The organism is Paenibacillus sp. HW567, assembly GCF_000374185.1.
GTDB lineage: Bacteria > Bacillota > Bacilli > Paenibacillales > Paenibacillaceae > Paenibacillus_AQ.
In genome coordinates this window covers 5,286,280-5,343,950 of the sequence record NZ_KB910518.1, presented here as the reverse complement: position 1 = coordinate 5,343,950, position 57,671 = coordinate 5,286,280, and the positions used below count along the sequence as shown (strand labels likewise).

55 protein-coding genes, 1 tRNA gene and 1 pseudogene (1 of these 57 running past the window's edge) are annotated in these 57,671 nt (G+C 46.2%); 43 read left to right on the top strand and 14 right to left on the bottom strand.

The window, feature by feature from the left end; translation table 11 throughout:
• The first annotated feature begins 36 nt into the window (after positions 1 to 36).
• The 9 genes from purS to B212_RS0123670 all read left to right on the top strand — a co-directional run bounded on the left by purS (position 37) and on the right by B212_RS0123670 (position 11,702).
• Positions 37 to 282: a phosphoribosylformylglycinamidine synthase subunit PurS gene (purS, locus tag B212_RS0123715; RefSeq protein ID WP_019913657.1), complete on the top strand. Its 246-nt coding sequence runs from the start codon at positions 37 to 39 to the stop codon at positions 280 to 282.
• Between the two features lie 5 nt (positions 283 to 287).
• Complete coding sequence (gene purQ, locus B212_RS0123710) at positions 288 to 977, top strand: phosphoribosylformylglycinamidine synthase subunit PurQ (RefSeq protein ID WP_019913656.1); 690 nt, start codon at positions 288 to 290, stop codon at positions 975 to 977.
• On the top strand, positions 955 to 3,201 hold the full coding sequence (gene purL / locus B212_RS0123705) for a phosphoribosylformylglycinamidine synthase subunit PurL (RefSeq protein ID WP_019913655.1): 2,247 nt from the start codon (positions 955 to 957) through the stop codon (positions 3,199 to 3,201). Before purQ ends, purL begins: the two co-directional genes overlap by 23 nt.
• Entirely contained in the window at positions 3,186 to 4,682 is a 1,497-nt protein-coding gene (gene purF / locus B212_RS0123700; RefSeq protein WP_019913654.1) for an amidophosphoribosyltransferase, read from the top strand. The genes purL and purF overlap by 16 nt, the downstream gene beginning before the upstream one ends.
• 794 nt (positions 4,683 to 5,476) lie before the next feature.
• Positions 5,477 to 6,517, top strand: a complete 1,041-nt coding sequence (gene purM, locus B212_RS0123690; RefSeq protein WP_019913652.1) for a phosphoribosylformylglycinamidine cyclo-ligase — start codon at positions 5,477 to 5,479, stop codon at positions 6,515 to 6,517.
• Entirely contained in the window at positions 6,517 to 7,131 is a 615-nt protein-coding gene (purN, locus tag B212_RS0123685) for a phosphoribosylglycinamide formyltransferase (protein WP_019913651.1), read from the top strand. The genes purM and purN overlap by 1 nt, the downstream gene beginning before the upstream one ends.
• 237 nt (positions 7,132 to 7,368) lie before the next feature.
• On the top strand, positions 7,369 to 8,916 hold the full coding sequence (gene purH, locus B212_RS0123680) for a bifunctional phosphoribosylaminoimidazolecarboxamide formyltransferase/IMP cyclohydrolase (RefSeq protein WP_019913650.1): 1,548 nt from the start codon (positions 7,369 to 7,371) through the stop codon (positions 8,914 to 8,916).
• Between the two features lie 24 nt (positions 8,917 to 8,940).
• On the top strand, positions 8,941 to 10,206 hold the full coding sequence (gene purD / locus B212_RS0123675) for a phosphoribosylamine--glycine ligase (protein WP_019913649.1): 1,266 nt from the start codon (positions 8,941 to 8,943) through the stop codon (positions 10,204 to 10,206).
• 182 nt (positions 10,207 to 10,388) lie between these two features.
• Positions 10,389 to 11,702 (top strand): SEC-C domain-containing protein, encoded by a 1,314-nt coding sequence (locus tag B212_RS0123670; protein ID WP_019913647.1) that lies wholly within the window; start codon positions 10,389 to 10,391, stop codon positions 11,700 to 11,702.
• A 117-nt stretch (positions 11,703 to 11,819) separates the two neighbouring features.
• On the opposite strand, the gene B212_RS0123665 is transcribed toward B212_RS0123670, so the two are convergent.
• Positions 11,820 to 12,377 (bottom strand): MarR family winged helix-turn-helix transcriptional regulator, encoded by a 558-nt coding sequence (locus B212_RS0123665; RefSeq protein ID WP_019913646.1) that lies wholly within the window; start codon positions 12,375 to 12,377, stop codon positions 11,820 to 11,822.
• A gap of 47 nt (positions 12,378 to 12,424) precedes the next feature.
• Positions 12,425 to 13,702 carry an acyl-CoA thioesterase/bile acid-CoA:amino acid N-acyltransferase family protein gene (locus B212_RS0123660; protein WP_019913645.1) on the bottom strand — a complete coding sequence of 426 codons (1,278 nt, stop codon included), beginning with the start codon at positions 13,700 to 13,702 and terminating at the stop codon, positions 12,425 to 12,427.
• A gap of 288 nt (positions 13,703 to 13,990) precedes the next feature.
• On the opposite strand from B212_RS0123660, the gene B212_RS0123655 reads away from it, so the two are divergent.
• The 3 genes from B212_RS0123655 to ilvA all read left to right on the top strand — a co-directional run bounded on the left by B212_RS0123655 (position 13,991) and on the right by ilvA (position 17,498).
• A complete protein-coding gene (locus B212_RS0123655) occupies positions 13,991 to 15,400 on the top strand; it encodes a helix-turn-helix domain-containing protein (RefSeq protein ID WP_019913644.1) in 1,410 nt (469 codons plus the stop codon).
• A gap of 249 nt (positions 15,401 to 15,649) precedes the next feature.
• A complete protein-coding gene (locus B212_RS35825) occupies positions 15,650 to 15,889 on the top strand; it encodes an aspartyl-phosphate phosphatase Spo0E family protein (protein WP_332258093.1) in 240 nt (79 codons plus the stop codon).
• A 346-nt stretch (positions 15,890 to 16,235) separates the two neighbouring features.
• Positions 16,236 to 17,498, top strand: a complete 1,263-nt coding sequence (ilvA, locus tag B212_RS0123645; RefSeq protein ID WP_019913642.1) for a threonine ammonia-lyase IlvA — start codon at positions 16,236 to 16,238, stop codon at positions 17,496 to 17,498.
• Positions 17,499 to 17,559: 61 nt separating this feature from the next.
• On the opposite strand, the gene B212_RS0123640 is transcribed toward ilvA, so the two are convergent.
• Both B212_RS0123640 and B212_RS0123635 read right to left on the bottom strand, forming a co-directional pair.
• Positions 17,560 to 18,513 (bottom strand): hypothetical protein, encoded by a 954-nt coding sequence (locus B212_RS0123640; RefSeq protein ID WP_019913641.1) that lies wholly within the window; start codon positions 18,511 to 18,513, stop codon positions 17,560 to 17,562.
• A gap of 40 nt (positions 18,514 to 18,553) precedes the next feature.
• Positions 18,554 to 19,216 (bottom strand): DUF1129 family protein, encoded by a 663-nt coding sequence (locus B212_RS0123635; RefSeq protein ID WP_019913640.1) that lies wholly within the window; start codon positions 19,214 to 19,216, stop codon positions 18,554 to 18,556.
• Between the two features lie 182 nt (positions 19,217 to 19,398).
• Between B212_RS0123635 and B212_RS0123630 the strand changes: the two genes are divergently transcribed.
• From B212_RS0123630 to corA, 7 genes are all read left to right on the top strand, one after another.
• Positions 19,399 to 19,599, top strand: a complete 201-nt coding sequence (locus B212_RS0123630) for a hypothetical protein (protein WP_019913639.1) — start codon at positions 19,399 to 19,401, stop codon at positions 19,597 to 19,599.
• A gap of 201 nt (positions 19,600 to 19,800) precedes the next feature.
• A complete protein-coding gene (locus B212_RS0123625; RefSeq protein WP_019913637.1) occupies positions 19,801 to 20,631 on the top strand; it encodes an alpha/beta hydrolase family protein in 831 nt (276 codons plus the stop codon).
• A 502-nt stretch (positions 20,632 to 21,133) separates the two neighbouring features.
• Positions 21,134 to 21,910 carry a dioxygenase family protein gene (locus B212_RS0123620; RefSeq protein WP_019913635.1) on the top strand — a complete coding sequence of 259 codons (777 nt, stop codon included), beginning with the start codon at positions 21,134 to 21,136 and terminating at the stop codon, positions 21,908 to 21,910.
• A 131-nt stretch (positions 21,911 to 22,041) separates the two neighbouring features.
• Positions 22,042 to 23,145 carry a DUF3048 domain-containing protein gene (locus tag B212_RS0123615; RefSeq protein ID WP_019913633.1) on the top strand — a complete coding sequence of 368 codons (1,104 nt, stop codon included), beginning with the start codon at positions 22,042 to 22,044 and terminating at the stop codon, positions 23,143 to 23,145.
• 208 nt (positions 23,146 to 23,353) lie between these two features.
• The gene (locus B212_RS0123610; RefSeq protein ID WP_019913631.1) at positions 23,354 to 23,971 is read left to right on the top strand and encodes a DUF47 domain-containing protein; all 618 of its coding nucleotides are present in this window, start codon (positions 23,354 to 23,356) and stop codon (positions 23,969 to 23,971) included.
• Between the two features lie 13 nt (positions 23,972 to 23,984).
• Positions 23,985 to 24,974: an inorganic phosphate transporter gene (locus tag B212_RS0123605; RefSeq protein WP_019913630.1), complete on the top strand. Its 990-nt coding sequence runs from the start codon at positions 23,985 to 23,987 to the stop codon at positions 24,972 to 24,974.
• A 132-nt stretch (positions 24,975 to 25,106) separates the two neighbouring features.
• Positions 25,107 to 26,066, top strand: a complete 960-nt coding sequence (gene corA, locus B212_RS0123600; RefSeq protein WP_019913629.1) for a magnesium/cobalt transporter CorA — start codon at positions 25,107 to 25,109, stop codon at positions 26,064 to 26,066.
• Positions 26,067 to 26,118: 52 nt separating this feature from the next.
• On the opposite strand, the gene B212_RS35100 is transcribed toward corA, so the two are convergent.
• Entirely contained in the window at positions 26,119 to 26,670 is a 552-nt protein-coding gene (locus B212_RS35100) for a hypothetical protein (protein ID WP_019913625.1), read from the bottom strand.
• Positions 26,671 to 27,099: 429 nt separating this feature from the next.
• Between B212_RS35100 and B212_RS0123590 the strand changes: the two genes are divergently transcribed.
• From B212_RS0123590 to B212_RS0123565, 6 genes are all read left to right on the top strand, one after another.
• On the top strand, positions 27,100 to 27,390 hold the full coding sequence (locus tag B212_RS0123590) for a YerC/YecD family TrpR-related protein (protein ID WP_019913624.1): 291 nt from the start codon (positions 27,100 to 27,102) through the stop codon (positions 27,388 to 27,390).
• A gap of 3 nt (positions 27,391 to 27,393) precedes the next feature.
• The gene (locus B212_RS0123585) at positions 27,394 to 28,164 is read left to right on the top strand and encodes a sirohydrochlorin chelatase (protein ID WP_019913623.1); all 771 of its coding nucleotides are present in this window, start codon (positions 27,394 to 27,396) and stop codon (positions 28,162 to 28,164) included.
• A 259-nt stretch (positions 28,165 to 28,423) separates the two neighbouring features.
• Complete coding sequence (locus B212_RS0123580; protein WP_019913622.1) at positions 28,424 to 29,317, top strand: diacylglycerol kinase; 894 nt, start codon at positions 28,424 to 28,426, stop codon at positions 29,315 to 29,317.
• 202 nt (positions 29,318 to 29,519) lie between these two features.
• Entirely contained in the window at positions 29,520 to 31,076 is a 1,557-nt protein-coding gene (gene rlmD / locus B212_RS0123575) for a 23S rRNA (uracil(1939)-C(5))-methyltransferase RlmD (protein ID WP_019913621.1), read from the top strand.
• 343 nt (positions 31,077 to 31,419) lie between these two features.
• Positions 31,420 to 31,959: a hypothetical protein gene (locus tag B212_RS0123570; RefSeq protein WP_198015883.1), complete on the top strand. Its 540-nt coding sequence runs from the start codon at positions 31,420 to 31,422 to the stop codon at positions 31,957 to 31,959.
• Positions 31,960 to 32,206: 247 nt separating this feature from the next.
• Positions 32,207 to 32,671, top strand: a complete 465-nt coding sequence (locus B212_RS0123565; RefSeq protein ID WP_019913619.1) for a CDI toxin immunity protein — start codon at positions 32,207 to 32,209, stop codon at positions 32,669 to 32,671.
• A 117-nt stretch (positions 32,672 to 32,788) separates the two neighbouring features.
• Here the strand turns inward: B212_RS0123565 and B212_RS0123560 are convergent, their stop codons facing one another.
• The gene (locus B212_RS0123560; RefSeq protein ID WP_019913618.1) at positions 32,789 to 33,544 is read right to left on the bottom strand and encodes an alpha/beta hydrolase; all 756 of its coding nucleotides are present in this window, start codon (positions 33,542 to 33,544) and stop codon (positions 32,789 to 32,791) included.
• 447 nt (positions 33,545 to 33,991) lie between these two features.
• Here B212_RS0123560 and B212_RS0123555 point away from each other — a divergent pair, with 447 nt between their 5' ends.
• A complete protein-coding gene (locus tag B212_RS0123555) occupies positions 33,992 to 34,183 on the top strand; it encodes an NUDIX domain-containing protein (protein WP_019913617.1) in 192 nt (63 codons plus the stop codon).
• Between the two features lie 693 nt (positions 34,184 to 34,876).
• On the opposite strand, the gene B212_RS0123550 is transcribed toward B212_RS0123555, so the two are convergent.
• The 3 genes from B212_RS0123550 to B212_RS34725 all read right to left on the bottom strand — a co-directional run bounded on the left by B212_RS0123550 (position 34,877) and on the right by B212_RS34725 (position 36,094).
• Complete coding sequence (locus B212_RS0123550; protein WP_019913616.1) at positions 34,877 to 35,131, bottom strand: helix-turn-helix domain-containing protein; 255 nt, start codon at positions 35,129 to 35,131, stop codon at positions 34,877 to 34,879.
• The gene (locus B212_RS32290; protein ID WP_019913614.1) at positions 35,131 to 35,670 is read right to left on the bottom strand and encodes a sigma-70 family RNA polymerase sigma factor; all 540 of its coding nucleotides are present in this window, start codon (positions 35,668 to 35,670) and stop codon (positions 35,131 to 35,133) included. The genes B212_RS0123550 and B212_RS32290 overlap by 1 nt, the downstream gene beginning before the upstream one ends.
• Positions 35,671 to 35,872: 202 nt before the next feature.
• The gene (locus B212_RS34725) at positions 35,873 to 36,094 is read right to left on the bottom strand and encodes a hypothetical protein (protein WP_156830197.1); all 222 of its coding nucleotides are present in this window, start codon (positions 36,092 to 36,094) and stop codon (positions 35,873 to 35,875) included.
• Between the two features lie 137 nt (positions 36,095 to 36,231).
• Between B212_RS34725 and B212_RS0123540 the strand changes: the two genes are divergently transcribed.
• The 4 genes from B212_RS0123540 (at position 36,232) to B212_RS34720 (ending at position 38,777) form a co-directional block, all read left to right on the top strand.
• Positions 36,232 to 36,303 (top strand) — tRNA-Cys (locus B212_RS0123540).
• Positions 36,304 to 36,724: 421 nt separating this feature from the next.
• Positions 36,725 to 36,982, top strand: coding sequence for a glutaredoxin family protein (locus tag B212_RS0123535; protein WP_019913613.1), 258 nt, complete (start codon positions 36,725 to 36,727; stop codon positions 36,980 to 36,982).
• A gap of 271 nt (positions 36,983 to 37,253) precedes the next feature.
• Entirely contained in the window at positions 37,254 to 38,063 is an 810-nt protein-coding gene (locus B212_RS32280; RefSeq protein WP_019913612.1) for a S8 family serine peptidase, read from the top strand.
• Positions 38,064 to 38,129: 66 nt separating this feature from the next.
• Positions 38,130 to 38,777 carry a hypothetical protein gene (locus B212_RS34720; protein ID WP_019913611.1) on the top strand — a complete coding sequence of 216 codons (648 nt, stop codon included), beginning with the start codon at positions 38,130 to 38,132 and terminating at the stop codon, positions 38,775 to 38,777.
• A 97-nt stretch (positions 38,778 to 38,874) separates the two neighbouring features.
• Here B212_RS34720 and B212_RS0123520 read toward each other — a convergent pair whose 3' ends face one another.
• Positions 38,875 to 39,159: a hypothetical protein gene (locus B212_RS0123520; protein ID WP_019913610.1), complete on the bottom strand. Its 285-nt coding sequence runs from the start codon at positions 39,157 to 39,159 to the stop codon at positions 38,875 to 38,877.
• Positions 39,160 to 39,711: 552 nt separating this feature from the next.
• Here B212_RS0123520 and B212_RS0123515 point away from each other — a divergent pair.
• On the top strand, positions 39,712 to 40,188 hold the full coding sequence (locus tag B212_RS0123515) for a hypothetical protein (protein WP_019913609.1): 477 nt from the start codon (positions 39,712 to 39,714) through the stop codon (positions 40,186 to 40,188).
• Between the two features lie 778 nt (positions 40,189 to 40,966).
• Here B212_RS0123515 and B212_RS0123510 read toward each other — a convergent pair.
• The 3 genes from B212_RS0123510 to B212_RS0123490 all read right to left on the bottom strand — a co-directional run bounded on the left by B212_RS0123510 (position 40,967) and on the right by B212_RS0123490 (position 45,577).
• Positions 40,967 to 42,025 carry a hypothetical protein gene (locus tag B212_RS0123510; RefSeq protein ID WP_019913607.1) on the bottom strand — a complete coding sequence of 353 codons (1,059 nt, stop codon included), beginning with the start codon at positions 42,023 to 42,025 and terminating at the stop codon, positions 40,967 to 40,969.
• Positions 42,026 to 43,864 carry an HSP90 family protein gene (locus B212_RS0123505; protein ID WP_019913606.1) on the bottom strand — a complete coding sequence of 613 codons (1,839 nt, stop codon included), beginning with the start codon at positions 43,862 to 43,864 and terminating at the stop codon, positions 42,026 to 42,028.
• 771 nt (positions 43,865 to 44,635) lie between these two features.
• On the bottom strand, positions 44,636 to 45,577 hold the full coding sequence (locus tag B212_RS0123490) for a ketopantoate reductase family protein (protein ID WP_019913604.1): 942 nt from the start codon (positions 45,575 to 45,577) through the stop codon (positions 44,636 to 44,638).
• A 149-nt stretch (positions 45,578 to 45,726) separates the two neighbouring features.
• On the opposite strand from B212_RS0123490, the gene B212_RS0123485 reads away from it, so the two are divergent.
• A complete protein-coding gene (locus B212_RS0123485) occupies positions 45,727 to 46,296 on the top strand; it encodes a TetR/AcrR family transcriptional regulator (protein ID WP_019913603.1) in 570 nt (189 codons plus the stop codon).
• A 38-nt stretch (positions 46,297 to 46,334) separates the two neighbouring features.
• Positions 46,335 to 46,439 (top strand): annotated as a pseudogene (locus B212_RS35820) (DNA-binding transcriptional regulator); the annotation flags it as partial.
• 273 nt (positions 46,440 to 46,712) lie between these two features.
• On the opposite strand, the gene B212_RS0123475 reads toward B212_RS35820, so the two are convergent.
• A complete protein-coding gene (locus B212_RS0123475) occupies positions 46,713 to 47,690 on the bottom strand; it encodes a phosphotransferase enzyme family protein (RefSeq protein ID WP_019913600.1) in 978 nt (325 codons plus the stop codon).
• Positions 47,691 to 47,954: 264 nt separating this feature from the next.
• On the opposite strand from B212_RS0123475, the gene B212_RS0123470 reads away from it, so the two are divergent.
• From B212_RS0123470 to B212_RS34035, 10 genes are all read left to right on the top strand, one after another.
• Positions 47,955 to 48,944 (top strand): tRNA dihydrouridine synthase, encoded by a 990-nt coding sequence (locus tag B212_RS0123470; protein WP_019913599.1) that lies wholly within the window; start codon positions 47,955 to 47,957, stop codon positions 48,942 to 48,944.
• Positions 48,945 to 49,032: 88 nt separating this feature from the next.
• A complete protein-coding gene (locus tag B212_RS0123465) occupies positions 49,033 to 49,602 on the top strand; it encodes an SF0329 family protein (RefSeq protein WP_019913598.1) in 570 nt (189 codons plus the stop codon).
• A gap of 133 nt (positions 49,603 to 49,735) precedes the next feature.
• The gene (locus tag B212_RS0123460) at positions 49,736 to 50,044 is read left to right on the top strand and encodes a hypothetical protein (protein ID WP_019913597.1); all 309 of its coding nucleotides are present in this window, start codon (positions 49,736 to 49,738) and stop codon (positions 50,042 to 50,044) included.
• A 22-nt stretch (positions 50,045 to 50,066) separates the two neighbouring features.
• The gene (locus B212_RS33385) at positions 50,067 to 50,531 is read left to right on the top strand and encodes a hypothetical protein (RefSeq protein ID WP_019913596.1); all 465 of its coding nucleotides are present in this window, start codon (positions 50,067 to 50,069) and stop codon (positions 50,529 to 50,531) included.
• Between the two features lie 123 nt (positions 50,532 to 50,654).
• Positions 50,655 to 51,206 carry an SF0329 family protein gene (locus B212_RS0123450; protein WP_019913595.1) on the top strand — a complete coding sequence of 184 codons (552 nt, stop codon included), beginning with the start codon at positions 50,655 to 50,657 and terminating at the stop codon, positions 51,204 to 51,206.
• 1,133 nt (positions 51,207 to 52,339) lie between these two features.
• Complete coding sequence (locus tag B212_RS0123445; protein WP_019913594.1) at positions 52,340 to 52,918, top strand: restriction endonuclease subunit S; 579 nt, start codon at positions 52,340 to 52,342, stop codon at positions 52,916 to 52,918.
• Between the two features lie 4 nt (positions 52,919 to 52,922).
• The gene (locus tag B212_RS0123440) at positions 52,923 to 55,979 is read left to right on the top strand and encodes a type I restriction endonuclease subunit R (protein WP_019913593.1); all 3,057 of its coding nucleotides are present in this window, start codon (positions 52,923 to 52,925) and stop codon (positions 55,977 to 55,979) included.
• A 41-nt stretch (positions 55,980 to 56,020) separates the two neighbouring features.
• Positions 56,021 to 56,461, top strand: a complete 441-nt coding sequence (locus B212_RS35545) for a hypothetical protein (protein ID WP_019913592.1) — start codon at positions 56,021 to 56,023, stop codon at positions 56,459 to 56,461.
• Positions 56,462 to 56,473: 12 nt separating this feature from the next.
• On the top strand, positions 56,474 to 56,926 hold the full coding sequence (locus B212_RS35540) for a hypothetical protein (protein ID WP_019913591.1): 453 nt from the start codon (positions 56,474 to 56,476) through the stop codon (positions 56,924 to 56,926).
• 13 nt (positions 56,927 to 56,939) lie between these two features.
• Positions 56,940 to 57,671, top strand: the 5' portion of a protein-coding gene (locus B212_RS34035) for a restriction endonuclease subunit S (protein ID WP_019913590.1). The gene runs 540 nt beyond the window's last position; only the first 732 of its 1,272 coding nucleotides appear in the window; its start codon is at positions 56,940 to 56,942; the stop codon falls past the right edge of the window.

The window sequence follows — 57,671 nt, the reverse complement described above, 5'->3', positions numbered from 1 at the left end:
TTGTGCTCATTAAATTTTAGGAGGAACTACAAGCGTATGTTAAAAGCGACAGTCTATGTCACCATTAAGAAAAGTGTGCTCGATCCCCAAGGGGTAGCCGTGCAAGGAGCGCTGCATTCCGTAGGTTTTCAAGAGGTTGAATCGTTGCGTATCGGCAAGTATATGGAGTTGACTCTCGATACCGACAACCGAGCTGAAGCGGAAGGACGTCTGAAGGAAATGTGCGAGAAGCTGCTGGCCAACACGGTGATCGAGGATTACCGCTACGAATTGGAGGACTAAAGGTCATGAAATTTGCTGTACTTGTCTTTCCCGGCTCCAATTGCGACATTGACTGCTACAAAGCGGTCGAAGACAGCCTCGGCGAACCAGTAGATTATGTATGGCATACCGCGACAGACCTGTCGGCGTATGACTGCATTCTCGTGCCGGGCGGCTTCTCTTATGGTGATTACCTGCGCTGCGGCGCAATTTCCCGGTTCGCTCCGGTTATGGCTGAAGTAGCCAAGGCTGCGGAGCAGGGCAAATTCGTGCTCGGCATCTGCAACGGGTTCCAAATTCTGACCGAAGCGGGATTGCTGCCGGGGGCGCTGCGCCGCAACATGTCGATGAAGTTCCGCTGTCACGACACCGTGCTTAAGGTGGTTAATAACACAACCCCGTTTACTATTGATTATGCGAAGGATGAAGAGATCGTCATCCCGATTGCACATGGCGAAGGCAACTATTACTGTGATGAGGAGACCTTGGCCTCGCTTAATGCTAACCATCAGATCGTATTCACATACAGTGACAACCCTAACGGCTCGGTAGCCGACATCGCGGGCATCAGCAATACGGCAGGCAATGTGGTTGGCATGATGCCTCACCCGGAACGTGCGGCGAACAGCCTGCTCGGTTCAGAGGACGGCAAACGGATGTTCACATCCATTCTCAAGACATGGAGGGATCGTTATGACGCAGCAAGTATCCGCTAAGGAGCCGACCGCAGAGCAAATTGCGGAGCAGAAGATTTACAGTCAATTCGGAGTTTCGGACAGCGAATATGAGCTGATCACTTCTTTCATGGGCCGTAAGCCGAACTATACGGAAATCGGTGTTTTTAGCGTGATGTGGTCCGAGCATTGCGCCTATAAGAACTCTAAGCCGCTCTTGGGGCGTTTCCCGACAAGCGGACCGCGTGTGCTGATGGGCCCGGGCGAAGGCGCAGGGATCGTAGACATTGGAGACAACCAGGCGGTTGTATTTAAAATCGAAAGCCACAATCATCCGTCGGCAGTAGAGCCTTATCAGGGTGCGGCGACCGGTGTGGGCGGGATTATCCGCGATATTTTCTCTATGGGAGCAAGACCGGTGGCGTTGATGAACTCTCTGCGGTTCGGGAAGCTGGAGAGTGACCGAGTTAAATATTTGTTCGAGCATGTCGTGTCCGGTATTGCAGGCTATGGCAACTGTATCGGGATTCCAACGGTGGGCGGCGAAATTATGTTCGACAACAGCTATGACGGCAATCCGCTGGTCAACGCGATGTGTGTCGGACTTATTGATCATGATAAAATCCAGCGAGGTGTCGCCAAAGGTGTTGGCAACCCCGTGTTCTACGTTGGTCCTCCAACGGGCCGTGACGGCATTCATGGCGCGACCTTTGCCTCTGTGGAGCTGAGTGAAGAGTCGGAAGCCAAGAAGACAGCGGTGCAGGTCGGCGATCCGTTCATGGAAAAGCTGGTGATGGAATCCTGTCTGGAGCTGATTGACAGCGGCATCGTGCTTGGCATTCAGGATATGGGCGCAGCGGGGCTTACCTGCTCCAGCGCCGAGATGGCGAGCAAAGCAGGCAACGGCCTGGAGCTGTACCTGGATCAGGTGCCGCAGCGTGAAGAAGGCATGACCCCTTATGAGATGATGCTGTCTGAGTCGCAGGAGCGGATGCTGTTCGTAGTTGAGCCTAAGGATGAGGCACAGGCGCAGGAGATTTTTGACCGCTGGGGGGTTATCTGCCGTAAAGTGGGCAAGGTAACCGATGACGGCCGCTTGAAGCTGTTCCATCATGGCGAGGTTGTCGGCGACATGCCGGTAAAAGCTTTGGTAGACGAATGCCCGATCTATAAAAAGCCGTCAACTGTTCCTGCCTACTATGAAGAGAACGCAAATGTCGATACGCTGCGCTATGAAGAAGTAACTGATCTGGGCGGTGCGCTGCGCACTGTGCTCGCTTCGCCTACAGTAGCAAGCAAAGCATGGGTATATAACCAATACGATTACATGGTGCGGACCAGTACGGCGGTTCGTCCCGGCTCTGATGCGGCAGTGGTTACCATCCACGGAACACGCAAGGGCCTGGCAATGACTACGGATTGCAACGGACGTTATGTGTATCTGGACCCTGAAGTGGGCGGACGGATTGCTGTCAGCGAAGCGGCGCGCAACATTGTCTGCTCCGGCGCGAAGCCGCTGGCTATTACGGACAACCTGAACTTCGGCAGCCCGGAGAAGCCGGAGATTTTCTGGCAAATGGAACGAGCCGTAGACGGTATGGCTGAAGCGTGCCGCGTGCTGGATACGCCGGTTATCGGCGGTAACGTCAGTCTGTATAACGAAAATGCTTCCGGCGCGATCTATCCGACACCGGTTGTCGGCATGGTCGGTCTGGTCGAGGATACGGATCACATTACGACTCAGGCGTTCAAGCAGGAAGGCGATGTGATCTTGTTGCTTGGGGCGACCAAAGCCGAGCTGGGCGGCAGTGAATTCCAATATGCTGTACATGGCTTGACCGAAGGCCGTCCGCCGGCGCTGGATCTTGCAACTGAGCAAAAGCTGCTGGAGGCTGTCCTGGGTACGATCCGCAGCGGACTGGTCCGCTCGGCGCATGACCTCTCCGAAGGCGGCTTGGCTGCTGCGCTGGCTGAGAGCTGCATCAGCGGTGGCATTGGCGCGAATATCGAGCTGTCTGCTGACGGGCTGCGCCGTGACGTGGCGCTGTTCAGCGAGAGCCAATCCCGCATTGTGCTGACATCGGCACCTGAACGTGCGGAAGCGCTGAAAGCGGCGGTTGCCGCTTACGGTGTGCCCGTTGAAATCATCGGAACTGTCGGCGGAGACAGACTGCGGGTTCACCTGGACGGAGCAGCCGCTCTGGACGAGCCTGTAGCAGAACTCAAAACCATTTGGGAGGATGCTATTCCATGTCTTATGAAATAAAGACCGGGAACAAGCAGGAGACCCCAATCCTGTGGACCGGCGACTTTTATAACGAAGGAACGGGCTCGGGAGATATTTTTGACACCTTAAAAGAGGAATGCGGCGTATTCGGGGTCTTCGGACACCCGGAAGCTGCCTCCATGTCCTACTACGGACTGCATGCCCTCCAGCACCGGGGAGAAGAAAGCGCGGGCATCTGCGTGGCGGATGGACGCGACTTCAACTATCACCGCGGCATGGGTCTAGTAAAGGAAGTGTTCGATAAAGACAAAATTGCCTCGCTGGTCGGCAACATGTCTATCGGACATGTGCGCTATTCCACCAGCGGCGACAGCCGGCTGACCAATGCGCAGCCGCTGGTCTTCAAATACCGCGATGGCGATCTGGCGATTGCCACCAACGGGAATATTGTGAATGAGCCGCTGATCCGCAAGCAGCTAGAGCAAGGCGGCTCGATCTTCCAGACGACAAGCGACACCGAGGTGCTGGCGCATTTGATTGCGCGCTCGCAGAAGGATTTTGTCGAATCGACCAAGGATGCTTTGCAGCAGCTCGTCGGCGGATTCGCCTTCCTGCTGATGACCAATGACAAGCTCATCGTTGCTTCCGACACACACGGCCTGCGTCCGCTCGTTATGGGGCGGGTAGGCGAAGCCTATGTCTTCGCTTCGGAATCCTGCGCGCTTGAGGTCATTGGTGCTCAGTTCGTCCGCGACATTGAGCCCGGTGAGCTGTTGGTGCTTGATCATAGCGGCCTCACGGAAGACAGGTTCGCCGAGCCGAAGCGCAAGGCGCTGTGTGCGATGGAATATATTTATTTTGCCCGGCCGGACAGCGATCTGAACGGCTCCAATCTGCACGCCGCCCGCAAGCGGATGGGCAGCCGGATGGCGCTGGAAGCGTTCGTTGACGCTGACATTGTAACCGGCGTGCCGGACTCCAGCATCTCGGCGGCTATCGGCTATGCTGAGCAGACGGGCATCCCTTACGAGCTTGGCCTGATTAAAAATAAATACACCGGCCGGACCTTCATCCAGCCGAGCCAGGAGCTGCGCGAGCAGGGCGTAAAGATGAAGCTGAGCGCTGTCCGCCGCGTCGTTGAAGGCCAGCGCGTTGTCATGATCGACGATTCCATCGTGCGGGGCACAACTTCGCGCCGGATCGTCAACCTGCTGCGCGAAGCCGGCGCGACCGAGGTCCACGTGCGGATTACCTCGCCGCCGTTCAAGAACCCTTGCTTCTACGGCATTGATACACCGGACCGCCGCGAACTGATCGCCTCCTACAAGACAATTGAAGAAATGTGCAAGGAGATCAACGCCGATTCGCTGGCGTTCCTTACACCCGAGGGCCTGATCCAGTCTATCGGCGGTCATAACAGCAGCGATTACAAAGGCGGCTTGTGCCTTTCCTGCTTCGACAATGATTACCCGACGCAGGTGGATTTCGGCGGGGAAGAGAAGGACGGGTGCTCTTGCTAATAACCCCCTAAGTCCCCCTTGCAAAGGGGGATTCCGGAGGGCGCTGCCCTCCGGCCACCCGAAAGCTCGGCGGTAGGAGTTTGCTTTAAACTTTCTAAGTTGGCGTGGGTGCGGGTGCCCGCTTTGTCCTGACGGACACGCTCTACGGCGCTGCGAGCCCCGGCGGCATGCTGCTCGCCGGGCCTGAAGGCTCAAGAACCTGTCCTGTTTGCTCCGCAAAATCGGAGGTTCTCTCGCTCTAAGGACGCGCACGGCTTCGCCCCGTGCGCAAGAAGCTTGCGCCCCCGGCTGTTTGCTCCGCAAAATCGGGGGAACTCTCGCTCTAAGGACGCGCACGGCTTCGCCCCGTGCGCAAGAAGCTCGCGCCCCCGGCTGTTTGCTCCGCAAAATCGGGGGAACTCTCGCTCTAAGGACGCGCACGGCTTTGCCCCGTGCGCAAGAAGCTTGCGCCCCCGGCTGTTTGCTCCGCAAAAGCGGGAAGGCTCTCGCTCAAGGAGGCGCTTGGCTTCGCCAAAAGCGCCGACTGACTGCCCTGTGCAAGGCGCGTACAGCGGCTTGCGGCCGGGTTTGACCCCGGTGGCTGGAGTCATGGAGAGGAAGTTTGGAACTGTAGGAGCGATAGCGTTCGCCTTTATGGTTGGATTTCTACCGCGAACAGCGGTTCAAATCAAGGAAATCCAACCATAACAGCGACCGGAAGTCCAAACATTCCTCGTAATGACGATTATAGCCACCACTCAATCCCTGCCGCCCCGAAACCGCGCTCTAAACTAACTATAATGAGGTGTCCAATAGTGTCGGAAGCTTATAAAAACGCCGGAGTGGATATTGCGGCTGGCAATGAAGCGGTAGAACGCATGAAGAAGCATGTGAAGCGCACCTACCGTCCTGAAGTCATGACGGAACTGGGCGGCTTCGGCGCGCTGTTCGGCTTGAATAAAGACAAATACGAAGAGCCGGTGCTCGTATCGGGAACCGATGGCGTAGGCACGAAGCTGAAGCTCGCTTTCGCGGCTGACCGCCACGACACGATTGGCATTGATGCCGTAGCGATGTGTGTGAACGATATTGTGGTACAGGGCGCAGAGCCGCTGTTCTTCCTGGATTATCTGGCTTGCGATAAGGTCGTGCCGGAGAAGATCGAGGCCATTGTAGCCGGAATCGCTGAAGGCTGCCACCAGGCAGGCTGCGCCTTGATTGGCGGGGAGACTGCCGAGATGCCGGGGATGTACGCTGCGGGCGAATATGATATCGCCGGATTTACGGTGGGCGTGGCTGACAAGGCCAAGCTGGTGACAGGTGCGGACATTGCACCGGGGGATACGGTAATCGGCCTGGCTTCCAGCGGTGTGCACAGCAACGGGTTCTCGCTGGTGCGCAAGCTTTTGCTGGAGGATGGCGGTTACGGGCTGAACGATGTAGTTCCTGAGCTGGGCGCTCCGCTTGTGGATGTGCTGCTGGCTCCTACCAAGATTTATGTGAAGCCATTGCTGGCGCTGCTCGAGCAGCTTCCGGTCAAGGGCATGGCACATATTACCGGAGGCGGGTTCATCGAGAACATTCCGCGCGTCCTGCCTGAGGGTGTGAACGTGGAAATTAATCATGGCTCCTGGCCGATTCTGCCTGTCTTCGATTTGCTGCAGAGCAAAGGTAATGTGAGCAACCGCGACATGTTCACCACCTTCAATATGGGCGTGGGCCTGGTGCTGGTTGTGGCGGAGGCGGATGGACAACGTGCGCTGGAGCTGCTCCAAGCAAGCGGGGAAGAAGCCTACCTGATCGGCAGAGTGACTGAAGGGGAACGCAAGGTTACCTTTACGGGAGCTGAAGTGTGATGCAGTGGAGCCGGATCGCTGTATTTGCCTCCGGGCAGGGCAGCAATTTCGCCGCACTGATAGAGGCTGAGAAGGCTGGTAAGCTTGGCGGAGGACGCATTGAGCTGCTGGTCTCCGACAGGCCGGAAGCGCCTGTGGCACAGCGTGCGGAGGCGGCGGGAGTTCCCGCGCTTCTGCTGCGGCCGAAGGACTTTGCAAGCCGGGAGCTTTATGAGGCAGAGATCGTAGCCGAGCTGCAGCGCCGTGACATCGGACTGGTTGTGCTTGCAGGGTACATGCGCCTGATTACCCCGGTGCTGCTGACGCCATACGCCGGACGGATCGTCAACATTCATCCCTCGCTGCTGCCGGCCTTTGCCGGTAAAGACGCGATAGGCCAAGCGCTGGATTACGGTGTGAAGCTGACGGGAGTGACAGTGCATTTTGTCGATGGGGGTATGGATACCGGTCCGGTAATCGCCCAGCGCAGTGTTGCCATAGAGCCTCTGGATACTGCTGAATCATTAGCGGAACGTATCCATCAGGTGGAGTATGAGCTGTATCCTGAGGTTGTGGGCGCTTTTGCAGCCGGAAAAATAGAACTGGATGGCAGAAGGACAGTTATCTGGGAGTAGCGGCATCCATCGACATTCTGCGGACAAGCTCCAGTGTTTCTGATATTTCTCGGGAAATATCGCGCTGGCGGGTACAGGGGTGTCGAGCGTCAGCAGATTTTGCAGGCATTGCAGACGTTTGTCGTCAGGCGCGGGCTTCTAAAATCATTGTTCACATCGTTATCTTTCACATACAGATCAGCATTATCGCATGTTCTGAAACTAAATCTTGCATCTTCCGGAGGAGGACTATTCAAAGTGAGTATCAAAAGAGCGCTGGTCAGCGTATCGGACAAACAGGGCATCGTGGATTTTTGCCGCGAGCTGTCTGCATTGGGCGTAGAAATTATCTCCACAGGCGGCACTAGCACACTTTTGGCTAAAGAAGGCGTTCCGGTCATCGGTATTTCCGATGTGACAGGATTCCCGGAGATTATGGATGGACGCGTCAAAACACTTCATCCTGCCGTTCACAGCGGCCTTCTGGCAGTTCGTGACAACGAAGAGCATACGAAGCAGATGCAGGAGCTGGGTCTCGACTACATCGACCTGGTAGTGGTTAATCTGTATCCGTTCGCAGAGACGATTGCCAAGCCTGATGTATCCTACGAGGAAGCGATCGAGAACATTGATATCGGCGGACCGACAATGCTGCGTTCGGCGGCGAAGAACCATGCTTTTGTCAGTGTGGTGGTGGATGCAGCCGATTATGCGACAGTGCTTGAGGAAGTGCGCGCAGGCGGAGATACGACTCTGGAAACACGCAAACGTCTCGCGGCAAAAGTGTTCCGCCACACGGCGGCTTATGATGCCTTGATTTCCGATTATCTGGCGAATGTAACCGGGGAACCGCTGCCGGAGCGCTACACGGTGACTTACGAGAAAATCCAGGATCTGCGTTATGGCGAGAACCCGCACCAGAAGGCTGCATTCTACCGCAAGCCGCTGGCTGCGCAGGATACGCTCACGGCTGCCGAGCAGCTACACGGCAAAGAGCTGTCCTACAACAATATCAACGATGCCAACGCAGCGCTGCAGATCGTGAAGGAGTTCGAAGAACCGGCTGTTGTGGCGGTTAAGCATATGAATCCTTGCGGTGTGGGTGTAGGGGCAAGTGTATATGAAGCTTATCAAAAAGCCTACAACGCCGATCCAACCTCTATCTTTGGCGGCATTGTTGCGGCGAACCGGATTATTGATGCCGATACTGCGAATCTGCTGAAGGATATTTTCCTCGAAATCGTGCTGGCGCCCGGCTTTACGGACGAAGCGCTGGAAATACTTACGAAGAAAAAGAACATCCGTCTGCTCAAAATCGGCCATCTCAGCACCGCTGCAGCGCGCAAAACCAGTTTTGTAGTTACCTCCATTGAGGGCGGTATGGTTGTGCAGGAGAGCGACGTGCATTCCGTTAATCCTGATGAGCTGCAGGTCGTGACTGACCGCAAGCCCACAGAGGAAGAATTGAAGCAGCTCTTGTTCGGCTGGAAGGTCGTTAAGCATGTGAAATCCAATGCCATCGTGCTTGCAGCGGATGATATGACTGTTGGTGTAGGTGCAGGCCAGATGAACCGTGTCGGCGCTGCCAAGATCGCCATTGAACAGGCCGGAGAGAAAGCCAAGGGCTCCGTGCTGGCCTCCGATGCCTTTTTCCCAATGGGAGATACGCTGGAAATGGCTGCAAAGGCAGGGATTACCGCTGTAATTCAGCCGGGAGGCTCCATCAAGGATGAAGAGTCGATTAAGGTTGCTAATGAATATGGTATTGCCATGGTCTTTACCGGCGTTCGCCATTTCAAACACTAGAACGCCGGGGAGGGCTTCATTGCTATGGATATTTTAGTCGTTGGCGGCGGCGGCCGGGAGCATGCAATTATCTGGAGTCTGTCCCGCAGCCCCAAAGCCGGTAAAATCTATTGCGCCCCCGGCAACGCCGGGATTGCGCAGCTTGCGGAGTGTGTGCCAATCGGCGTATTCGAGTTCGATCGGCTGACTGCTTTTGCCAAGGAAAAGAACATTGACTACGTTGTCATCGGACCGGATGATCCGCTGGCGGCTGGCATCGTGGACGTCTTCGAAGCGCACAGCATTCCAGTATTCGGACCGCGCAAGAATGCGGCGGAGATTGAAGGCAGCAAAACCTTTATGAAGGATCTGCTGCACAAATACAGCATTCCTACGGCAGCTTACGAGAAGTTCAGCGACTATGAGGCGGCGCTTGCCTACTTGCGTGGCCAAGGGCTGCCGATTGTTATCAAGGCGGACGGGCTGGCCGCAGGCAAAGGGGTAACTGTGGCCTACTCGCGGGAAGAAGCGGAGCTTGCCCTGCAGGATATCATGGTGACCAAGGTGTTCGGGGAAGCCGGCGCACAGGTTGTCATTGAGGAATTCCTTGCCGGACAGGAAATGTCGATTCTGGCCTTTGTGGACGGAGAGACGGTGCGCCCGATGGCTGCTGCTCAGGATCACAAGCCGGCGTATGACGGGGACAAGGGACCCAATACCGGAGGCATGGGTACGTATTCGCCGCTGCCGCACATTGACCAGGCCATTATTGATGAAGCCGTGGAGACGATAATTAAGCCAACGGCCAAAGCGATGGTGGCGGAAGGCCGTTCCTTCAGCGGTGTGCTGTTTGCCGGTCTGATGATCTCACCGGATGGTAAGCCGAAGACAATTGAATTCAACGCCCGCTTCGGTGATCCTGAGACACAAGTGGTTCTTCCAAGGCTGAAAAGTGATCTGCTGGAGATTTTCCTCGCCGTAACCGAGGGACGGCTGGCTGACATCGAGATCGAATGGAGCGAGGAAGCGGCAGTCTGCGTGGTATTGGCTTCGGAAGGGTATCCCGGAACGTATCCCAAGGGTGTGCCGATTGCCGGACTTGAGGGCAGACCGGACGAGCTGATCTTTCATGCCGGAACCGCACGCGGCGAAGACGGAAGCTGGGTGACGAACGGCGGACGGGTGCTTGGAGTCGTTGGCATGGGCGCAACCATTGCCGAGGCGCGTGCAGCGGCATATGCCAGCGCAGAGACCATTTCTTTTTCCGGGATGCACAAGCGCAGCGACATTGCAATGAAGGCATTTGTCTGAGGATAAAGAACTGTATTACAGCGGGCTTTTACGCTATTAGTCCCAAAAAAGGACTGACAAGTGATAGAAGAAGTGCTATAATACAACTCGTACGGGGGAAAATGTTCGGAACTATACAGATAAAGGGTCTTTCCTTTCAGGAAAGGCCTTTTTTAAATCATAGCTTCAAGGAGGAATTACTTTTGAGTAAGGTTGGAAGAAATGAGTTGTGCCCATGCGGAAGCGGGAAAAAATATAAAAGATGCTGTCTGGACAAAGAAAAATCTGCAGTAGAATCCATATTGCGGATGGTAACCACCGAGGAAGCGTCTGGCCATGTGGCGGCAGACATCCAGCAGGAAATCGAGCAGCCGGTCCAGGCAGCCGCGACCCGGCCTGAGAGCAAGCTTACATTGACCAAACTGAAAAAAATGGTGGCGCGTGAGCTGAAATGGGAGCATCCGGCTCATGAGCAGCTCGCGCTGGAGCTTATTGAGAGTATGCGTAACCAATATGAGCGGGAGCTGATTTTTGAAGCGCTGGTGTTGTGGAACGGCTATTCCCGTCAGACTAAGCCTGCCGTGAAGAAGACAGGCTCCTTCTGCGCGGCGATTGAGTATCTGCTGTCCGAAGAATACGGCTTCAATATTTCGCAGGTGGAGCTTGCCGGCAAATATCAGGTGACAACGGCGACGATCTCGCGCAAGGTTAAGGAAATGCTCAATTATGTCGAGGAGTACGGGATGGACGGCGAGGCTGATGAGCTTCTGGCGCTGAACGGCCCGGGCACGCCTAAGGATAAAGCGCAAGCCCTGCTCTACAAGGCGATGGAGGCGACTTCTTCCAGACGGAGAATACAACTGGCACAAGCAGCGCTGGAAATGTATCCGGGCAGCTCTGACGCTTATCTCATTCTGGCTGAGGAGTCGGAGAACGAGCAGGATGCCCGGGCTTACCTGAAGGCGGGAATCGCTGCAGGCGAACACGAGCTGGGCGAACTGTTTTTTGCACAGAACAAAGGACACTTCTGGGGCCTCCATGAGACCCGTCCTTATATCCGCATTTGCAAAAGCTACGCCGAGTCCTGCTGGTTTGGCGGAAATGCCGAAGAAGCGGCGCAGACCCTGGAGCATATCCTTGAGCTGAATACAGATGACAATACCGGTGCGCGTTACCTGCTCGCTGCTGTGTACCTGTACAGCAACCAGTTGGACCGGGCGGAAGAGGTGCTGGAGAAGTACGGCAAGGATGACGCCGCTGCCGCTTTTGCCTATGACCGGATCATTCTGGAGTACAAGAAGAACGGAATCACCTCCCAGCTCAAAATGCTGTACCGCGTGGCACGGGGTGTGAACAAGCATGTGCCCGATTACCTGTTGGGTGTGAAGCGTCTGCCGCATAACCTCCCGGATTTTGTCGGGATGGACGATTCCAATGAAGCCGTTGAATATGTGATTATGCACTCCCGTCTTTGGGCGAGTGTGCCGGACCTGCTCAAGTGGATGCTTAAGCAGTAGAGGTAGCCAGCTTCAGTATGTGGACATAAAACAAGCAAAACCGGATACAAAAAAGCGGGTGCGTCTGCGTAATAGAAGACACACCCGTTTTTTATGCTTTTCCCCGCTGAATATTTCTTATAATCCGCCATTTCTTCTGTCAGAAAACCGTTCTATCGCTATTCGGATCTCTTCTTCACTAAAAGTAACCGGAACTTGTACATCGTCCTCAAGCCCATTCATTTTCGCACCGTCAAACTGATATAATTTGAGTAATAATTTCCACAGCGTCTCCAGTTCTTCCGGTTTGAAATCTTTGAAAATATCCGCCATGAAATTAATCGTAACACTGATACCGCGGCTTTCCAGAGTCTGAAGTCCTAATGCTGTCAAATGTACATTGACTGCCCGTTTATCCTTTTTGCTGGGAGTAATGGAGATGAACTTTTTTTTCTCTAAGCTATTAATTAATTGGGCGATATTTTGTTTGGTTGCCCCCAGCTTATTGGCAATATTAATGATTGTCGTTTCATCTTCAGGCAAATGAAGAATTGCAAGCAGAGTCATATATTGTCTGGAGGTTAAGGGTGCGCTATACTTGTCACCTGTTGCTTGAACCTTGTTAGAAACTGAGATCAGACCGGAGTAGACCTGTTTCATAAGATGTAATAGATAGAATTCCTTATCGTAATCCATAACAATAACCAACCTCGCCGGTGAACTTTGTACTGCCAGTGATTCTATCACGGCTCCTTAAAAAATTCAATTGTCCTTGTAAAGGATTGATATTGTCCTTCCGCGTTCCCCTCAACAGTTCCACCGGAAGAAAACACACCGCCGTTCATTGGCATTTCTAAGGTTAAGCTAATCGGAACAATATAGGGAATGGGCATGGGGTGCCCCATATTCTCATAAGATAACAATTCGGCTTGATGCGTATAATTGCTGCTCTTTAAGTTCTTCAGTATTTCCAGGCATGCATCATAACTGTTCCATATATTGTCCTTTTTTCCGCAGATCAGGAGAATGTCAGCCGCAGAATTTTCAACCTTTATCCGCGATGCTTCCCGGTTCGTTGCTTTTTCAATGCTTTTTCGGTATGTGCTGGCGAACCCGAAGGGAATTCCTTTTTCAATGTCCTTTTGTTGATCTTCAAAGAAAATTGTATTATCTACTTCAATGAATGGAATAGATTGCCCCTGATAGGACCAAGAAGAGACATTCTTGCCACTCAGCAACCCGTCAAGAGCCTGGAAACAATAGGTGTGAGGTTCTACGGCAACTACCTTTTTAATTTGTTTATATCTGGAGGCCAGTAAAAGCGCTAATTCGCCGCCTTTCGACGTTCCATGAACATAAATATCTTTCGTTCTTGTAATTTCATTGTCTTCAATCCACTTAAATATCTGTTCGAAATATTCCAAGGGAACCTCCTCCAGTTTTTCAGGTAATCCCCCGGAAGCAAAGTAGGATGTAATCAGCACATTAAATCCTCTGGAAGCGAGAGGTCCAGCCATTAGAGCCAAAGATTGCATTTGTCCATCCGAGCCTCCCAGCATGAGAATAGTCTTGTTATTAGCATTTTTCTGATAAAAAAGCTGCCCGGTGAATCCTTCATGGATCTGTTTGACAAGAATATCATCTGTTTTGAACAGCCTTTTTAATTGAATTTCCTTTTTTTCTGTTGAGGATTCAAAAAGCAGGTTCATGATGATCGGCTTATCAATAGCGATATTCTCAGCGATATTCTTCCCCGCAGATATTGACTGTTGTAATGAATAGATCAGTCCCATGCTATTAGCTGTTTCATAGCTTCCTTCCACAGGCCTTGCCAGAGCGAAATCCACTTCTCCCGCTTCATCAGCGACCAAAACTGCGTAGGACGAAAATTCTTCCCCGCTGCACCAGGGAAGCTCCATTTTCAAACTTACTTTTAGCCGGCTGTTAGGATTTAAATCATCAACCTTAATATTAATGTGTTGATCTACAAATGCTTGTTGATGATCCATGTTTATTTTCATGTACTTATTCTCCTTTATGTAGTATTAAGAATGGCCTTTATTTAGACAATATATTGACCAAAATGATTATACATCAACGAACAAAATAGTCAATATATTTTCTAATTACCGCGCGAAAAATGACGTATTATATAATATGATGCAGAAAAAAAGAGAATACAAAAAAAAGAATTGACCTGGGCGAAATTTATGGTTATATTTGCAATATATTAGGAAATATTATCAAATGCTAGCGAGGCTGCAACGGGAACTTTCGTCATTGTCCGACGTGCCTAAGGGGTGGTTTGTTTGAACAATACAGCCACGATTCGCACAGAGCTGGAGAATTTTATCGAGCGCGAAGCACTGAGCTTCAGTCAGTTGGGAAGGCTGGCTGGTCTCAACGCAGGTACGGTGAGTTCAATTCTGAAGGGCAACCGGATTATGGCTGTGGATCAGTTGGACCGGATGACTGCTGTGCTGGGCTTGCCTCAAGGGTATTTTTACGATCAGTATATTCAGGAATGCATGGTGGAAGCCGTACCTAATTGGCGCAGAGTTAGGCCCCTGCTGTACCGTTGTGCGGAGCTGGACAAGCTGGACTGCATCCGGCAAATGCTGCCGCTGCTGCTCGACAATCTGACTTATTCTCCTTTGCTCTTCGAGGTGGCCGAGGAATTCTTCGCGGAAGGCAAGCACGCTGCGGCGGCCCTGCTCTATGAGAGTGTGGCTCTTAGTGAGAGACGTCAGCATTCCGAACGGCTGGCTTTTTGCCAGTATCGTTTGTTCACGCTTCGGCTAAGCGACAATCAGGAGGACAACCTTCAATGTGCGCTGCAATTTGAGCCTTTTGTAGACCGTCTTGATGAGATAGACCAGTTGGATGCACTGAGAGACCTGGCGAATACGTACCGTTCGCTGAGGCGCTGGGAAAAGGTGGATCGGATCGCCCAGGAAATGGGGCGGCTGGCGCATATTCAACTCTTTACGCCTGTCCAATCGGCGAGAGCAAGACAGGAGCAACGTAAGAAGCCGAAGAAACCAATGTTTGTATATTTGGCCTTCTCTTATATGCTTCGAGGAAGTGTCTGTAATGCCAGGGGCGATCATGAGCAAGAGATGCAATATGCATGCGCATATGGAGACTTGAGCTGGGTCAAGGAAACGGATAAGGACACCTTGCATTGGCTGAAGCTGTATAAAGGATGGGCAGAGGCCAATATGTATGTGTCCAAGCTGATGCGCGGGGATGAAAGCGTACTTGCCGATTATGTAGCCTATATAGAACAGAACAAGGATGAGCTTCTGATTGGCTTATTAAACATTACAGAGGCGGCCAATCTGTTTGATTTCAATGTGGATTACATCCTGCAGTATTTTGATTCCGAAATTAACGGCTACATGCAGATGCAGCATCAGGAGGCTGTGGGTGTATATACAAAGCAAGTGGTCTCCGAGCAGTATGCCCGTTTTCTGTACGGGGTTGCCCAGTATTATCTGAGGCAAGGCCTGTACCTGATGGGTTTTGAATACTTATTGGCCGGTTTGTACACGTCATCCCTCATCAACAACGAAACTCGTATTCTCGCTTGTGTGAGGCTATTTGAGAGATATAGAGCATTTGCATCCCATGAAATACAACATAGATATCAGAACCTATTAAAAGAGGAGGAAGAAGAACATGAAAAGAAAATTGGCATTCCTGTTGGTCGTAGCTAGTTTTGCTTTAGTGTTGGTTATTCCAATTTCTGCAGGGGTCAATCATTCCTTCAGCATTGCCTCTGAATTTCATGGGGGTTAATCTATTATTATAGCTTTGGAGTTACAATATATTTATTAGACCAGTCTTGAGGCTGGTCTTTTCTTGATTTCTTCATACAAATTATCAGAAAAAAATTTCACCCCAAAAAAGACATAGCCCTCTAAAATACTAACTAAGGAGGGATAAGAGTGAGAGAAGTAGAATGTTTGAGACGAATTTTGGAAGAAGCCCGGCAAGACCTGAATAATCTGCAATATCAGTACGACTTGGATCATCCAGCCGTGCTTCATCAGTCGATGGTGCTCGACGAACTGATTAACCAATATACGAGAAGCAATGTGGCACAAGTTAGAAAAAGATCGGGTTCAGCAGGCGTCAGGCTGCCTGGCGACGACCTGTGGAACGCCCATTCGCAGCTCTATCGCACCGCAAACTCCGCTTCATAAAACGGAGGACTAACACCACTCTACGCACTATACAGCCTTCTTTGTTTCTTCTAACGTTTACAGTAGCGTATGTAAAACTTCGATTTTAATAGAATGGAATAGCGGGGCGTTACACTGCATGTTTTTTCTTTTGAGCAAAGGCTTATAAAGTACTGCTGCTGTTGCGCCTCATATTTCTGTAAGATTCCCCCTCCAAACCTTCCTGCCATGAAGCCCAACATCTCTCTATCTCCCGCTGAAGTGCTATTTGTATTGCCCGGAAAGGACAATGCTTGATAAAATGTCCTTGGAAGAGTATGTTACAAGAAGCGATATGATTAGACAGAAGACAGTGAGGCGAGGATAAATGAGAGAAGGCGAAGACCGGATCGTAGGAATGGAAGATATTGTACGGGCACATCATGTGCTGCGGGAGGTTATTACCCGTACCCCGCTTCAACTGGATGGGGTGCTGTCGGCCAAATATGACTGCAATGTGTATCTGAAACGTGAGGATCTGCAGATTGTCCGCTCTTTCAAGATCCGCGGCGCGTATAATATGATTCGCAGTCTGTCTGCAGAGGACAGAGCCAAGGGCATTGTCTGTGCCAGCGCGGGAAACCATGCGCAGGGCGTGGCGTTCTCCTGTAAGGCTCTGGGAATCAAAGGCAAGATCTACATGCCTAGCACTACTCCTAACCAGAAGATTAAGCAGGTCCGGAAGTTCGGCGGCGAGTACGTAGAGGTGATTCTGAAGGGTGACACCTTCGATGATGCGTACGATGAAGCGCTGCAGGCGTGCATTGATTATAGCATGACACTGATCCATCCCTTTGATGAACCGCGGATTATCGCCGGCAACGGCACCATTGCGATGGAGATTATGGAGAGCCTCGACAAGCCGGCGGATTTTGTGTTCGTCACCATCGGCGGAGGCGGCTTGGCTGCCGGTGTTGCGACCTATGTGAAGACGGTTAGCCCGTCTACCAAGGTTATAGGCGTAGAGCCTTCTGGTGCGGCTTCCATGAGCGAAGCGATTCAGCGCGGAGAAGTGGTTACGCTGAAGGAAATCAATAAATTCGTCGACGGAGCGGCTGTGAAGCGGGTCGGCGGATTGACCTATGATATTTGCTCCCACCGCCTGGATGATGTCGTTAAGGTGCCGGAAGGCAAGGCATGCACAACCATTCTGGAGATGTATAACGAGAATGCGATTGTTGTGGAACCGGCGGGCTCGCTGCCGATTGCGGCGCTTGACCTGTACCGTGATCAGATCCGGGGCAAAACCGTGGTCTGTATCATCAGCGGGGGCAACAATGATATTGACCGGATGCAGGAGATCAAGGAGCGCTCACTCATCTATGAAGGCTTGAAGCATTATTTCATGGTTAATTTTCCGCAGCGGGCGGGAGCACTACGCGAGTTCTTGGCCGAAGTGCTGGGACCCGGGGATGACATCACCCGTTTCGAATACACGAAGAAGAACGACAAGGAGAACGGCCCGGCGCTTGTTGGGATCGAGCTTCAGCACAAGGAGGACTACGCCCCGCTCATCGAACGGATGCAGCAGAAGGGCGTGGATTACCTGGAGATCAACAAGGACCCGAATTTGTTTAATATGCTGATCTAATATATAAAGGCCCGCCCCCAATGATGATTAAAGGGGCGGGCCTTTATGCAATGTAACAGGATCAGGAGAGCGGTGCTTCTGTCTTCAGGTATTGCTTTACACCGTCATCCAGCTTATAGTCATTCTCTTTCATCAGCTTCATGAAGCCTTCCAGCTTTTGCAGAAACGGACTGCTGCCGGTATTCTTCGACAGAATGCTGCTGTAAGCCTTCTGCGCCTCCAAATCCATCTCCAGGTTGTCATAATGGAAGAGCGGCGTATTGTTCTGCCCGTAGAAGGTATTGATTACATACGTGGAATACAAGGTCTTCACTGACGATATCCGGTTGGATGTGGGATAGCTCTGAATGAATTGCTCATGGGCCAGCGCTCTGGCCGCAACATCGCCCCAGGAAATGATGAGTCCGTTATCCTTGGAAGGAGGCAGGTCTGCTTCTGTACCCATAATTGAAATATAATCACGGATATCATTGGTAACATACAGCTTATATTTGCGGTAGGAAGCATAATCAATCACCGGGAAAAAAGAGCCCTCAGCCGTCTCCAGCTTATACCCGCTTTCTCCCGCGCTTTTCAGCAGGCTCCGCAAAGACACGTCCTCCGTACTCTCGGCCAGCTTGGCCATGCTGACTCCAGCTTTATACACCGAGGTAAGCTTCCGCTGGGTAATGCTGCTGCTGAACTTGCTCTCCCAGGCCTTCAGGGCGGCCTTGTGGAGATTCTCCAGCTTCAGGGTCAGTACAGTCGCCTGATAGGGGCTGACCGCATAAATATTGCTGTTCAAGTATTGAATAGCCTCCGGCAGCTTAGCGGAAGAGGACAGCAGCAGCAGAGCCGACTTGTAGATGGAATCGGCATGGCTGCTGGCCGCCGCGGGAGCCGCCTTGCTGCCCGCGGTGGAAGCCCCTCCGGTGCTGCTTCCTGAACCTTCAGCAAGCACATGTCCGGCAAGACCTAATTGCAGTCCCACAGTTGCAGCTATTGCTACAGATAGAATGGTGTGTATCTTCTTCATGGAAGTTTCCTCCTGTATAAGCCCGAAATGAAATCACCGTCTATGATCTGAAGAATATAAATTTCAATCCAAGCCCTCCGGCCACAGCAAGAGCGAGGCTCACCCATGGGGAGAGGGAAATCACCGGAAACAGGTTGTCAAGAAATACGCCAAGAAATACCGCAATGACAGCGAGGCCGATATAGATTCCGAGTCCCTTGATATCGAACTTCTTGGGCTTCGGGGCATCGTCCTCGGACAAGGAGGACATCCATTTCATGATCAGCTCGATGAGGACAATAGAGCCTGCACCAGCTACCACGATTGTGAAGATGCTGATCTGACCGAACATGCCCGCTGTCCCGGTGCTCCATAGCAGGAAGAGTCCGGCAAGTGCGTATATGCCGAAGAGACCGGTAAGTGCTGCCCAGGGAATCATCAGGTAATAGTTCAGCTTGCTGCGTTCAGTTCGTGCGGGAGCGCTCCCGGCAATCTCCCTGAAATAATCCTCCGGGTGCTCGCCGAAAATCTGCTTGGCATTTTTTCCTTTGCTCTGTCCCTCCAGCAGGAGCGCCGCCGCCTCAAGAAGCAGCTCCTCCGTGCGGACCGGATCTACCTTGCTGGCCCGGAGCGCCAGCAGCATATCTTCATAATAAGAGCGGTTGAACGGCGTCATCTGCTCGCGCAGCACATTATTTTGCTTAATCATAGCTTTGACTTTCATTGTATGGATGTAAACCTCCAGTATGGTTAATCGGTACAGCCTTTAACCTAAAGTATACGTTTGCCCGGCGGCTGTGTGCAAGGACATCCATGCTTCCGGGAATAATCCTTGTGAATAAGTGAACACTGTTATTGAATCTGCATCTGCTTCACAAACTAGGCTTAAGGAAGGCAGGGAGCATTATGGACACTGAGAAAAGACAGAAGCCCGGCAAATTCGTGGGTGAAGGCTCCGCGCCTGTGCCAACGAATGAAGTAGGGGATTGGGGCAATTCCGATGGCTTCAGCTTATGGGACTCCTCGCAGGATTCACCGGAGGATGGGCTGGGGGATTGGCCTGGAAGACAGGAAACCCATGATATGTTTCACGACAGCTATGATTGATTGACGCGGCAGCCTGGTATGCTTCAGGCCTCTTTTGTTCCTTGTGGAACGAAAGAGGCCTTTTCTAAATGTAGGCGTAGCCGTTTCCACTTGTCTGTTGACAATAATAACGCAAGGCTTATAATTAAGATATAAATCTTACTAAATTAATCGGAATTATTATAATTTAAGATAAGTTACCTTTCTGAGGAGGGTTCGGCAATGGAACGGAATATTATCATCCGGCATAACGGGGAAGAATTAACAGCGAGCATCCATTATCCATCCGGTGGAAAAGGGGGCACAGGGCGCTGCAAGGACCGGGTTCCGCTCGCGGTAATCTGCCACGGGTTCGTAGGCAACCGGATCGGTGTGGACCGGATCTTCGTCAAGGCGGCGCGCGAGCTGGCTGCGGACGGATATATGGTAATTCGTTTTGATTATGCAGGCTGCGGGGAGAGCAGCGGTAATTATGGCAGTGAGAACATGGAGTCCATGATTGCCCAGACCCGGGCTGTGCTCGATTATGGCATCAGCTCTGCAGATGTGGACCCGCAGCGTGTAACGCTGATCGGACACAGTCTTGGCGGAGCAGTGGCGTTATTGACCGGGGTACGGGACCGCCGGGTCAAGAATCTCGTGCTGTGGGCAGCCGTTGGCTATCCGTTCAATGATATCGTAAAGATTGTGGGAAGGGAAGCTTATGACCGTGCGGTGCAGAACGGGTCTTCGGATTTCGCCGGCTATAACTTTACCCCGGTCTACTTCAACTCGCTTGCGGCTTTTCAGCCGTTTCAGGAGGCGGGCAAGTTCAGCGGCGATGTGCTGGTAATTCACGGAACCTCCGATGATGTAATTCCAGTGGATTATGCCTTCCTCTACCAGAAGCTGTTCTGGACACGCCCTGAGGGGCGCTGCGACAAAGAGGTGATTTTTCAGGCGGATCATACATTCTCTTCAGGCCAGGCCCAGGTGCAGGTGCTGAAACGAACCAAGGATTGGATGAATCAGCAGGAGCATGTGCAGGAGGAATGGCAAAACTGGATGATATAATAGTACGCGTTACACCTCTGAAGGTCTTTCTATCCGCAACACTAAAGTTGCAGGCGTATTGGTGCAGCATCAGTTCTAAATCTTATGGCGTTGGATGCAGCCTTTGTGGTCCGGGAGAGAGAGAATCGTCGTATCCATCCTCCTGTTCCTTACGGACAGTAAGGCCTTTATATTACCGAAAGGGATACATTTAGCCGAGCGGACGGACCGTAAAGCGCTTATCGCCTCTTCGGCAGGTATATTTAGGGTAAATGTACGCCCATAAAGTCTCTGGAGTCCGTTCACTTGCGGAAAAATGACTTCCAGTAGAAATAAGAGCGGTTCAGTCCGCTACAAACGGTTAGATTCTTCTAGTCAGGAAAAGACTTGCTCACGAAAAGTTTGTACTCCAACATTCGGAGTCTGATGATCTACCGGGAATTGTCTTAAGCTCGCATTAACTCAGAATAAGCGGTAAAATATAGGGGCAGACCATATACTGGGTTATGGAGGTTGGCACCCTATGAAATTACCGGCATTTTTTATTGCACACGGCTCACCGCTCCTCGCCCTTGAGGACAACGAGTACACCCGTTTCCTGGAGCGTCTGGGAGCTGATCTGGGGACACCACGCGGCATAGTTGTCTTCTCTGCGCATTGGGACAGTCCAGAGCAACTGCTAACGGTGGACGAACAGCACGAAACATTGCATGATTTCTACGGGTTCCCGAACGAGCTGTATTCGCTGGCCTATCCGGCTCCGGGTGACTCCGCACTCAGCCGCCGAATCTCCGGGCTGTTCACAGACAACAATCTTCCTCACCAGCCTGTGCTGGGACGCGGGCTCGATCACGGGGTCTGGGTCATTCTGAAGAAGATGTTCCCCGAAGCCGATATTCCGGTAGTGGTCTTGTCCGTCGATTCCCTGCGTTCCCCTGAGGAGCAGTACCATATCGGCCAAATGCTGGCCCCGCTGCGCGAAGAGGGAATTCTGCTGATTGGAAGCGGCGGCCTGGTCCACAATCTGCGCTTGCTCAAGCAGGAGGACCAGCCGGAGCAATGGGCGCTTGACTTCGATGCCTGGATAGCGGAGGGCCTTGCAGCATGGGATCTGCCAACACTGTTCGACTATGACACGAGAGCTCCGCATGCGCGTGATGCGGTTCCTACATACGGAAGGGAGCATTTTATTCCGCTCTTCTATATTATGGGAACGGCCGATGAAGGCAGAAGGGCGCAGCTAATGACTCAGGCGTACCAATACGGGACACTCAGTCTGAGCTGCTGGATGATTGATTAGACATACAATAAACGCAGGATACAGCCGGACACATGGGCTGTATCCTTTTTAATGCGCCGGCATCAAGACAAATGCCGCCTGCTGTGATTAAATGGAAGATAATCACGAGAAATTAGGAGGAAACAAAACATATGACTCTTAGCGGCTATTCTTCCCGTCTTGTATTATGCTGCTTGCTTGCGGGCCTGCTGCTCTCCGCCTGTGGAACTCAGCAACCGGAAGCCGTGCCCTCACCGCCGGATGCACCTACCCTCGCGCCATCGCCTGCGGCTTCTGCCGAGCCTTCGCCGACAGCCGAACCTCCCAGTGGAGGGCTAACCTCCGGTCTGACAGGGCTTCCGGTCCAGGAGAGCGTCCTTCCCCGCCCCTTGGCGGTAATGATCAACAACGCGCCGGCTGCCCGGCCGCAATCAGGGATCAGCGAGGCGGACATCCTGTATGAGGTTCTGGCTGAAGGAGGGATTACCCGGCTGATCGGGATTTTCCAGAGCCACACCGGCATCGTCAAAATCGGCCCCATCCGCAGCATCCGCCCCTATCTGATCGACCTTGGCGAGAGCTACGGGGGGGTGACGGTGCATGCCGGCGGAAGCCAGGCGGCGTATGCCATTCTCCAGAAGGAGAAAAAGGATGACATGGACGAGATTGGCCGGGGCGGGGCTTATTTCTGGCGGGACAAGGGGCGTAAAGCGCCGCATAATCTGTACAGCAATGCCGCCAAGCTGCGCGAGGGGGCGGACAAGCTTGGATACGCCGGTACCGTGCAGGTTCCGGGCTATCTTTTCACAAATCCCGATTATATACCAGTCGAAGGGGAACCTGCCGCAGAGTTCAATGTGCAGTTTCAGCTAAAGAGCTATACTGTGGGTTATAAATACAGTGAGGAACGGGAAACTTATCTGAGATCGGTGAACGGCAGTCCGCATCTGGATCTGAACAACGGGAATCCGGTGGAAGCCGCAAATGTCATCGTGCTGGGAGCGGATCATAAGGTGCTGGATGATGTGGGGAGACTGCAAATTGATGTGGAGCTGGGAGGAGAAGCGCTGCTATTTCAGCGTGGACAAGTAATCAAGGGCAGATGGGCGCGCAAGCCGGATGATGTGATCCGCTTCGTGAAGAAGGATGGCCAGGAGGCGCTCCTGTATCCCGGCGTGACCCATTTTCTGATTGTGCCGAACAGCCCGTCCTTCGACAGCCATGTGGAAATTTCACCTTCTCCCGGTAAAGCTTGAAACAGCGGAAATCTATCTAAATCCGACAATTGTTTTGGCTGTTCGAGAAATATGTCATTTAAATGTTAAAAAGTTCGGTTCTTTGTCTTCAATACCTTCTATTGATATGTTAAGATAACAAGGGTTGTCATTCATTTTCATGCTGTTTACATATGAGTGGCTTCACATTTCATTTACACGGCAATTTTATGTAAAGGGGCTTAAACGAATGAAGTTGAGAAAAAAGGACATATTCTTTGAGACATTGGAAAATATGGCCGATACCATTGTCCAGGCGGCAGATTATTTCGCTCAGAATATTACCTCTCTCCGGGAAAATGTCGAGAACTTCGCAGGGGTGATGAAGAAATATGAATCCCAATGCGACACGTACACGCACACCGTTATTAAGGAATTGAACAAGACGTTCATCACTCCGCTGGAACGAGACGACATTATGGACCTCATTACAAGCATGGATGATGTAATTGACGGTCTGGAAGCTTCAGCCTCACGTTTCTATATGTACAACCTGCTGGAACCGGATGAATATATTGTGCAGTTCGCAGAGATTCTCCGCCAGTCCGCCTATGAGATTCAAAAAGCGGTTCACCTGCTCTCCCAGAAGAAGCTGCTCGCGATCCGCGAGTATACGATCCGTCTGAACGATCTGGAGAACCAAGGTGACGAAGTGCTTCGCATCTGCACCAAAGCCCTGTTCGAAACCGTTAAGGACCCTATTGAGCTGATCAAGCGCAAAGAGCTGTACGAGCGGCTCGAAACTACAACCGATAAATGCGAAGATGTAGCCAACATGCTGGAATCAATCATCATGCGCAACTCATAAGGGGCTTAGAAATATGGAAACATCATTATTTGTGCTAGGATTTGTTATTTTTCTCGCGCTAGCCTTCGACTTCATCAACGGGTTCCACGATACGGCCAACGCCATCGCCACTTCGGTATCAACGCGGGCGCTTAAGCCGCGTACAGCCATTCTTCTGGCAGCCTCGATGAACTTTGTTGGCGCACTGCTCTTTACCGGTGTAGCCAAAAAAATCGGCGGCAGCATTACCGATCCCACCCTGCTGGACAACGGAGTAGATATCGTCATAGCTACGCTGATCGCCGCGATTATCTGGAACCTGGTTACCTGGTGGCTCGGCATCCCATCCTCCTCTTCCCATGCGCTTATCGGTGCGCTCGCAGGAGCAGTATATGTGGGAGCAGGCAACGAGCATATCAAATGGCACGGCTTTATCGAAATTGTCGAGGGGCTGGTATTCTCCCCGCTGATTGCTTTTGTTATCGGTTATATCGTTATGACGATCCTGAAGTGGATCTTCGCGAGACGCAGCCCGCATACGGTGAACAAGGGCTTCCGCTCAATGCAGATCATCACCGCAGCCTTACAATCCTTCACGCATGGTACGAACGACGCCCAGAAGGCGATGGGAATCATTACCTTTGCGCTCGTAACCTCGGGCCGGCTTGATACGATGGAGGTTCCACTGTGGGTTAAGATTGCTGCAGCAACCTCAATGGCGCTTGGTACGTCGATCGGCGGCTGGAAGATCATCAAGACCATGGGAACGAAGATTTTTAAGATCGAGCCGATTAACGGCTTCGCCGCGGATATTTCCGCCGCTTCCGTTATTTTCTCGGCTACGCTGCTGCATTTGCCGGTAAGTACGACACATGCCATCACATCATCTATTCTGGGTGTAGGCTCGGCCAAACGCTTCTCCGCCGTGAAATGGGGAATAGCCGGACGTATTGTCATTACCTGGTTCATTACGATTCCGATCAGCGCAGTGCTGTCGGGAATTGTCTTCAAAATCATATTCTAAGCAGCATGAATGAGATGTCACGATAAGCCAAGGACGGCTGCGGACATCTTTTTTTGTATGCAATCGCTAAACCGCGGTACAATGATTATGAATACCGGTAATGAAATATTGGACCTAACGGAGGACTCATAGATGATACGAACGCTGGCGGTAACACCTAAGGGCGAGGTGATAACAGATCTGCCGCTTCAGAGTATTGTGCTTGCGGACTATGCCTGGATTTGGGCGGATTTCGCCACACCGACAATGGAAGAGACGCAACTGCTGGATACCTATTTCCACTTTCATCCCTTGGCGATTGAAGACTGCATGCATGTGCTGCAGCGGCCGAAGCTGGATTATTATGAGGATGTCCAGTTTTTCGTGCTGCATGCGCTGAATGAACAGACCTTGGAGGCGGAAGAAATTGACCTGTTTCTCAGCAAAAGCTTCCTGGTATCTTATCACCACCAAGAGAAGCCGGAGATGGACGAGGCTTGGGAATTAGTGAAGTCGGAAATCCATAGCCGCAAGGGCTGGTCGGGCGGCCCGATAGCTGCTGCGTATACGGTGATGGATAAGCTGGTGGACCGTTATTTCCCGAGCCTGTACACGCTTGAGGACGAATTGGCCGATCTGGAAAGCCAGGGCGGCAAGGAGTCTGTGGAGGAATTGATGGGTCAGGTGTTTAACGTGCGCGGGAGATTGCTTAAGCTGCGCCGGACCATTGTGCCGATGCGTGATCTGATGTACCGGATTGTCAATTCGCAGCATGTGCAGAGCAACGGAGAAGAGCGGATCTATTTCGGCGATATTTATGACCATCTGCTGAAGCTCACCGATATGATTGAAGTAGACCGTGAAATGACCGCCGATCTGCGTGACAGCTACATCTCGCTTAACTCCAACCGGATGAATTCGATTATGAAGACGCTCACGGTTATCACCACCGTATTTATGCCGCTGACGCTGATTGCCGGGATCTACGGAATGAATTTCAAAGTCATGCCGGAGCTGGAGTGGAAATATGGCTACCTTGGGGTGCTGCTGCTTATGCTGGTGCTTGGTGTGGGGATGTTTCGCTGGTTCCGGCGCAGCGGCTGGTTTAAGTAGCTGATGACTCAGAACCATTAACGACTATTCGCTAAAAGCGTTAAACGCCGCCTTATCTGCGGCGGCGTTTAACGGAAGAAGGGGCGGATCTGCGACGGTTCTTCGGAGCCGTTTTTTTGCGGGATTGTGTGCCCTGGCGTCTCTTCTTACGCCGTTTGGGACTGTAGAGCGCTGCATCTTCCTCTGCCGCCTGTTCCCCTGCTGCCGATTTCTTGCCTTTGCCGAAGTTGCTCATTAGGAGCTTCACCATAGGCGCCATCTGCTGGAACCCCTGCATGACCTTCTGTACTTTCCCCATAGAACTTACAATCCCGTCTACGCCGCCCAGCCGGTCTACAATTCCCTTAATCTGGTCCATATTCGGCAGATTTCCAAGTCCTCCGAGCAGTCCGCCGGCCTTAGAGGTTGCCGCTTCGGCAGCGGGTGCAACGAGTGTAGTATCCGCAACTTCGGTCCCTACTGCAGGGAGCAGTGAGGCTTCCCCAATCTGGGGGGGCTGAGGTGCCTGGGGAAATGCGCTAATCCCTGGATACGGCGATGAAGGATATAACCCGGCCAGCGAACGCCCGTTCCGGCGGGAATGATTATAGTAATGATCAGGCATAACATCACATTCCTTCGTTAGTGGTTTGCTATACTGTATGTCATGGGCGAACATAAGGTATAGACGAACGCCCGGTTCACCGGGATAGCAGCGGAAAAGGGCGAACGCCCATCCGGCAGCTTCGGAAGTGAAAAAACCGTGTCCATGCTTGATTTTCAGTGCTTATGTAGTACTATAGTTAAGGTGGCAAATCCTATGAAATGTGGAGGAGTAAGTGATTAGCTGCATAAATTGTGTACGCCTGGGGTGGACGTTTGTCCATCGTTTTCGTTCTTTACAGCGTGAAATCGTTAATGCTTGAAAAATGTGCTCCAGTACAATATAGTAAAGGCAAGAAAGTTAAATTTAGGCTATATTTTGAACTCTTTTTTACAATGATGCTTAATGAGTGATGCTAATGTTGACCAAACTTTTAGGGGATGATAATCAATGCAGCTTAAGAAGCTAAATGATAAAAGTATAGACCAATTATTTGAAGCTATTTTAACATTGAAAAATATGGAAGAATGCTATGTTTTCTTCGATGATTTGTGCACCGTTAACGAAATTCAATCCCTTTCACAGCGCCTGGAAGTAGCACGCATGCTGGGCAAAGGTTCTACATACAACCAGATTGAAGCGGAAACGGGAGCCAGCACAGCGACGATTTCGCGTGTGAAGCGTTGCTTGAATTACGGAAATGACGGATATAAATTAACACTGGAACGTTTGGGACGATAATTTATGAAGCCGGGAGTACTCATCATCAGTCACGGCTCCCGCGACAAGGCCTGGGTGTCTTTGGTTGAGGAGGCGGTAAGTCATTTATTGCTGGGAGAAGAGCTGCCCGTAGCGGTGTCTTTCTTGGAACTGGTGGAAGGCCGTCTGATTCAGGATGGCATACAGAGCTTGGAATATGCAGGGGTCACAGATATCTTAGTGATCCCCTTGTTTGTGTCTTCCGGCAGTACGCATGTCGATGAGATAGAGTATGCGCTGGGAGCCAAACCTGCGCCGGAGAAGGAGACGGAGCTTGAACGCTTTGCGGTCAAGGCGAAGGTGCATTTCGGCTATCCGGTCGATGATGACCCGGATATTGCGGTCATGATCTGGGACAAGCTGCGCGGGCTGTCGAAGCATCCGCAGCGGGAAGCGATACTGCTCGTGGGCCACGGCAGCAAGCATGAGGGCTTCCGCCAGCGCTGGCAGCAGGGCATCTCCTCGCTGGCGGAGCGTGTGCGCCAGATCAGCGGAGTCGCGGCAGCGGATTATGGGCTGCTGAACCCGGACAGTGTGCGGAGCAAGGTGGAGTACTGGAAGGAGCAAGGCTATGAGGTGCTGGTGGCCCCGCTCTTTTTAAGTGAGGGCTATTTCACCAAACATGTGATTCCCCGGCGGCTGCAGGGTCTGCAATACGCCTATTCGGGCCAGACGCTGCTGCCGCACCCCTTGTTGCCGCATTGGATTGAGCAGCAGGTGAGGTATATGCTGGAGCGGCTGCGGGAAGAGAGCTGAGTTGTTTTTGTTGAAACGGATACTGTCCTTCTAATGATGGCCTAGCCGTTTCCACTTGGAATAAAAGATAGCGTTTTCTGGTATCTATTGTACCCGCTGAGGCATACATATATTTATGCTTTGGCTGACGCAGCGGGCTTGCTGCTCCTGCAGAAGCACAGAAATATTCCCCTTTCCGGTCTCCAACATTGCTTGTGGGGTCCTGAATTGGGTATAATCAGTAAAGTTATCTATCATATAAACAGGTGGCGTTCCGGTAATGAAAACTGCGAGATTAATTTATAATCCCACTTCGGGTCGGGAAGAAATGAAGAAGAGGCTCGCCGATGTTTTGGAACGGCTGGATATTGGCGGCATAGAAGCTTCCTGCCATGCAACAACCGGGGAAGGCGATGCTACAGCAGCGGCAGCGGAAGCCGTAGAGCGCGGATGTTATGATCTGATTATAGCAGCGGGCGGCGACGGCACATTAAATGAGGTAATCAACGGGATGGCTGAGAAGCCGAATCTGCCTCCGCTTGGTATATTGCCTTTGGGAACAACCAATGATTTTGCCCGGGCGATGGGCATTCCGAAGAACTGGGAGGATTCCTGTGATCTGATTCTCCGCCAGGAGTCGCGGCTGATTGACCTCGGCAAAGCCAATGACCGTTATTTCATTAATATAGCCGGCGGCGGAAGACTGACCGAGCTGACATACGAGGTTCCCAGCAGACTGAAGACCATGATGGGCCAGCTTGCTTACTACCTGAAGGGTATTGAAAAAATGGCCAGTCTCTCTCCACAGGAGCTGTACATCCGTGCGAACGGCCAAGAGCTGATCCATGACGAGTTCATGCTCTTCCTGATCGCGAATACCAATTCCGTTGGCGGCTTCGAGAAGCTTGCGCCAGATGCCCGTATCGACGACGGGCTGTTCGACGTCATTGCGGTTAAGAAATGCAACCTGGCTGAATTCATCCGCCTCGTCAGCCTGACGATCCGCGGCGAGCATCTGCAGGACAAGAAGGTTGTCTACTTCCGCACCGATGCTATGGAAGTCACCTCGCCGGGGTATGTCCAGCTTAATCTGGACGGAGAGCTAGGGGGCACCCTGCCCGGCAAATTCAATATATTGCCGCAGCATCTGCGGATTTTTGCGCAGAATAACTGATCGGGAGTCGCAGAGGTACACCTTCAATAGAGGGAAAACTCCGACTAAACGGGCTGAAAAGCCTCTATGTGCAGCAATAGTTGGAATTGCTCCATTTAATTCGTGCAATAAGCTCCAATTTGGATGTTGAGCGGCGAATTAGCTGGAGTTTTTCCATTTTAAATAGCTTACAGTGAAGATAATGAAAGAAGTGAACCTATAAATGAGTAAACACCGCAGCGGCCACAGAGGGAGCCGCCGGGAAGGCGCGGCACCTGCCGCCGATCTGCCAGTGAATAAGAACGACGAGGTGATGCTGGATATTGTCGGCATGACCCATGAAGGCGAGGGGGTAGGCCGCGTGGAGGGCTTTACCTTATTTGTGTCTGGAGCACTGCCCGGTGAGAAGGTCCGGGCCAAGGTCTTGAAGACCAAGAAGCAGTACGGCTATGCCAAGCTGCTGGAGCTGGTACAGGCAAGCAGCGCCCGCATAGCGCCGCCTTGCCCCATCTATAGCCAATGCGGCGGCTGCCAGCTACAGCATATGGACTACGCCGCCCAGCTCGCGTGGAAACGGCAGCTTGTGGTGGACAACCTGCAGCGGATCGGGAAGCTGCAGATTGCCGAGACGGATAGCAGCCTTGCTAAGGCTGTTCGTGATGGCGATAGTGCTGAGAGAACTGACGGGGAGGTTCTTTCCGGGCGGGCTGCTCTTGCTGGCCCTGAAGCATCCCGCACGGGAGGCATTGTCGTCCGGCCTACCCTGGGTATGGACGAGCCTTGGCGTTACCGGAACAAAGCCCAGGTGCCGATCGGCGTTACCGAAGGCGGCCTGGTCGGCGGCTTCTACTCGCGCGGCAGCCACCGGATCGTTGACATGGAGACTTGTCTGATCCAGCATGAGCATAACGACAGTGTCGTAGCTGCGGTGAAGCGTATCGGCAGGGAACTCGGAATCTCCGCTTATAATGAAGAGACCGGACGCGGACTCCTGCGCCACGTCGTGGTGAAGAAGGCCTTCCGCACCGGCGAAATGATGCTCGTCCTCGTAACCAACGGCCGGGATATTCCGCACCAGGATGCCTGGATCGGCAGCATCCGCGAACAGCTTCCACAGGTGGCGAGTATCTGCCAGAACGTCAACACTCAGCGGACGAACGTGATCTTCGGCAGCGAGACCCGCGTCCTGTGGGGCAGAGACGTTATCTATGACTACATCGGCGATGTACAGTTCGCCATCTCCGCCCGTTCCTTCTACCAGGTTAACCCGGCCCAGACCGAGGTGCTGTACGGCAAGACCGTAGAGTATGCCGGACTCACCGGCAATGAGACGGTCATCGACGCCTATTGCGGCATCGGAACGATCTCGCTGTTCCTGGCGCAGCACGCGGCTAAGGTGTACGGTGTGGAGATTGTGCCTGAAGCTATTGAAGACGCGCGCGGGAATGCCCGGCTTAACAATATGAACAACGTAGTGTTCGAAGTAGGGGCATCCGAGGACGTCATTCCGAACTGGAAAGAGCAAGGCGTCACACCGGACGTCATCGTCGTCGATCCTCCGCGTAAGGGCTGCGACCCGAGACTACTGGATACGATTCTGGCAATGAAGCCGGAGCGGGTGGTGTATGTGTCGTGTAATCCATCGACACTGACGAGGGACCTGAGGGTACTGGAGGATGGCGGGTACATGACAGTGGAGGTAACTCCGGTGGATATGTTCCCGCATACGGTGCATGTGGAGTCGGTGGCGGTGTTGGTGAAGAGTGGTACAGTGAGTTAAAATCATTTTATTTACTTGGATTTTTAATATGGTACAGATTAAAATCTTTGGTGGTACAGATAGCGAAGAACAGACTTGATGTAAAACTGATGTAAAACCCCACCGGATTTCAGCCAAAGTACAATTCAAATTACTCAAAAAATCTAAGGAAATAAAGGAACTACTTAAGACTGATCGAATTTCTTCGGCTATTATGTCTACTGTTTCTTTTAATTTCAAAAATGGTGAAACAGTTGATGACATTACTAAGATATTAACTAATATTTCGTTTTTCTTAAGTACATTGAGCCTAAACTTAAATTTCGCTCAAATCGTGAAATATTATTCAGGTAATGAAGTCGTTATGATTGAAATTACAGATAGAATTATCTCTAAGTATCATGGGAACATATTAATTGATAACCACCGTATTCCATCGGGAATAAAGATTGCCTTTGAGAAGTCCTATTATAGATTTTTGGAATTAATGGACGAACTAAGTTTTGCTAAATACACTCACTTAATTGTGGAGTTGTATCAACAAAAGTATATTGAATTAAAGATAGCAACCTTAGTTATTGCCTACGAGCATCTATTATTGAAGTATCTGGTTCATCGTGGTGTTGTTACGGATTTAAATGAGGATATTAATATTCAACAGAAATTGGGTCGAGTAAATAAAGAGCTAAAATTTATTCCCAAACAACTTTTGGATGATGAATTCCGGAGTGGTATTCGAAATCCTTTATTCCATACGGGCAGTATTCCAACCAAGTCAAGTAAAGAATTGCGCGAGATATATCTGGAGTATCTTGACTTATTGATGAGAATTTATTTAAGGATTATTAGTTATGATAGCCATTATATCTCTAGGAAAGACCATAATACTCCTTCTCAAGTTTAATCTTATAAGTATTTTTCGAAGAAGACAGCACCATCGCATAACACCATATTCACGCATCGGGGTTAGAAGAAGATTCGGAGGGCGATTTCAGTAGCAGGGAAGTGGAATCAGCCGGACACATCCGCACCACCTAACCGCATCGCGGCCGGTTCCTTCGGAACCTTAAGGTGGTGGGGCGTCGTGAATACAAGGAATGTTAGCTGAAATTGCTAAATGCTCAAATAGAAAATTTCGAGGATGTTGATAAATGGAAGATAAAAACGCTCGTAGAATTAGAATTGAACAGCTAAAGAGAAACATGAAAAAGGATATTAAGTACGGAGAATTATTTGGTGAATGTATAGATGTACTCGATGTTGATTCTCGAATCTATAGTCATGAAAAATCAAAGGAAATAGTGAAGAGGATGGTTGATGAATATAACTTTTCTAAGTGGGGGAGAGTTGATTGGAAATCGATCCCCCATAGATTTTCTATTAACAATATTACAGAACTAAATACGTATACGATTGCTTCAAACAAAAATTTTTTTATTATCTGGAACGAGTATAACTTGCCGGTGGTGGAAACGACTATTGGAGATATAATAAAGAATTTTGAAGATATTATTGCTGTTGCTTTTGATACTTGGATCGTTAATTTTGATGAAGGAATAATTATTGAGAACTATCATGAAGAAGAAATAACAATAGGAAAGAAAGGCAGCAAGTAAGTATATTCAAAAAAGAGGAAACATCAGCTAACACCATATTCATGCTTTGGGCCATTCGGCCCGCGGTCGGCAAGATGAAATTCGGAAAAGTAGGGTCAGCCGGACACATCGATAGTGCTATAATATTTTTTCCAAGTTGTGTTCAATCTCCTCGAATTTCCTGTACTCATGCGGGATATTCAACGAATTCAAATATAAATGTAAAATTTCATTATCACAAAATAATATGTCGGCTGTGCCGATATGAATATCAATTTTTAGTTTGCCGCGAATTTTTTTCGCATTTTTCCGCACCAAGCATAAAATATTGTTTTCCTCCAAATACCATTCTTCTCTCATCATATCTTCGTATAACTCGATGACTTTTTCGGGCGCTACCCCCACAGTGCGGTATTCTTTGAGATAGAGATGGTGATAGGTTCCTGCGTAAGGGGTTACGGAACCAAACAGATCGGGGTGCTTAACTGCATAATAAAACGCCATGTTGCCGCCCATCGAAAACCCTGACAGCATTCTGTTCTCACGGGTTGTGTCTGTTCTGTACTGACCGTCGATATGTGGAATCAGTTCCTTAATAATGATGGATTCAATTTGCAATAAGGCATCGAAATAGTTGTCTTCCGACGAAATGGCGTTGACAAAAACAGTAATGGCTCGTCTGTTTATATAGACCTTTTCTAGCGGCCATATCTCGGAAGATTCGTTGCCCGTCCATCCGTGAATGTGGTATGCAACCGGATATTTTTCACCGCAGTCTTTGTACCCAGGCGGAAGATAGATGTTATACCCTATTTCGTGATTTAATACTTGGCTGTAAAATGTTTCATGAGTAACAAATTGAGGTGATTCTGCTGGTGGGTTTACAAAGTTCATTCAACACTCCTCCGATGCCGACTAATATAAATATTTCTACTATTTGATTATATTACTAGACGGACAGTTTTCAAGTGTAAGGTAGACGGACTCTCCTATCTCAAGATTGTCTGGAAAATAGAGTAGTTATTCTTTTGCCGTTCAGTCATTTGGAATTCAAAACATCTAATCGAATTAATAATTGCATTATTCCACAACAAAACAGGACCTCCTGGCGTAGTTACTATTCTACGATAGGAGGTCTTTTCGTCATTGTCCTTTTTTCTTGGTTCTGCTCACTGTTCTAAGAAGTGGTGTATCCCCTAAATAAACCCGCAAAATAATAAGCAAAACCGTGATAAAATCGGAGAGTTTCCTGTTTTGTAGCAGGGGGTTATTCATTCTGAAGAGCGAAATGATAGTAGAATGCAAAATTTATTTTTTAAATAAGAGGTAAGTAAGTATTTTATGATGCAGAGTTTTTATGGTTCAACTGCTTGCTACTTGTTCAAAGATGACAAAATATTATTCATTAAATTTAGTGAAAAATGGGGACAAATTTATGCTTCGCCGGTTGGGAAAATAGATGATAACGAAACCCCAACTGAATGTATTATTAGAGAGTTTAAAGAAGAAAAAGGGATTTTCTCGAGAGCTTGAAGTAGATAATCAAGTAGGAACATTATCTTGGATTACAAAAGAAGAATCTAGAAATATTAAACAATTTCCAATGAATGGACTTTTTTGATTATTTATTTTGTGAATTTGAAGGAAAATTTTTGTATGATGAAAATGATACGATAGCTCCCGAAAGAGTGAGATCACACCCATATTTTCAATTTTGGTAGTAACACTTATTGGAGCCATAAGGTATGTTAGACACCGAGGAGAGAAATGATATGTTCTAAAATTTACAATAAAATTTATTTATTATACGGATCAGTTTCAAAATAAGGAGTGAATATAAGTGATCCAAAATGAACCTTATGAGTGAAATCTATAATAAAGCGGTTATTCAGTAGTGCAACAAAATATTGGTCTGAATGAGTCGCAGGCCAAACATCTTTTTGAAAAATACTATCGTTCTGTTTACAAGCATTGGGGAATGGAACCCAACGCTGAAGAGTTCGCCGTCAGGCAATAGATGAATTTACTTGTCGGATCGGAATGGGGGTAAAAAGCTTAAGACTATTGACTTAAACTCGAGCTCTATAGATAAAGAGAAATTGATTAGGATAATCATGGAGTTACCAGAAGAAAAGTTGCTACTGGTTCATGAATATGTAATGCACTTATCTGAATGCTGGTGTCATAAGTAGAAGTCAGAGGTTACCATCCATTACTACTCAATTATTAATTTGCCTCTTTGTAATTTCCATAAACGTTATTGCTAACAAATTCCCAAAAACCTGGAACAGATTCAACATCAAATTTATTAATGGCCTCAATCATTTTTAGATTTACCTCTTGTCTTAAGTCATTACGATTTTGTACGCTAGTTTGAGAGAGCGATTTTCGAATTTTGGGATTAAATTTGTGAATAATTTCTTCAATAGCCTCATTGTCTTTTTGCTGTGCTTTTTTCATTAATTCCAGCAAATTACTCATTATTTTTCTTCCTCTCTTGTCATGAATTCCCTTAACTTTTTCAATGCATTTTTTCTTGTTTTAGAGATAGCTTGTTGAGAAATATTCTTTTTTTTAGCGATTTCTGTATCAGAAAGTGAATTAATATATGATTCAACTAAAACTTCCTTTTCTTTCATGGTTAATAACAGCATTCCATTATATAAAAGAGAACTAGAAGCAATACTCTCAAGGTGGGCATCATTTGAAAAACTCTCTTGTGTAGTCATATACTTATCTTCCAAATTCAAAATCATCCTTTTTTCGAGCCTTCTTTCTTTCTTATCAAAATCAATAGAAGAAAAACGAATTAAAGATGAGATATATGTAGTAAATCTAATTTCAAAATAAAATGATTTAAATGCCTCATCTAATCGAATTTTGTTGCTTAAAGAGGGATCAGTAATATTCAACAATAACAATTCGTAATTATTTTTGTCGTTAAGAAAATTCTTGATAATAGGATTCATATTTAAATGCTCAAAAAACTCTTTGTAATCGCCTTCTTTGATTATTTTCATATTTTATCCTTTCCCAATATATAATTATCATATATATATAGTGTTGTTTCTTATTGGAATAACAACCACAATAAGCCTATGATTATAGAACGTATGTTTTTATATTTGATATTATGTATACATAATTTCGATATATTCATGAAAAAAAGCCCAATTAACTACAAAAGTAGCTAATTTAGGCTTTTTTCTTTAATTTCATTTACTAGCATTGGTTAACATTAAAACTACAATTACAAAGATATACTCCTATTTCCTTGTAACAAGATTTTTCTATTTTCTTTAAATGATAAGCGTATTTTTCACAAATTTCTTGATAAAAAATTACATCTTCAGGATCCATAGATTCACAAATTTTGTTGCTCAATTTTAAAAGTTCAATTTTAATTGATTTGTGCCTAATTCTCCAATCATCTAATTTTGTCAAATATATCACTCCTTTAATGTTCTGTTTCTATTAGATCAAAGTGAAATCAATTGCGTTCAATACAACCAAAAAAATATTAAGGGTTGCTATTTTCAAATATTTAACACTTTAGCTATTATTGATTTCAAAATTAGTTTGGGGGTATAGCCAAGCGGGTAAAGCAAAATTCTGCAAAACTTTCATCCCCGGTTCGAATCCGGGTATCCCCAATCCAGAGGTTTGGAAAAGAATATTTTATAAAGAAAAATAGATTCTTTATAGATGGGATGAGAGTCATGGATCAAGAAAACATAGTTTCATTAATAACAAATGTTGGATTTCCTGTTGCACTATGTATTATTCTTCTTCGATGCATATTACAAACTTTGGGAGAGGAACTTGATAAATTAGATGACTCGGTAAACCAACTTATTACAGCAATTAAGAATATAAATAACCATAACAAAACTGATTAATGTAACACATCTCCTGTAATTTGCCTTGTAATCATGTTTCGTTTTTTTCGCTTGATTAATTTCTTCTAGTAGGAAAAGGTAAGAAAAAACAACTATTAGGTTGTTTTTTCTTACCTTTTCCTCACTATATAGTAATAAAAATGAGTAGCTTAAGCTATTCTAAGGAGGATATTTTATGTCTGAGAATGTTGAAGTTGTTGTTTATACGAGTCCTTATTGTAGTTATTGTAATCTTATGAAGATGTGGCTGATAGAAAATGAAATTTCGTACTTAGAAATATCCGTAGATAATATAGTTGATGTTAATCTGAAAAATGAAATTAAATCTGTACCTTATACGTTCATTAAGAAAGGAAATACAATTGAAAAGATAAGAGGATTTAATAAGGAAGAGTTAAAAAATGCTCTGGGATTAAATGCTCCCATAGGTTAAGGTGCGGGGGCGAATTAAATGAGATAATTAGGACATGGAAAGACGGGAACGGTGGAACTCAACTGGATCAAAAGAAAGAATCTCAAGAAGTGCGAAAGCTATGGTGGAGCGCAAAAAAACCGCGATCACGATTAAATGTCGGACAGACTTGTTGACTGTAAATCAAAAAGTGTCTATCGCTTTAACAAAGTGAAGCGAAGGAGTTAATGAAAAATAAGAGTTGTGTAAACATAACGAGAACCCTCTTTAAATTAGAAAGGGGGTTTTTGTTATGGAAAAATTCAACTATGGCATAGAAAAAATTAATGCCCCTAGACTGTGGTCGAAAGGCTATACCGGGAAAGGAGTAGTAGTTGCTGTTATAGACTCTGGCTGCCAAAAGGATCATCCAGATCTAATTAATTCAATTATAGGTGGATATAACTTTTCGGACGATTCTCTTGACCCTTTTGATTATTCAGATCAATTAAGCCATGGTACTCATGTAAGTGGAATAATAGCAGGAACCAATACGAATAAAATGATAGGAGTTGCCCCGGGTGCTAGTCTACTAATTTTAAAAATAATTAATCGAAAAAGAAGAGGTTCATTAAAAGAACTTATAAAAGCTATCAATTTTGCGATTGAATGGGTGGGAGATGGAGGGATCAAAGTGAAAATCATTTCTATTTCTCTTTCTACCATTACGCAAGACCCTGACTTATATAGCGTAATTTCAAAGGCTATTAAGAATAACATTGTTGTAGTTTCTTCTCCGGCAAATCATGGCTTCCCTGGCTTTCCTGCGTTATATCAACAAGTAATATCTGTAGGCTCATATAGTTATAAAACGCAAGGCAAACAACTAGTTGACTTCTTAGCACCGGGCGAGAAAATTTATTCTGCAGTTCCTATGAACTTATATTATCATTTGACGGGAAATTCTATGGCAGCCCCTCATATTAGTGGGGCGATTGCCCTCCTTTTAAATAGATTTGAATTTGAAGTAGGGAGGGCTCCTAGTTTCTATGAAACTTTTTCACTACTTCAGGAAAATACTAAAATATCTACGCAACAATACAAGGAATTATTTTTAAAGTAGTTGTATTATTTGTCTTACTGTTCACTTTCCTAAGTGTTACAAAACAATCCTAGGGAGGAAACGACTATGTTAGCAAAATCGATTAGCAAGAACCTATTAGACGTACTGGTGGAAAAGGCAGAGAAAAATTATCAATTTGTACTGATTAAGAGGTTCATGAAAGAAAAGGAAAACCTTCCAGTAGAAAATCTTTCTGCAGAAGGGTACCAGGTGGAATTTTCAGATAACGACTATATTAACTTCGTTGTATTTACGAATTCAAACAAAGATATCAAGTTGGTGTATCTGGAAACTTTCAAATCTGAAATCGGAGTTCCTATTCCAAGTGTAGTTGGAACTCAGGAAATACAAGAAGAGGCTCATAAATATGAGTATCGTTATGAATTTAATGATCACACAGTAGTAAAATCCCCAAAAATTTTAGCTGACAATGCCCCTACCTTAGAGGTAGAAGAGGAAGGGAGTGTAACTCCTCAAGATAAATGTTCGATACATGGTAACTGGTGTGGTCCAGGTTGTAGCGGTCCTTCTGGGCCGGTAGACAGACTCGACGAATGCTGCATGATTCATGATCAATGCTATGGTGTTTACGGATACTTTACATGCGGTTGTGATCGTAATTTGCTTGCCTGCATTGATTCAATTGGTGGTATTAAAGCGGTCTTAGTTAGAGCTTATTTTACAGGTCAATCAACATGGGTTTGTGTTTTCTGATAAAGTAGTATTTTAAATGAATTTCTTTAATATAATTGGACGGCATAGCCGTCCTTTGCTTTGTGAGCTAATCCAATAGAAAAACAGAAATATCATGTTATGGGGCAAAATGTGTCATGGTATAAAAAAAGTAAAATAACTCCAATAAATTAATTCCTATCCCCAAAAGAGCAATATTTCTATTTTTTTTATTCTTAAGGCCCATTAGTCCAAAAACTAATCCTATAGGGCTAATAAAAACGATAGAAAAAAAGCCGATACCACCTCCAAACGAACCAGGTGCTATAGCATAGTAATCTAAAATAAAAAGTAAAACTACAGTAACACCAAATATAACGGAATAAATTGAATATGGTTGATTTGCTCTTCTTTTTATACTCATTTCATCATCGCCCTCCATATATTTATATATTATGCTAATGATAATACAAAAATGTATTGTATGTAAAATAAAACCAAAAATTCCGAGTCAAGTTTACGTTAGAGGAGCTCTGTAGATATTCAAGTATTAAACTCCGAATGGCAGTCCCTCACATTAGTGGAGTGATTACCCTCCTTATAATAGATTTGAATCGGAAGTAGGAAGGACTTCTAGTTATTTAGAGAATTACTCAAATTACTAATTTATTGATCAAACAGTAGTGAAATTCCCAAGAATTTTAGCTGACAACGCCCCAAACTTAGAATTAGAAGAGGAAGGCCCTGTAACTCCCCAAGATCAAAGCTATGACATTTACGAATACTTTGCATGCAATTGTGATCGTAATTTAATCGCATGCCTTGATTCAGTTGGTGGTACTGCATCAATTCTTATTAAGGCTTATTTTCGAGCTCAATCAACACTTGTCTGCGTTTTTTAGGAAAGGATAATTGCTATTAAAATCTATTTAATGTAATATTAAGGATGTAATAAAATAAAAAGGAGGAAATAATAGTGATTAAAAAAATTATGAAAGCAACCACTCTCACTGCCTTAACTGTTCTGACTTTAAGTACTTCTGCATTTGCTGACAGTAGTATTATTTCACCTAAAAAAAACAGTACTAATGAACAATCGATAGTTAGCCCGTTAAGGATGGATGCACCTGTGAGGGTTTTCCTAGAATCAATTCCCGCTAGCAACACTAACACCCCATACTATACATCAACCTTCACTCTTGCAAACCAATATAATGTATACGACGCTGTTAAGTTTACTCTAAGTATGGCGAGTACAGGTCAATACAAAGTGACTTTAGAGCGAGTAAGCAATTTTGGTGGCTTTATGGTCGTAGAGGTAAAAGATAATGTAAGCTCTTATTTCACTTCTCAATTTAACGTTATGGATCAAATATCGACATATCGACTTAAAGTAGAACAATTATATAGCGCTACTCGATCATCAGGCACAATTGATGTCTATAAATTCTAGAAAAATACTTACAAATAAAGGACGAATAATATTCGTCCTTTATTTGTAAGTAAATCCAAAGACGAACAAACCCCAAAGGGTAGTGGCTTTAAAGATTTTTTACACAAGGTAGTTATAACATATGATTTTTAGTGGTTTTTTATCTCGAAAAAAGGATACTTTACAGAAAATAATGCTATTTGTAAATCAAATCATAAATATTTATTAGACGACTCTGTTAATGTTCAACTTTGTGAGGGGACTTCAATAAGAAATGGTTTCTGTAAATCTATTGATAATAATTTTATTGTGAGAACAGGTATAAACATCATCGTAATATGTGATGGGTTAATGTATTCAAAACATTGATGTGAAATTAATGTAAAACATCAACGAAAACGATCCGAATGAGCCCATACTGAACGAATAGAATTGGTGAAAAGCCCATCAAATCAAGGTTTCTACGGATTGCAACAGCCCACATCCTAGTGTTACATGTTCCCGCATACGATGCATGTGGAGTCGGTGGCTTTACTGGAGCTGAAATAATACAGAATGATATTCCTTTATGCAAGGCCCTGGGCCTCAATAAGAGGACATGACTAATAGACCGCCCCCCTTTGCCGGGAGGGCGGTCTATTGGAGTTACTGGACAGCAGCGCTGCGATAAGCGAACCAAAGATTAGCATAAGCATCATTACTGATGTTCTCGCGGTCTTAATCAATTCAGACAGCAAGAATGGATGGCCCTTCTCCTATTGCGCCTGTCCTTTATTGAAGATGCCATTCGGAACACAGTCTACAATCTTTGCAGGAGTGTAGTATAGTAATCGTTACCGTTTCGCTTATCCAGTTTGTCCGCTGTAGCGAGAGCGGCTTGCTGGAAATGTCTCGCAAGCGACGCTACCTCCCCGGACTGGTGCTCACACGGGTGCCCTGCCGGAAGCTTGACCTGAAACCGGATGGATTCTACCGCCAGTTGGCGGAATAGCTTGGCTGAATAAGCGTTGAATATCATCCGGTCAACCGGGTTCTCATGATCGAGAGAGGAGGCAATATACTCTTCGAAGACCTCCAGCGCCTTGATTGGGTCGGTCAAAGTCAGGTAACCAATGTGCTCTCCCTGGTGATATAGAAAGTCGCGGTTTCCCTTTACCAATTTGTACCCTTTCTTTTGAAGCTTATCCGCTTCCTTCTGACGGCCGAGCCGCAGGAGGGGGAACAGCACCTTAGTGATGGTCACATGCGGCACCTCGCCGCAGCTCATTTTACCTTTAAGAATCGGCTCGGCTGCCTTCACGGCTGCTTCGTCGTCTCCCCGCTTCGCCAGAAACTCGACAAGGTGGTGCTGCTCACAGGCCGGACAATCGCTCATCTCATCCCGATCCATGGCCTGCACAATGTCCCATTCTGCTTGAGAGACGTTCAGCTCCCCTAATTCCGCGAAGATGTGCGCCCGATAGTAGTGATAGGTACGGCTGTTGTAGCCCTCGGCCGCAAAGCGTGTCTTCATGTCCTCCAGCAGGTTCTCAATCTGGACGCGGCTAATATCTGCAAAAGCAGTGATGCGATCCAGAACCCACTTATAGGACCACAGCAGGCTGTAATAATCAAACCGGTCCGGATTTTTGTCATATTGTCCCAGTTGCCAGGAAAAGGCCACCAGCGCCTTCATCGGATAGCCGTAGAAGCTGCCCGTCTCTACGATTTCGCTGCGGGCCTCATAGCCCTGATCGAGATCTCCTGCGGCATCTGCTACCCGTACCGCCTGCTCCAGCAGCTCCAGCTTAGCCTTTCCTCCTGGCAGTTCATAGGCTTCTTCCATTAAATCTTCGAAACTCATCTCGGTTAGATTCATCTATTCGTGTCCTCCTGTGGAATGAATGGCCGTCATACCCCAATCAATAAATTGAATAATGCCTTTGTTCAAAAGCCCGATCTCCTGCTGGTTCATCGGATAATGTCCCATCATCAGCGCATTGCAGTACAGCATCTCGACAATGGACGGCAGCATCGCCCGGTGTGCCGAACGAAATGCCCGCTCAATGACGGGATTATCCAGGTTGAAGTAGAGCGTTGAGTATGCCGCATTCTCTAGCGTAGTACCCAGACTGCCCAGCACGGAGGACAGGGCGTCGGTGCTCACTTCTTTGGCCGCCTCCATAACACGCCACTGAGCGGACTCCTGGGACAGTGTGTATAGCACAGGAATCTCCTCTGGCTTGAAGCGGCGCAGTTGCACCTGGCAGCGGAATTTCTGCAGCACACTGTCTGCCAATCTTACAGATTCATAGTAGTCCAGCCGCTCCTGAGGTGTAATATCGGTAAAGGATAACGAGACCTCCTCAGGCAGCAACCGTTCAGTCTGCACATCCGGGTCAATTAGCGGCAGCAGAGACAGTAGCTCGGCATCATAAATATAACCGCCATTCACCACCAGCATGGATTGGGCCGAAGCCACATGGGTAATCTGGCGGTACTCGTCCAGAGTAGCCGTAAAGTAAAGGGGAGGCTGCTGCTTCAACTCGCCAAGCGGCTTCCTGCCAAAGGTGCTCTCAAACGGGAGCCACTCGTGAATAATGGAGTAGAATGCCGAATCTTCCACCGCGAGGGCTTTCATGGATAAGGCATGCAGGGAAATGATGGATTGCAGGCGATCCGGATCGTACTCCGCCATCCGCATCAATTCCTGGCGAATGGTGTTCCCGAGCTCTTCCCGCACCTGCTCCAACTGGACGTTCTCATAGAAATGCTCCCGGGAAGCGGTCGGCTGCAGCTCATCGGTCCAGATCATGCATTTGACGAAGAACGCCCAGTCCGGCAGGATATTACTGGCGGCTTCGGAGACCAGCATGTGCTTCAAGTACACCCGGTGATTGCGTTTGGCGCTCAGGTTCACCGCCTGCGGCAGGATAAAGGCGATGCCGCCCGTCCGGCCCGAGGAGGTGTGCAGAGGAATGAAATCGCGGAACGTCTCGCCAAGCACCTGCTTGCCAAAGGCCAGCACCTCCCCTTGATGCTTCCGGGCCAGTTGCGGATCTTTAACCCAAGGCGGGGAGAGCGGATTAATTAAGCGATTGTTTCCATCGGACACCAATTGAATGGGATAAGGCAACAGAGCTCCATAATGAAACAGCCATTCTTGCAGATTGTCTTCCTCGAAGTAAGACTCGGAGCCTTCTTTGCAACGCAAAAAAACCTTGGTTCCAGGAGCATACACCCCTTCGAGCTTGCGAATTGTATAGGTTCCGTCCGGCTTCCCGCGCCATTCCAGTGCAGGTCCGCCCTTAGCAGATTGTGTGACCATGACGATATCGTCACTTACCATGAAGCAAGACAAAAGTCCAATGCCAAACCGTCCGATAAAAGAGGTGTTGGTCTGGAGAAAGTCTTCACCCCGCTTGGAGGATTGTCCGATCATCGCCAGAAACTCATGGATTTCCGCCTCGTTTAACCCGATTCCGTTATCTTCTACCAATAAGGTAGCTCCAGTGGAGGTCCCGCTTATTTCGACATGAATCTTGCCTTCGTATCCACCTTGAGAATAATCCTGCCGTGCAGTAATTGCGTCTATACCATTTTGCAGCAGCTCCCTGAGGAATACCTTCGGACTGCTATACAAATGGTTAGACAAAATGTTGATCATACCGCTTAAGTTGACCTGAAAGCGATATGTATCCTGGTTTGGATTCTCCATTCTTGTTCTCCTATCTTGTACTATTTATTTTTCTTGTGCTCCATGCCAACAACAGACCGTTTGTAAGCGAATGCTGCACTATGTATTACCCAAATGCTTCTTTTCCAGAAACAGATATTTCCAAACCGCGCGTTTTCCAGGAAATGATACGATGGACAACGAAATTTTGCTTGACTTGGAAAAGTCCGAGGGGAAATTAATATACCAGCACATCCGCATCAGGTACGGACTTGTTCAGCACGGAGCAGGCATATTTTGTACAAATGGTGAGCGCACCGGTCATGGATAACAAACCTCCCAGTAGTTGAGCTTAGGTTTTGAATGAAGCCGTCCAGCCCAATATAAAAAGTTGATGTTATTAAAATAGAGGCGTTCATTAAGGCCACGCCGAAGCCCGCCGTCTCCGTAAGGCTGGTGCTGCTGCTCGTTATGGCAGGCGCCGCCTGTACTTTTTTCTATTACCGCATGGGTTCTCCTCAGCAAAAAAAACAGAGGCCAATCTGCCTCTGCGGAAATTGCCAGAAAGTGAGGTTCTGCTCTCCTTATGAGTCCGTACCGGACCTTCATTTGTTGAATAAGCTGCCGCTGAGCCGAGGCTCCCCGTTCATTGTTAATGGATGTGTTGATTGTGCTTACTCCACACATGTGGGATCGGTGGCTTTGCTTGAACGTGGCTAAGCTCGTTGCAAATCAAGGATGAAAGAAGACATCTGGTTTAGAGTGCCCCCTTAGAATAGACATTGGAAAAACTCATGGGTAATCCGAAGCATTCTAAGGGGTTGAAGGCTTCGTGATATGCAGTTCAGTGTTCCCAAATGCCATCGTAAGACGGGGCAAAGGTATGCCTAACTTTTTTGCTTCTCTCACAACTTCAAGTACCGCAAAGCCTGCTTTACTATTGTTGTATTCCACAAAAAGTCGCGGTAAGCTGCCTTTTGCAAAAATAACCTTGTTAAAAAGTATGCCGAGAAGTGCTGGTGGAATTTTAGTCAACAAGAGAGAAATGGCATCAGGCTTTGCACCTCTTGCTTTAAGTACAGGGATCATTTCCCTCATATTCAACCCAACATTTGCAAATGAGTCCCTATGGTTCATGAGTGCTGGAAAGCTTCCCCGTTTTAACACCTCGGTTTCCATAGCTGCATTCATGGCAAAGTGATTCCACAGCCAGTTTTGCATATCCTTTACCCAACTAATTTTAAAATGGGCACTTTCAAAACAATCTTTGACCAATTGGTTAGTATGCTCAGTGCCTGCCCGCGGTTTTTCAAGAAATATCATTTTCAAAAAGCCGCCTCTAAGCCTATTGTCCGCTATGCCGCCTCCTGCTCCGGGGAAGCCAAAGACAACATTGTTCATTGATAATGGTGCGATAGATGATTTCAAATCTTGCCAAAGGTTATTGAATATGAGGATAGGGGTCTTTCCTGCAGCAGTGGATAGGAATTGTGCGGCTTCCGGAAGTTGTTCCGTGTTGACGCTGGCGATAATGAGATCATAATCTGGAAGCAACTCCTCATGTAGTTTGACGTTCCAGCTTTCTTGTATCAGCTTTTTCCCTTTTCGTGCGTCCCACATTTCAAGCTCTATAGTGCTTCCGAAGGTTTCTTTTCTCCCCTTTCTAACGTAAAACTCAACTGTGTGCCCTGCCTGTTCAAAAGCCCAAGCATATTGGGTCGATATTACACCTCTACCGAAGAATAAAATTCTCATATTAGCCTCCCAAAAATAATTGATAATCCTTGTTGATGATCAAACAACGTGTTGTATAATGATATTGTATGTATTCACTATACTGTCATCAACCATCAGATTTTTAATATCTGTCGGATAATGTATTGAACAGAAAATGGAGGAAAATAATGAACAAGCAACCTGAAATTACGGACAAAACCAGGCAAACATTTATAAATGTGTTCTGTGATTTATATAGCCACAAACCCATTGAGAAAATATCTATTCAAGAGATTGCTAACAAGTCAGGATATAACCGCAGTACATTTTATCAATACTTTACAGATATCTATGAGCTGTTGGACTATGTTGAAGAGAGTATTCTGAAATCCATTAACGAGGAAATGGCAAGCAGGGAGCTTTCTACGCATACTTTCCAAGATGCACTTCAATGCTTGGAAAATACAGAAGAAATTTCAGTCCTAAAAGCCCTCTTGGGTGACTATGGTTCTGTTCATTTTGTTGAACGTCTGAAAAGAGAAATTCCCTTTGAGAGATTGATTGTGGACCTTCCAACAAATGATATCTTAACGCCATACCTGATTGAGTTCTATATATCAACATTAATATCTTTGTTTCGCCTTTGGATACGCAATGACAAAGATTTATCGTCGGAAGAATTGGTCAAGCTGATAGATAGCCTATTCGCAAATGGGATAACACCGTTTCATATCTTTGGCCCGGTCAATAAACAGTAAAAGCGGATCAAGATGGGATTATATACACTATCCGACATCCTTTGAGTGAGGCACTAGAGAGTGCAACATCCAAGTTGAAAATGTATTCGAATCAGGAGCAGGAATGGTTACTAAGCCATCATGTAGCCGGATTTGAAGTAATCAAAGACCGTGAGCAAGGGCGTGTGTATGGAAGAGAAGGCGGACTTGAATACTTACAGGCAAAGGTAATGGAATTCGAGGATGGACGGAAGGCTTGGACTCTATCAGAACATTCTGGTATTTGAGGTTAATGAAGATACAGCGAAGGTATGCATATATGGGATTAAGCACAAGCGCGAGAATAGTTACTGGTAGCGAGGCGGAAGATAATGATCGGATATGTAAAAGACTCCACCTCCGCGGCGGTGCTGGTGAGGGAGTAAAGAATAGACAGTTTATTCCCAATAGGGTATACCGTTGAAGAGGAACGATTCATTGTTTACATAGGAATTAAATTCTCTACTGGCTAATTTACCAATATGGCCTGGTAACCATTCCTGCGAGTCTGGTAGACCCAGCCAAAAATTCATGGTTTCAAGTTGCCCTGCAATAAAAAAACCTTCTAATAGCTCAATATAGTGATCTGGTAACGAATGATATTGAGAATATGATTTAAGTAGCTGGTCTCTGAATGAAGGATGAATATATGAAAACGTCCAGCCAAGATCAAATAAATAAAAACCAAAACCACAAGCACCAAAATCGATGGGTCTCGCTTCTTTTCCATGAAACACAAAATTACTTGGAATCAAATCGGCATGAATCATTCCCCAATTGCTGGATGTTATTTCAATAGAATTCATCATTTTAATGACTCGTTGACCTGCATTCTGAAGAAGTTCTGTATCATCTGCATTAAGCAACCCTGCATTAGCTTGCTCTTTAAGCTTGCCAAGTGATTGCAATATACGGGAGCCATCAAATGTAGGACGTTCAAATAAACTTGGGATTTTCCAATTCGATGATTGTTTATGTAATTTACCTATCATCTCGCCTATGTATTCAGCATCATCTAATGTAGTAATGAATGGCTTCTGCTCACCTTCGACCCATTTTACTAAAGTGCATTGTGTGCTGTTTACGTCTGTAATGAATTCCCCGTGGATATTCTTAATTGGTGAAGGTAGAGTTAAATCTGTATCCAAAGTTAAGGAGTGAAGCCAAACCATTTCTGAACGAATCACTTCCTGTTCTGTCCAAACACTTTCAAGGGTTTCGCTTTTTGATATATGTAAGCGAAGACTATAGCAGTTGCTTTCCAGGTCAGTTATTTTATAGATCGTATTCGCACTTTGCCCAATAAAATCAATCGATTTACAACTTATTGAGTAGTTATTTAATGCTTCCTTTGCGATACTCAAATTTTTATTCAAATCCAAATCTCTCCTTGTTACATTGTATAGAATTATAATAACGCATTTATTTATTGAAAATATGTAATAGTTGATTATATTTGTTTTTAACTGCTTAGTTCTTGTTCAAAGGGTAAATACAGCCACAGCTTAGTTTATTCTACCGTCAGCACTCATCCCATGTGGAGTCGGTGGCGTATCCTCTTCTTTGAATTTATCGGGTGAGTATGCTACTCTCGGGGTTATGATATACTTTGCTTTATATTGCATAGAGAGGTTTTTGATATGACAAACAATTTTTGGCGTGAATTACCACGGCCGTTTTTTATACTGGCGCCTATGGAGGATGTGACGGATGTTGTCTTTCGCCATGTCGTAAGTAGAGCGGGCAGACCGGATGTGTTTTTTACGGAGTTTGCGAATTCAGAGAGTTATTGTCACCCGGAGGGCAACCATGCTGTGCGCGGGCGTTTGGCTTTTACAGAGGATGAACAGCCCATTGTAGCTCATATCTGGGGAGATAAGCCGGAATACTTCCGTCAAATGAGCATCGGTATGGCCAAAGAAGGCTTCAAAGGCATTGATATTAATATGGGTTGTCCTGTAGCAAATGTAGCAGAGAACGGGAAAGGAAGCGGCCTGATCTGCCGTCCCGAACTCGCAGCGGAAATCATTCAGGCCGCCAAAGCCGGGGGACTGCCCGTCAGTGTAAAAACAAGGCTCGGATTCAGTGACATAGACGAATGGCGCGGCTGGTTAACCCATATTTTGCAGCAGGACATTGTGAATCTGTCCATTCATCTGCGTACACGCGAGGAAATGAGCAAGGTAGATGCTCACTGGGAACTGATCCCGGAGATTAAAAAGCTGCGTGATGAGGTGGCCCCCGATACACTGCTGACCATTAACGGGGATATCCCAGACCGTCAGACTGGCCTGAGACTCGCAGAAAAGTACGGTGTGGATGGTATTATGATTGGGCGCGGTATTTTTCAGAATCCGTTTGCCTTTGAGAAGGAGCCGAAGGAACACAGTAGTAGCGAATTGCTTGATCTGCTGCGGTTGCATCTGGACCTTTATGATAAATACTCAGTACAGGCACCACGTTCGTTCAGCCCACTTCAACGATTCTTTAAAATATATGTCCGCGGATTCCGAGGGGCAAGTGAATTAAGAAATACCTTAATGAACACGAAGTCAACAAGTGAAGTGCGTGCGCTGCTTGATGAGTTTGGAAGCAAGGAGCCTGATGGGGCGGAGGAGCGTGGGGAGTAAGCTGCCAAGATTGAGGATCGGATGAATGGGGAGGGGGCAAACCCGGAGCCAGCAAGCCTTTCCTCTGTTTTTAGATGGAGGGGATTACATGTCCTGGAGCAAATTGAAGCAACAACTGGAGAGCTTTCTCTGTCCTGCGTTAAATGGAAGGGTAGAATACCGCGCACCCGGTTACCGTTATCTGCCTGATAAATCAGGGATTTGTTATATTACGGTAGATAAAAAGAACGTGCTCAATATGAGTGATAAAACGAACCCGATCAGATGGTATCAAACAGAACTGGAAATTAAGAATGATCCAGGTATCCAAATTCCTGTCAGCAATGATGAAATTGAAGCGGTCAGAAAAGCTACCAAAGGACCAGTGCCAGAGGATCGCCTAATAGTGATGGCCCGAAGCAGAAAAAGTACAGAACATGCAAAAGAACTTTTGGCAGCACAGGCTGCATTAAGCAAATCGAATTTTATCGTTGACGCTAATAAGTTTCTAACGACTTCTATAGAGAAAAGTTTAGAGAGCGATGAAATCTTAATGAATATACTGGCGCTGCTGGACAAGAGGGTTGGGAAACAGCGGATTTTAAAAATGTCGGATAAGATGGAGTTAAAGCATCCGATTGTGCGGTATTTTTATGAGTTGCGGTGTGGTACGTTGTGAAGTACGATACCTGGGAATGATCACCCTCTCTTCACTGAGAGGGCATTTCTGTTTGTCTAGGCTAGCCAGGGCAGTACACATCTTTTCGGCAACTATAAAAGAAAATTCTGTGATAGAAAGAGGGAGAAGGCGGATGAATAGAATAACCTCTCATAATTGTAATCTGAATATATGGGGTTATCTACCTGATGAAGAATGGGATAAGGTTGCTAATATATATAAGTTCATGCCTGGTTGGATAGGGTATAAAGACGGGATTCCATATTGGTTTGGGCAGGAAAATGATGATGTTTTTATTGAGGCATCCGTTGAGCCGAGCGGATTATCGTTTTATGCACAGATGAATAAGAGCGATTGGGATTCTTGGATAGCAAGGTTTAAATTAGAAGCAACCAAAGTATTGGGGTTTGAGGTTGGTGAACCTGAGGATGGGTATGTGTAGTATAAAATTACAGGAGAAATAAATGGCATTAGAACATAAGTTTTATCTCACTCCTATTACAATTGATGTTGAGCACTTTTGGATGAATATAGAGAATAATTCTGAGGTTATTGATAGTGTGGTAATACATGATGACATTATTCTGTATGTTAGTGATACATTGAAATGGATTCCAAGTAGAAATCCAGCTTTACATGAGGCACCAATGGGAGCAGGGATAAACTATCATGGCGTGACTCTTTTTGATCAGAATTCGGCGATAACCTTAAAAAGCATATTCTCCTCTTGGAGAGACTTATTTCTAAACTCACCGCTAGCAGTAGAGCTTACTGGAGAATTTGTTAGGGTTGAAGGTGCGGGGCAATTGGGTCATTATGAACAGTTAGTTTATAATCGGCATGAAATCATTAAGCAATTTGAAAAGATAATTTCATTTGCTGATAGATTGTTTGAAGGTGGATTTTATTTGTACCATTGTGGAATTTAGAGCTTTGCTTTCTGTTGCGTTATGGGAAGATGGAGGATCGGCTGAATGGAGAGGGGAGAGCCCGGAGCCAACAAGCCTTTCCTCTGTTTTGTTATGGAGGGGGATTACATGTCCTGAAGCAAATTGAAGCAACAACTGGAGGGCTTTTTCTGTCCTGCGCTAAATGGAAGGGTAGAATATCGCGCACCAGGTTACCGTTATCTGCCTGATAAATCAGGTATTTGTTATATCTCGGTAGATAAAAAGAACGTGCTCAATATGAGTGATAAAACTAACTCTATCAGATGGTATCAAACGGAGCTAGAAATTAAGAATGATCCAGATATCCAAATTCCTATCAGCAGTGATGAAATTGAAGCGGTCAGACAAGCCACCAAGGGGCAAGTGCCGGAGGATCGTCTAATAGTAATGGCCAGAAGCAGAAAAAGTACAGAGCATGCAAAAGAGCTTTTAGCAGCACAGGCTTCATTAAGTAAATCGAATTTTATTGTAGTGGCTAATAAGTTCTTAACGACGCCTATAGAGGAGAGTATGGAGAGCGAGGAGATTCTGTTGAATGTTCTGGCTTTGGTGGATAGAAGGGTTGGGAAAAAGTGGATTCTGAGCATGTCTGAGAAGATGAGGTTAAAGCATCCGGTTGTGCGGTATTTTTATGAGTTGCGGTGCAAACTATGATGGAATGAATAACTTTCACTTGTGTTTGAGGAGGGGGTACCCCCATCGGGGTTATTCCAGTGGCTATGTTCCCGCATGCGGCGCATGTGGAGTCGGTAATATTGATGGTTCGAAATGAGAAGTGACAGATTCGCTTAAGAAAGTAGTAAGACAAGCAAACCATACATGTTGAGAGTGTAGCATGGATATCTAGGGTAAAAGAGTCAGGGCTTAAAAGTCTTATAGGTAAGGTGTTTTGAGGTTTACGGGTTGGAATCCGGTGGCTCTAAAATCCCTTTATTATTACCGTAGAAGCATGTCCAAGTTGCAGGGGGAAGCGTACAGAGTGAATTAGATGTCAGTTGTTAGTGAGAAAGCAGTTTAGATATCAGTCCTTAAATGAGAGAGCAGATATATAGCGGGCATGATAAGCTAGATAGCAATGCGGAATCCTTACCTATCATAGCTTTCGTGAGGCCTCACGTCCCCAAAGACTTCGTGTTAAATCTCGCTATTATCCTAATTATTGTTAATCCCCCTATATTGTATTAGCGAAGAGCCACTACGAAGAAGAGTAAAACCATTTGGTAAAGTATAGGGGACTTATGGCTGAAATCTTGCGTCCTAACTTCAATAGATGAGTCGCGCTATGGAAGTGCCTTATATTTCTTTTACAAGTGACAAGAAAGCCCAAAACAATCATGACTTTTGCCGCATTCCCAACATGAAAGTGGAGTTTAGTGGGGCACGTTCTCCTACATACTGCATTGCTAGAGTTAATATAAGAATTAGAACCCTTGAAAATCGCCCCAAATGGTGGTTCAAGGGTTTTTCTCGTTTAGAGACTGTTGGATTTGATTGTGATGGGAAGAACCGTTTTTTTTGTTATTGAAGCCGTCTATAGAAACAGAATGACATTAAGAGGGAGTGGAGTTTTACGGAGATGGTTTAGCAATTTGGCGGGAGGAGAATCTTTTTGCGGCAGAGTGAAATAAAAACTTGGCTTGTAGATTAGTTCTGTAGGATCTTATTGAATTAAATATGAAATATAAAAGTATTTCATATTATCGTTTGACAAGATAAACACAAAGTGATTTAATGTGTAATATAGAAATATTTCGAAAAATTATATCAGGGGTTTGGGGGTGGTTTATTTGGAGAAAAGAGGATTAAAGGAGTTCGTAACATTCGTTCCTGGAATAAATCCAACAAGGGCGCAAAAACAGTTTGGAATTCAAGCAATAAACTATTATGACCAGTCGTCTTTTGAAGCTGATTATAATCATAAAGATGTATTTGTTAAATATGCGGAAAAATCTTTATCTCTAAATAACCCATCGTTAAATGAGGGTGATGTTGTTATCAGTAACTCATTACAACTTGCAACGATGGTCGGTAAAAATAATGTTGGTAAAGTGTTGTCTCTCAATTTCATGAAAATCGAGTTTGATAAAGAACAACTTGATAAGAGATATTTTCTTTTCTTATTTAATGCTTATAAAGATGTGAGGCGACAAAAAGAAAGGGAGTTGCAGGGGAGTGGCCCTGTTCTAAGAATTCCACTTCGTTCTCTGGAGGAGATTATTATTCCCGTTGTTCCTCTTGAGGAGCAACAAAAAATAGGTGCGATTTATGTAGAAACATTGAAGCTACAAAGTAAGCTAAACAAATACGCAGACTTGATTGGACAGTTTACAAGCTCAATCATAGAAGAAACCTTAGAGGGGGAGTAATCAAATGAATAGTCAATCGGAGTTGGAATTCGAAAATGAAGTCATCGATTATTTGACTAAAATCGGTGGAGTAAAACAATGGGAATATAAAACAGACATCAAAACCACCGAACAACTCTGGGATAACTTTAAAATGATCCTAGAACAAAACAATCGCGCTCGTTTAGATGAACCATTGTCTGTTACTGAATTTAACCAGGTAAAAAAAATCATTACTGGTATCGAATCACCTTACCATGCAGGACAATTTTTGTATGGTGTTAACGGTGTTTCTGAAATTGAAGTTGATCTAGATAATGGTAAGCATGTGTTTTTAACAGTATTCGACCAAGCCCAAGTAGGTGGGGGGAACACTGTTTATCAAGTGGTAAATCAAATTAAACGGCCAAAAGTTATGGATGGTAAGCCTAACCGTCGATTTGATGTAACTTTACTCATTAATGGTTTGCCAATTATTCAAATTGAATTAAAGAAGGCACTTAACAGCACTACAGCATCCTTGAACCAGATGGAACAGTACATTGCTGAAAAACAATACAGCGGTATCTTTTCAACTTTACAGATTCTAATCGCGATGACACCGTTTGATATTCGTTACATGGCAAATACGCCACTTAAAAGCTTTAATCGAGCTTTCGCATTCAACTGGCAAAATGAAGATGATGCGCGCCCTATTCGTTCATGGAAGACGTTTGCGGATAAAGCATTGTCAATTCCAATGGCTCATGATTTAGCAACACGCTACATGGTACTTGATGGAACTAAAAACAAAGAAAGTATCAAAGTCATGCGTCCTTATCAAGTCTATGCCACAAAGCGTGTGCTTGATAAAGTTAGAAAATTTGACTTCAAATACGATGATGGGAAATTAGGATACATTTGGCACACTACGGGTTCAGGTAAGACAATCACAAGTTTTAAGACAGCTTGGCTTGCAAGTCGTCTATCTAATGTAGATAAAGTTATCTTCTTGGTTGACCGTATTGCGCTTACCAACCAAACAGCTGATGCCTATAAAGCCTATGATCCTGTTGCGGGATTTGAAGGAAAAACTGGTGTTGTGGGAGATACAGCTAATATCTCAGACCTTCATCGCAAATTAACGAAGAAGAGCGATAAGAACATCATTGTGACAAGTATTCAAAAGATGTCGCGTTATGTGGCGCGAGATAGCTTCAAGCCACTTAATGAAAGTATACTTTTTATCGTTGATGAAGCCCACCGTTCAACTGGTGACGGTACTGAAAATGAAGGTATGCTTGAAACGATCCGAAAAGCTATTCCTAATTCTGCTTGGGTTGGTTATACTGGGACACCAAAATTCCCCGGAACACGAGAAATTTTTGGTGATATTCTACATGCTTACACCATCAAGGAAGCTATTGCAGATAAAAACGTCTTAGGGTTTAACGTTGAATTCAAGGAAACGATTGAGGCTCCTAAAGATCCGACCGAAGATGATATCGACGATAATGTTCGTGGAAGTGTCTACGACTATAGTCCGGAACATGTGAAATTGGTAGTGAACGACATCTTCGAAAACTGGAAAAAACGTTCAAATGATCACAAGTATAATGCCTTGTTTACAGTCCATGTTGGAGGTAACAAAGCAAGTACACCAAGAGCGATGGAATACTTCGATAAGTTTGTTGAAGAAAATGCGAACCGTCCAGCAGATAAACGATTAAAAGTTGCAGTGAGTTTCTCGGCAGATACTTCCAATAGTATTCATCAATTGAAAACGAACGAGAACTTGCATAGAGCTATCACAGTTTATAACGCAATGTTTGGCACAGCTTTTGATATGACGACAGTTAAAGCTTACACAGAAGACTTAGCACGACGTCTTAACAAAACAGCTGATGATGGTAAGTATTTAGATTTGGTTATTGTAGTTGATCAACTTTTGACCGGTTTTGATGCCCCTGAAATGAATACGCTCTATATTGACCGAACGCTTAAGGGTGGGAACCTGATTCAGGCATACTCACGTACAAACCGAATGCATAACCTAGTCGATAAGCCTTGGGGAAATGTCGTTAATTATCGTTGGCCAGAGCAAAACGAGTATGAAATGAATAAGGCTTTTGCTATCTATTCAAATCGTGCATCTGCTGACGAACAGCTTTCACTTGAAGATTTGAAAGAAGGTAACGAAGCGTCGGGTATCATTTCTAAACCGTTCAGCAAGGTTCAAGCTGAGATGCAAGAAGTCATCAAGAAGCTTGGGGCGCTCACAGATGATTTTGTGCAATTACCACCAAGTGAAAAAGCACAAGATGAAGTCTTTGAGAATTTGAAAGAGTATAATCGCTTACTTAGTCAATTGAAACAATATACAGAAGATGATGACAAAAATTCTATTTCTGCCTATGATAACCCTGAAGAGTTCTATGAACGTTTAGGTATTACTGAAGAGCAGGAAGTAATTTTAACAACTGTAATCGCCGGTGAGTTGAAGGAACGACGTGCGAAGCGAGAAGACATTGATATTTCGCAAGTCAATCTCTCTATGGTTCATATTCACGATGTTACCATCAACTATGATTACTTAATTGATTTGATAGCTCGAATGGCTGACGAAGTTCACGTGAACGATATGTCGAAAGCGGAAAAAACACGTGATGAAATCCATATTGAAATTGCTAAGTCAGATAATGAAAGAGAAAAATCTAAGATGCGCAACTTTGTATCTAAAATATTCTCAAAAGAATTTGAATTTGATCATTATCCAGCACCTCGAAGTGTTGAAAAAATGAATCAAGCGATGGACAAAGCACAAAAGGATACTAATATCCAACTTCTAACGAACTTCATCCGCACTTGGGGACTTGATAACAGTACAAAACCTAAGGAACTTGAAAGCTTGATTAAAAAACACCGTCTAGGTCAAGAGGATATGGATAAACAAGGTGAGTTAACAGCGATTATGAATGATGCAAGAGCTGATTATAAAGAAATTGCAGCTGAAAAGATTGCAGAATTAACTTGGGTACGATATCGCATTGAATTCCGTAAAGCATTTTACGAAATGGCTGACGAAATTAAGAAGGGAGAATAGTCAAGTGAAAAAATTAAGCAGACTACAAAAAGGAGAACAGAATGAATTTATACACAGAACGCCATGGATTAAGAAAACCAATTGTAAGTACGAGTGAAATTTCAAAAGAAGTTTATACTTTGCTATTAAATACATGTCAAGAATATTATAAGAACCTAACACATATCTTCAAACTTCAGCAGCATTGTTCTTTTGTGGATCAGTATTATATTGAATTTGACCGTAGTCAATTTGAAAATAGAATGGCAATAAAAATTCCTAATATTCTCAGGGATGATTATGGTCATATAGCTGCTCCACAATATGATGATGATTATGACCAATATTCATTAATTGACCTTATAGAATATGTTGCTGAAAATATAAAGGATATTTCTGAAGGATGGAATAATGATCGTTACAAAAATTATTGGGATATACGTTGTTTGGATACAACAAAAGTTTTTGATGATTATCGAAATGAAATAAACGAAATATTTTAAGAGTCGGGGTTGTTGTTTACATTAACCCACGGAAAACTTATTGAGCGTATAGTAGAAAACAACCCGCTTTCACCTGCAATAGAGACACAGGTACAGCAAATTGCTGAATATGGGACAAGAGAACTGCTAAAAGATGCAATTGCACTATACAAAACACCAAATCCAGCAGCTCGCCAAGATTCAGTTGAGAAAATATGGGGCGCCCTTGAGCGCCTGAAAACTTATTATACTAATCTTGACAAACGTGGCTCTGCAAACAAAGTGGTAAATGATATGAGTAACGGGAAGTCAGAATTTATCACAATTTTTGATGATGAATTTAGGGCACTAACGGACATTGGTAATAGTTTTAGAATCCGTCATCATGAGGCAAATAAAATTGATATTACAGATAATCGCCACTATGATTACTTTTTTAACCGCTGCTTGTCGTTAATTGCTCTAGCAATTCAATATTTAAAATAAAAGGAGATTAGAAATGAGTGATAAAATAACAACATCACCTCCAATCAGATTCGCAGGATTTACGGATGCTTGGGAACAGCGTAGGCTTGTTGATAATGTAGAAGAAGTGCTAGATTATCGTGGAAAAAGCCCTACTAAATTCGGGATGGAATGGGGCAACGAAGGGTATTTAGTTCTTTCTGCATTAAATGTTAAAGATGGTTATATTGATAAGTCTGTTGAAGCGAAATATGGTGATCAAGAGCTTTTCGAGATATGGATGGGAGAACACAGATTAGAAAAGGGTGATGTACTTTTTACTACTGAAGCTCCACTTGGAAACGTTGCGCAAGTACCAGATGATGAGGGGTATATACTTAATCAACGAGCAGTTGCATTTAAGGCTGATAGTAGTAAAACAAGTAATAATTTCTTAGCTCAACTATTGAGAAGCCCTCTTGTTCAAGAAAGTTTAAACGCAAATGCCTCAGGTGGAACTGCAAAGGGAATCGGTATGAAAGAGTTTGCCAAATTAACTGCTTATGTCTCTACCCAAGTTGAAGAACAGAATAAAATCGGAGCATTTTTTTCTAACCTCGACTACCTCATCACCCTTCAACAGCGTAAGTTGGAACTGATGAAAGAGACGAAAAAGAGTCTACTTCAAAAAATGTTTCCGAAAGATGAAGCAGATGTTCCTGAAATTCGCTTTGCTGGATTTACTGATGCTTGGGAACAGCGTAAGTTTGGGGAAGAGTTCAAAAAA

Bases quoted from the DNA above. Each gene is read 5' to 3' on its own strand.
- purS (WP_019913657.1), top strand. From the start codon at position 37: ATGTTAAAAGCGACAGTCTATGTCACCATTAAGAAAAGTGTGCTCGAT.
- purQ (WP_019913656.1), top strand. From the start codon at position 288: ATGAAATTTGCTGTACTTGTCTTTCCCGGCTCCAATTGCGACATTGAC.
- purL (WP_019913655.1), top strand. From the start codon at position 955: ATGACGCAGCAAGTATCCGCTAAGGAGCCGACCGCAGAGCAAATTGCG.
- purF (WP_019913654.1), top strand. From the start codon at position 3,186: ATGTCTTATGAAATAAAGACCGGGAACAAGCAGGAGACCCCAATCCTG.
- purN (WP_019913651.1), top strand. From the start codon at position 6,517: ATGCAGTGGAGCCGGATCGCTGTATTTGCCTCCGGGCAGGGCAGCAAT.
- purD (WP_019913649.1), top strand. From the start codon at position 8,941: ATGGATATTTTAGTCGTTGGCGGCGGCGGCCGGGAGCATGCAATTATC.
- B212_RS0123665 (WP_019913646.1), bottom strand. From the start codon at position 12,377: ATGGATTACGATAAGGAATTCTATCTATTACATCTTATGAAACAGGTC.
- B212_RS0123660 (WP_019913645.1), bottom strand. From the start codon at position 13,702: ATGAAAATAAACATGGATCATCAACAAGCATTTGTAGATCAACACATT.
- ilvA (WP_019913642.1), top strand. From the start codon at position 16,236: ATGAGAGAAGGCGAAGACCGGATCGTAGGAATGGAAGATATTGTACGG.
- B212_RS0123640 (WP_019913641.1), bottom strand. From the start codon at position 18,513: ATGAAGAAGATACACACCATTCTATCTGTAGCAATAGCTGCAACTGTG.
- B212_RS0123635 (WP_019913640.1), bottom strand. From the start codon at position 19,216: ATGAAAGTCAAAGCTATGATTAAGCAAAATAATGTGCTGCGCGAGCAG.
- B212_RS0123630 (WP_019913639.1), top strand. From the start codon at position 19,399: ATGGACACTGAGAAAAGACAGAAGCCCGGCAAATTCGTGGGTGAAGGC.
- B212_RS0123625 (WP_019913637.1), top strand. From the start codon at position 19,801: ATGGAACGGAATATTATCATCCGGCATAACGGGGAAGAATTAACAGCG.
- B212_RS0123620 (WP_019913635.1), top strand. From the start codon at position 21,134: ATGAAATTACCGGCATTTTTTATTGCACACGGCTCACCGCTCCTCGCC.
- B212_RS0123615 (WP_019913633.1), top strand. From the start codon at position 22,042: ATGACTCTTAGCGGCTATTCTTCCCGTCTTGTATTATGCTGCTTGCTT.
- B212_RS0123610 (WP_019913631.1), top strand. From the start codon at position 23,354: ATGAAGTTGAGAAAAAAGGACATATTCTTTGAGACATTGGAAAATATG.
- B212_RS0123605 (WP_019913630.1), top strand. From the start codon at position 23,985: ATGGAAACATCATTATTTGTGCTAGGATTTGTTATTTTTCTCGCGCTA.
- corA (WP_019913629.1), top strand. From the start codon at position 25,107: ATGATACGAACGCTGGCGGTAACACCTAAGGGCGAGGTGATAACAGAT.
- B212_RS35100 (WP_019913625.1), bottom strand. From the start codon at position 26,670: ATGCCTGATCATTACTATAATCATTCCCGCCGGAACGGGCGTTCGCTG.
- B212_RS0123590 (WP_019913624.1), top strand. From the start codon at position 27,100: ATGCAGCTTAAGAAGCTAAATGATAAAAGTATAGACCAATTATTTGAA.
- B212_RS0123585 (WP_019913623.1), top strand. From the start codon at position 27,394: ATGAAGCCGGGAGTACTCATCATCAGTCACGGCTCCCGCGACAAGGCC.
- B212_RS0123580 (WP_019913622.1), top strand. From the start codon at position 28,424: ATGAAAACTGCGAGATTAATTTATAATCCCACTTCGGGTCGGGAAGAA.
- rlmD (WP_019913621.1), top strand. From the start codon at position 29,520: ATGAGTAAACACCGCAGCGGCCACAGAGGGAGCCGCCGGGAAGGCGCG.
- B212_RS0123570 (WP_198015883.1), top strand. From the start codon at position 31,420: ATGATTGAAATTACAGATAGAATTATCTCTAAGTATCATGGGAACATA.
- B212_RS0123565 (WP_019913619.1), top strand. From the start codon at position 32,207: ATGGAAGATAAAAACGCTCGTAGAATTAGAATTGAACAGCTAAAGAGA.
- B212_RS0123560 (WP_019913618.1), bottom strand. From the start codon at position 33,544: ATGAACTTTGTAAACCCACCAGCAGAATCACCTCAATTTGTTACTCAT.
- B212_RS0123555 (WP_019913617.1), top strand. From the start codon at position 33,992: ATGATGCAGAGTTTTTATGGTTCAACTGCTTGCTACTTGTTCAAAGAT.
- B212_RS0123550 (WP_019913616.1), bottom strand. From the start codon at position 35,131: ATGAGTAATTTGCTGGAATTAATGAAAAAAGCACAGCAAAAAGACAAT.
- B212_RS32290 (WP_019913614.1), bottom strand. From the start codon at position 35,670: ATGAAAATAATCAAAGAAGGCGATTACAAAGAGTTTTTTGAGCATTTA.
- B212_RS0123535 (WP_019913613.1), top strand. From the start codon at position 36,725: ATGTCTGAGAATGTTGAAGTTGTTGTTTATACGAGTCCTTATTGTAGT.
- B212_RS32280 (WP_019913612.1), top strand. From the start codon at position 37,254: ATGGAAAAATTCAACTATGGCATAGAAAAAATTAATGCCCCTAGACTG.
- B212_RS34720 (WP_019913611.1), top strand. From the start codon at position 38,130: ATGTTAGCAAAATCGATTAGCAAGAACCTATTAGACGTACTGGTGGAA.
- B212_RS0123520 (WP_019913610.1), bottom strand. From the start codon at position 39,159: ATGAGTATAAAAAGAAGAGCAAATCAACCATATTCAATTTATTCCGTT.
- B212_RS0123510 (WP_019913607.1), bottom strand. From the start codon at position 42,025: ATGAATCTAACCGAGATGAGTTTCGAAGATTTAATGGAAGAAGCCTAT.
- B212_RS0123505 (WP_019913606.1), bottom strand. From the start codon at position 43,864: ATGGAGAATCCAAACCAGGATACATATCGCTTTCAGGTCAACTTAAGC.
- B212_RS0123490 (WP_019913604.1), bottom strand. From the start codon at position 45,577: ATGAGAATTTTATTCTTCGGTAGAGGTGTAATATCGACCCAATATGCT.
- B212_RS0123485 (WP_019913603.1), top strand. From the start codon at position 45,727: ATGAACAAGCAACCTGAAATTACGGACAAAACCAGGCAAACATTTATA.
- B212_RS0123470 (WP_019913599.1), top strand. From the start codon at position 47,955: ATGACAAACAATTTTTGGCGTGAATTACCACGGCCGTTTTTTATACTG.
- B212_RS0123465 (WP_019913598.1), top strand. From the start codon at position 49,033: ATGTCCTGGAGCAAATTGAAGCAACAACTGGAGAGCTTTCTCTGTCCT.
- B212_RS0123460 (WP_019913597.1), top strand. From the start codon at position 49,736: ATGAATAGAATAACCTCTCATAATTGTAATCTGAATATATGGGGTTAT.
- B212_RS33385 (WP_019913596.1), top strand. From the start codon at position 50,067: ATGGCATTAGAACATAAGTTTTATCTCACTCCTATTACAATTGATGTT.
- B212_RS0123440 (WP_019913593.1), top strand. From the start codon at position 52,923: ATGAATAGTCAATCGGAGTTGGAATTCGAAAATGAAGTCATCGATTAT.
- B212_RS35545 (WP_019913592.1), top strand. From the start codon at position 56,021: ATGAATTTATACACAGAACGCCATGGATTAAGAAAACCAATTGTAAGT.